This is a genomic window from Curtobacterium sp. MCSS17_007 (assembly GCF_003234175.2).
In the GTDB taxonomy this organism is placed as follows: Bacteria; Actinomycetota; Actinomycetes; order Actinomycetales; family Microbacteriaceae; genus Curtobacterium.
Genome location: NZ_CP126257.1, coordinates 2103083 through 2160753, shown reverse-complemented (window position 1 = coordinate 2160753; position 57671 = coordinate 2103083). Strand labels below are relative to the sequence as shown.

The 57671-nt window shown below is 72.8% G+C and carries 46 protein-coding genes (1 of these 46 cut by a window edge); 22 read left to right on the top strand and 24 right to left on the bottom strand.

Annotation, left to right across the window (positions count from 1 at the left end; translation table 11 throughout):
* Positions 1-31 precede the first annotated feature (31 nt).
* Together DEJ22_RS10195 and purE are read left to right on the top strand one after the other, a co-directional pair.
* Positions 32-1168 carry a 5-(carboxyamino)imidazole ribonucleotide synthase gene (locus DEJ22_RS10195; protein WP_111227041.1) on the top strand — a complete coding sequence of 379 codons (1137 nt, stop codon included), beginning with the start codon at positions 32-34 and terminating at the stop codon, positions 1166-1168.
* Between the two features lie 276 nt (positions 1169-1444).
* Positions 1445-1954: a 5-(carboxyamino)imidazole ribonucleotide mutase gene (gene purE, locus DEJ22_RS10190; protein WP_258379610.1), complete on the top strand. Its 510-nt coding sequence runs from the start codon at positions 1445-1447 to the stop codon at positions 1952-1954.
* A gap of 93 nt (positions 1955-2047) precedes the next feature.
* On the opposite strand, the gene DEJ22_RS10185 is transcribed toward purE, so the two are convergent.
* The 5 genes from DEJ22_RS10185 to DEJ22_RS10165 all read right to left on the bottom strand — a co-directional run bounded on the left by DEJ22_RS10185 (position 2048) and on the right by DEJ22_RS10165 (position 7087).
* Entirely contained in the window at positions 2048-3190 is a 1143-nt protein-coding gene (locus DEJ22_RS10185) for a glycosyltransferase family 4 protein (RefSeq protein ID WP_111227236.1), read from the bottom strand.
* A gap of 76 nt (positions 3191-3266) precedes the next feature.
* Positions 3267-4163, bottom strand: a complete 897-nt coding sequence (locus DEJ22_RS10180) for a lysylphosphatidylglycerol synthase domain-containing protein (RefSeq protein ID WP_181430771.1) — start codon at positions 4161-4163, stop codon at positions 3267-3269.
* A gap of 49 nt (positions 4164-4212) precedes the next feature.
* Positions 4213-5064, bottom strand: a complete 852-nt coding sequence (rfbD, locus tag DEJ22_RS10175; RefSeq protein WP_111227039.1) for a dTDP-4-dehydrorhamnose reductase — start codon at positions 5062-5064, stop codon at positions 4213-4215.
* Between the two features lie 14 nt (positions 5065-5078).
* Positions 5079-6065 (bottom strand): dTDP-glucose 4,6-dehydratase, encoded by a 987-nt coding sequence (gene rfbB, locus DEJ22_RS10170; RefSeq protein WP_111227038.1) that lies wholly within the window; start codon positions 6063-6065, stop codon positions 5079-5081.
* Positions 6066-6145: 80 nt separating this feature from the next.
* Entirely contained in the window at positions 6146-7087 is a 942-nt protein-coding gene (locus tag DEJ22_RS10165) for a glycosyltransferase family 2 protein (RefSeq protein WP_111227037.1), read from the bottom strand.
* 82 nt (positions 7088-7169) lie between these two features.
* On the opposite strand from DEJ22_RS10165, the gene DEJ22_RS10160 reads away from it, so the two are divergent.
* On the top strand, positions 7170-8297 hold the full coding sequence (locus DEJ22_RS10160; protein ID WP_111227036.1) for a glycosyltransferase family protein: 1128 nt from the start codon (positions 7170-7172) through the stop codon (positions 8295-8297).
* 59 nt (positions 8298-8356) lie between these two features.
* Here the strand turns inward: DEJ22_RS10160 and DEJ22_RS10155 are convergent, their stop codons facing one another.
* Entirely contained in the window at positions 8357-9799 is a 1443-nt protein-coding gene (locus tag DEJ22_RS10155) for a DUF2142 domain-containing protein (RefSeq protein WP_258379620.1), read from the bottom strand.
* A gap of 75 nt (positions 9800-9874) precedes the next feature.
* On the opposite strand from DEJ22_RS10155, the gene DEJ22_RS10150 reads away from it, so the two are divergent.
* From DEJ22_RS10150 to DEJ22_RS10140, 3 genes are all read left to right on the top strand, one after another.
* On the top strand, positions 9875-10483 hold the full coding sequence (locus tag DEJ22_RS10150; protein WP_111227235.1) for a dTDP-4-dehydrorhamnose 3,5-epimerase family protein: 609 nt from the start codon (positions 9875-9877) through the stop codon (positions 10481-10483).
* Between the two features lie 12 nt (positions 10484-10495).
* On the top strand, positions 10496-11359 hold the full coding sequence (gene rfbA, locus DEJ22_RS10145; protein ID WP_111227034.1) for a glucose-1-phosphate thymidylyltransferase RfbA: 864 nt from the start codon (positions 10496-10498) through the stop codon (positions 11357-11359).
* A 77-nt stretch (positions 11360-11436) separates the two neighbouring features.
* Positions 11437-13185, top strand: coding sequence for a glycosyltransferase (locus tag DEJ22_RS10140; RefSeq protein WP_146241745.1), 1749 nt, complete (start codon positions 11437-11439; stop codon positions 13183-13185).
* A gap of 73 nt (positions 13186-13258) precedes the next feature.
* Here DEJ22_RS10140 and DEJ22_RS10135 read toward each other — a convergent pair whose 3' ends face one another.
* From DEJ22_RS10135 to DEJ22_RS10115, 5 genes are read right to left on the bottom strand one after another with little or no spacing between them, the layout of a single operon-like run.
* Positions 13259-14119 (bottom strand): glycosyltransferase family 2 protein, encoded by an 861-nt coding sequence (locus tag DEJ22_RS10135; RefSeq protein ID WP_111227032.1) that lies wholly within the window; start codon positions 14117-14119, stop codon positions 13259-13261.
* Positions 14116-15267: a glycosyltransferase family 4 protein gene (locus DEJ22_RS10130; RefSeq protein ID WP_258379609.1), complete on the bottom strand. Its 1152-nt coding sequence runs from the start codon at positions 15265-15267 to the stop codon at positions 14116-14118. The genes DEJ22_RS10135 and DEJ22_RS10130 overlap by 4 nt, the downstream gene beginning before the upstream one ends.
* A 59-nt stretch (positions 15268-15326) precedes the next feature.
* Positions 15327-16424 carry a glycosyltransferase family 2 protein gene (locus DEJ22_RS10125; RefSeq protein WP_220033767.1) on the bottom strand — a complete coding sequence of 366 codons (1098 nt, stop codon included), beginning with the start codon at positions 16422-16424 and terminating at the stop codon, positions 15327-15329.
* Entirely contained in the window at positions 16343-17569 is a 1227-nt protein-coding gene (locus tag DEJ22_RS10120) for an ABC transporter ATP-binding protein (RefSeq protein WP_111227030.1), read from the bottom strand. The genes DEJ22_RS10125 and DEJ22_RS10120 overlap by 82 nt, the downstream gene beginning before the upstream one ends.
* 5 nt (positions 17570-17574) lie before the next feature.
* Positions 17575-18477 (bottom strand): ABC transporter permease, encoded by a 903-nt coding sequence (locus DEJ22_RS10115; protein WP_111227029.1) that lies wholly within the window; start codon positions 18475-18477, stop codon positions 17575-17577.
* 196 nt (positions 18478-18673) lie between these two features.
* On the opposite strand from DEJ22_RS10115, the gene DEJ22_RS10110 reads away from it, so the two are divergent.
* Positions 18674-19228 carry a hypothetical protein gene (locus DEJ22_RS10110; protein ID WP_111227028.1) on the top strand — a complete coding sequence of 185 codons (555 nt, stop codon included), beginning with the start codon at positions 18674-18676 and terminating at the stop codon, positions 19226-19228.
* The gene (locus tag DEJ22_RS10105; RefSeq protein WP_111227027.1) at positions 19225-21666 is read left to right on the top strand and encodes a hypothetical protein; all 2442 of its coding nucleotides are present in this window, start codon (positions 19225-19227) and stop codon (positions 21664-21666) included. The genes DEJ22_RS10110 and DEJ22_RS10105 overlap by 4 nt, the downstream gene beginning before the upstream one ends.
* An 86-nt stretch (positions 21667-21752) precedes the next feature.
* Here the strand turns inward: DEJ22_RS10105 and DEJ22_RS10100 are convergent, their stop codons facing one another.
* On the bottom strand, positions 21753-23039 hold the full coding sequence (locus DEJ22_RS10100; RefSeq protein WP_111227026.1) for a glycosyltransferase family protein: 1287 nt from the start codon (positions 23037-23039) through the stop codon (positions 21753-21755).
* A 135-nt stretch (positions 23040-23174) separates the two neighbouring features.
* On the opposite strand from DEJ22_RS10100, the gene DEJ22_RS10095 reads away from it, so the two are divergent.
* Both DEJ22_RS10095 and DEJ22_RS10090 read left to right on the top strand, forming a co-directional pair.
* The gene (locus DEJ22_RS10095) at positions 23175-25664 is read left to right on the top strand and encodes a glycosyltransferase (protein WP_111227025.1); all 2490 of its coding nucleotides are present in this window, start codon (positions 23175-23177) and stop codon (positions 25662-25664) included.
* Positions 25661-27814 carry a DUF7657 domain-containing protein gene (locus DEJ22_RS10090; protein ID WP_146241744.1) on the top strand — a complete coding sequence of 718 codons (2154 nt, stop codon included), beginning with the start codon at positions 25661-25663 and terminating at the stop codon, positions 27812-27814. The genes DEJ22_RS10095 and DEJ22_RS10090 overlap by 4 nt, the downstream gene beginning before the upstream one ends.
* Before the next feature lie 61 nt (positions 27815-27875).
* Here the strand turns inward: DEJ22_RS10090 and DEJ22_RS10085 are convergent, their stop codons facing one another.
* The gene (locus DEJ22_RS10085) at positions 27876-28352 is read right to left on the bottom strand and encodes a GtrA family protein (RefSeq protein ID WP_111227022.1); all 477 of its coding nucleotides are present in this window, start codon (positions 28350-28352) and stop codon (positions 27876-27878) included.
* 124 nt (positions 28353-28476) lie between these two features.
* Between DEJ22_RS10085 and DEJ22_RS10080 the strand changes: the two genes are divergently transcribed.
* The gene (locus DEJ22_RS10080; RefSeq protein ID WP_111227021.1) at positions 28477-29517 is read left to right on the top strand and encodes a glycosyltransferase family 2 protein; all 1041 of its coding nucleotides are present in this window, start codon (positions 28477-28479) and stop codon (positions 29515-29517) included.
* 244 nt (positions 29518-29761) lie between these two features.
* On the opposite strand, the gene DEJ22_RS10075 is transcribed toward DEJ22_RS10080, so the two are convergent.
* On the bottom strand, positions 29762-31612 hold the full coding sequence (locus DEJ22_RS10075; protein WP_181430768.1) for a glycoside hydrolase family 25 domain-containing protein: 1851 nt from the start codon (positions 31610-31612) through the stop codon (positions 29762-29764).
* A 115-nt stretch (positions 31613-31727) separates the two neighbouring features.
* Entirely contained in the window at positions 31728-33035 is a 1308-nt protein-coding gene (locus DEJ22_RS10070) for an exopolysaccharide production protein (protein WP_111227020.1), read from the bottom strand.
* 207 nt (positions 33036-33242) lie between these two features.
* Here DEJ22_RS10070 and DEJ22_RS10065 point away from each other — a divergent pair, with 207 nt between their 5' ends.
* Positions 33243-34586: a hypothetical protein gene (locus tag DEJ22_RS10065; protein WP_111227019.1), complete on the top strand. Its 1344-nt coding sequence runs from the start codon at positions 33243-33245 to the stop codon at positions 34584-34586.
* Between the two features lie 60 nt (positions 34587-34646).
* Here the strand turns inward: DEJ22_RS10065 and DEJ22_RS10060 are convergent, their stop codons facing one another.
* Together DEJ22_RS10060 and DEJ22_RS10055 are read right to left on the bottom strand one after the other, a co-directional pair.
* A complete protein-coding gene (locus DEJ22_RS10060; protein ID WP_111227018.1) occupies positions 34647-36026 on the bottom strand; it encodes an O-antigen ligase family protein in 1380 nt (459 codons plus the stop codon).
* A gap of 20 nt (positions 36027-36046) precedes the next feature.
* Positions 36047-38140: an acyltransferase family protein gene (locus DEJ22_RS10055; RefSeq protein WP_111227017.1), complete on the bottom strand. Its 2094-nt coding sequence runs from the start codon at positions 38138-38140 to the stop codon at positions 36047-36049.
* 96 nt (positions 38141-38236) lie between these two features.
* Between DEJ22_RS10055 and manA the strand changes: the two genes are divergently transcribed.
* The 5 genes from manA to DEJ22_RS10030 all read left to right on the top strand — a co-directional run bounded on the left by manA (position 38237) and on the right by DEJ22_RS10030 (position 45391).
* Complete coding sequence (manA, locus tag DEJ22_RS10050; RefSeq protein ID WP_111227016.1) at positions 38237-39445, top strand: mannose-6-phosphate isomerase, class I; 1209 nt, start codon at positions 38237-38239, stop codon at positions 39443-39445.
* A gap of 54 nt (positions 39446-39499) precedes the next feature.
* On the top strand, positions 39500-40462 hold the full coding sequence (gene galE, locus DEJ22_RS10045; RefSeq protein WP_111227015.1) for a UDP-glucose 4-epimerase GalE: 963 nt from the start codon (positions 39500-39502) through the stop codon (positions 40460-40462).
* A 170-nt stretch (positions 40463-40632) separates the two neighbouring features.
* Positions 40633-40971, top strand: coding sequence for a WhiB family transcriptional regulator (locus DEJ22_RS10040; RefSeq protein ID WP_502861845.1), 339 nt, complete (start codon positions 40633-40635; stop codon positions 40969-40971).
* Between the two features lie 152 nt (positions 40972-41123).
* Entirely contained in the window at positions 41124-43991 is a 2868-nt protein-coding gene (locus DEJ22_RS10035) for a glycosyltransferase family 2 protein (RefSeq protein ID WP_146241743.1), read from the top strand.
* Complete coding sequence (locus DEJ22_RS10030) at positions 43988-45391, top strand: DUF5719 family protein (RefSeq protein ID WP_111227012.1); 1404 nt, start codon at positions 43988-43990, stop codon at positions 45389-45391. The genes DEJ22_RS10035 and DEJ22_RS10030 overlap by 4 nt, the downstream gene beginning before the upstream one ends.
* Positions 45392-45449: 58 nt before the next feature.
* On the opposite strand, the gene DEJ22_RS10025 is transcribed toward DEJ22_RS10030, so the two are convergent.
* Positions 45450-45890, bottom strand: coding sequence for a metallopeptidase family protein (locus DEJ22_RS10025; protein WP_111227011.1), 441 nt, complete (start codon positions 45888-45890; stop codon positions 45450-45452).
* Positions 45891-45969: 79 nt separating this feature from the next.
* Between DEJ22_RS10025 and DEJ22_RS10020 the strand changes: the two genes are divergently transcribed.
* Positions 45970-46221 carry a DUF3499 family protein gene (locus tag DEJ22_RS10020; protein WP_111227010.1) on the top strand — a complete coding sequence of 84 codons (252 nt, stop codon included), beginning with the start codon at positions 45970-45972 and terminating at the stop codon, positions 46219-46221.
* Between the two features lie 58 nt (positions 46222-46279).
* The gene (gene ahcY / locus DEJ22_RS10015; RefSeq protein WP_111227009.1) at positions 46280-47758 is read left to right on the top strand and encodes an adenosylhomocysteinase; all 1479 of its coding nucleotides are present in this window, start codon (positions 46280-46282) and stop codon (positions 47756-47758) included.
* A gap of 40 nt (positions 47759-47798) precedes the next feature.
* On the opposite strand, the gene DEJ22_RS10010 is transcribed toward ahcY, so the two are convergent.
* The gene (locus DEJ22_RS10010) at positions 47799-48668 is read right to left on the bottom strand and encodes an RDD family protein (RefSeq protein ID WP_111227008.1); all 870 of its coding nucleotides are present in this window, start codon (positions 48666-48668) and stop codon (positions 47799-47801) included.
* A gap of 62 nt (positions 48669-48730) precedes the next feature.
* Here DEJ22_RS10010 and DEJ22_RS10005 point away from each other — a divergent pair, with 62 nt between their 5' ends.
* Positions 48731-49726 carry a stage II sporulation protein M gene (locus DEJ22_RS10005; protein WP_111227007.1) on the top strand — a complete coding sequence of 332 codons (996 nt, stop codon included), beginning with the start codon at positions 48731-48733 and terminating at the stop codon, positions 49724-49726.
* A 21-nt stretch (positions 49727-49747) separates the two neighbouring features.
* On the opposite strand, the gene DEJ22_RS10000 is transcribed toward DEJ22_RS10005, so the two are convergent.
* Genes DEJ22_RS10000 through DEJ22_RS09980 form a run of 5 tightly spaced genes read right to left on the bottom strand, consistent with a single transcriptional unit; the run spans position 49748 to position 55461 of the window.
* On the bottom strand, positions 49748-51106 hold the full coding sequence (locus tag DEJ22_RS10000) for a DUF58 domain-containing protein (protein ID WP_111227006.1): 1359 nt from the start codon (positions 51104-51106) through the stop codon (positions 49748-49750).
* Entirely contained in the window at positions 51106-52143 is a 1038-nt protein-coding gene (locus DEJ22_RS09995; protein WP_502861844.1) for an AAA family ATPase, read from the bottom strand. The genes DEJ22_RS10000 and DEJ22_RS09995 overlap by 1 nt, the downstream gene beginning before the upstream one ends.
* A complete protein-coding gene (locus DEJ22_RS09990; protein ID WP_146241742.1) occupies positions 52140-53369 on the bottom strand; it encodes a DUF4350 domain-containing protein in 1230 nt (409 codons plus the stop codon). Before DEJ22_RS09990 ends, DEJ22_RS09995 begins: the two co-directional genes overlap by 4 nt.
* Positions 53370-53392: 23 nt before the next feature.
* On the bottom strand, positions 53393-54037 hold the full coding sequence (locus DEJ22_RS09985) for a DUF4129 domain-containing protein (protein ID WP_111227004.1): 645 nt from the start codon (positions 54035-54037) through the stop codon (positions 53393-53395).
* On the bottom strand, positions 54019-55461 hold the full coding sequence (locus tag DEJ22_RS09980; protein ID WP_181430766.1) for a glycerophosphoryl diester phosphodiesterase membrane domain-containing protein: 1443 nt from the start codon (positions 55459-55461) through the stop codon (positions 54019-54021). Before DEJ22_RS09980 ends, DEJ22_RS09985 begins: the two co-directional genes overlap by 19 nt.
* Positions 55462-55607: 146 nt before the next feature.
* Between DEJ22_RS09980 and mtrA the strand changes: the two genes are divergently transcribed.
* The gene (gene mtrA, locus DEJ22_RS09975; protein WP_111227002.1) at positions 55608-56285 is read left to right on the top strand and encodes an MtrAB system response regulator MtrA; all 678 of its coding nucleotides are present in this window, start codon (positions 55608-55610) and stop codon (positions 56283-56285) included.
* A gap of 140 nt (positions 56286-56425) precedes the next feature.
* Positions 56426-57671, top strand: the 5' portion of a protein-coding gene (mtrB, locus tag DEJ22_RS09970; RefSeq protein WP_502862541.1) for an MtrAB system histidine kinase MtrB. The gene runs 329 nt beyond the window's last position; the window shows 1246 of its 1575 coding nt (coding positions 1-1246); its start codon is at positions 56426-56428; the stop codon falls past the right edge of the window.

Here is a 57671-nt window from a genome sequence, read left to right as displayed (position 1 = left end):
CCCGGTGAGAACGGCGGAAGGAACACACAGCATGGCCTTGCGTGTCGGAGTCGTCGGCGGCGGACAGCTCGCCCGGATGATGGTCCCCGCTGCGATCGAGCTCGGTCTCGACGTCCGGGTCCTGGCCGAGGGCCCGGGCATGTCCGCGGCGATCGCGGCGACGGCCGAGGGCGACTACCACGACCTCGACACGGTCCTCGCCTTCGCCCGCGAGGTCGACGCGGTCACGTTCGACCACGAGCACGTGCCACAGGACGTCCTCCGGGGCCTCGTCGACGCCGGGATCGCCGTGCACCCGGGCCCGGAGGCGCTCGCCGTCGCGCAGGACAAGATCGTCATGCGGCGGCGACTCGGCGAGCTCGGGTTCCCCGTCCCGGACTGGGCGGCCGTGCACGACGCCGACGAGCTCCGCGCGTTCCTCGACGAGCACGGGGGCCGTGCGGTCGTGAAGACCGCTCGCGGGGGCTACGACGGCAAGGGGGTGCGCGTGGTGTCGGATGCCGCCGAGGTCGAGGACTGGTTCACCGCGGTCGCCGAGTCCGGCTCCGACCAGGCGCTGCTCGTCGAGGAGCTCGTGCCCTTCACCCGCGAGCTCGCACAGTCCGTCGCGCGCCGTCCCTCCGGCGAGGTCGTCGCGTGGCCCCTCGTCGAGACGGTGCAGCGCGACGGCGTGTGCGCCGAGGTCATCGCCCCGGCGCCCGCCAGCGCCGGACGCCTCGCCGACGCCGCCGAGTCGCTCGCGGTCGGGATCGCCGAGGCGCTCGGGGTGACCGGGGTGCTCGCCGTCGAGCTCTTCCAGACCGCCGACGAGCGCATCCTGGTGAACGAGCTCGCCATGCGGCCGCACAACACCGGCCACTGGACGATCGACGGCGCCACGACGAGCCAGTTCGAGCAGCACCTGCGTGCGGTGCTCGACCTGCCGCTCGGCGCGACCGGCACACACGACCCGGTCGCCGTCATGGTGAACGTGCTCGGCGGCCCGTCGGACGGCGACCTCGCCGCGCGGTACCCGGCGGCGCTCGCCGCCTTCCCCGAGGCCAAGCTGCACTTCTACGGGAAGGCGCCGCGGCCGGGCCGCAAGGTCGGACACGTCACGGTCACCGGGGACGACGTGGACGACGTGGTGTACCGGGCGCGTGCCGCGGCGGCGCACTTCGACGACTGACGTCGGTGCCGTGCACCCGACGCGGACGGGAGGCACGGTGCGCCTGACGGACGCCCGGCGTCGCGCAGGTGGCCGGGTCGGGGAGCGTGGCGAGGCGTGACGACGCCACCGTGCGCGACGGACGTGGTCCTGCGGTGGACCGGACCGGTCCGTCGGGGCGCCCGGCGTGGTCGGCGCGGGTCGTGCCTCCCGTCCGGGTCTGCGTCCCGCGTGGCGCATGTGCCCTGCGCGCCCCACGCATCGCGCGGGTGCTGCGCGCTCGGCTAGCCTCGTGACGTGACCGACACCATCGCGCCCACCCCGCTCGTCTCGATCATCATGGGATCGGACTCCGACTGGCCCACCATGCGGGCGGCGACGGAGATCCTGACGGAACTCGACATCCCGTTCGAGGCCGACGTGGTCTCGGCCCACCGCACCCCGGACAAGATGGTGCGCTACGCGCGTGCTGCCGCGGACCGCGGCGTCCGGGTCGTCGTCGCCGGTGCCGGGGGAGCGGCGCACCTGCCCGGCATGGTCGCCTCGCTGACGACGTTGCCCGTGATCGGCGTACCCGTGCAGCTCGCGCGGCTCGACGGTCTCGACTCGCTGCTGTCGATCGTGCAGATGCCCGCCGGCATCCCGGTCGCGACGATGGCGATCAACGGTGCCGCGAACGCCGGGCTCCTCGCAGCGCGCATCATCGGATCGGCCGAGCCCGCGGTCGCGGCGCGGCTCGCTGCGTACGCCGCCGGGCTCGAGCAGGTCGTCGAACGGAAGGCCGCGGCGCTGCGCGAGCAGCTCTGACGGCGTCGACGGCGCTGCCTCCCGTCGGATCAGCCGACTGCCCGGGACGGCGTCCGTCTGCTCGGGCCGTCGTCGGGGGTGTCTCGGCGTGTCTCAGAGGTCCGCGTGCAGCTGCCACGTCTCGAGTGCGGAGTCCCGCCAGTCGAACATGCGCGCCCGGTCCGGGCCGGCGATCGCGAGCTGACCTGCGAGCAGCGGGTCCGCGACCACCTGGTAGACGGCCTGCGCGAGCCGCTCGGAGTAGGACTCGCGCGGGTCGCGGGCGACGGTGACGCCCGCGTCCGAGGCGACCTCGCTGACGGCCGGGTCGTCGGAGTGCACGACGGGCGTGCCGAAGCTCATGGCCTCGATCACGGGCAAGCCGAAGCCCTCGGCGAGGCTCGGGAACACGAACACTGCGGCGCGGTCGTACGCGACCGCCAGGTCGGCGTCGTCCACCCGGCCGAGCACCTTGACCCGGTCGGCGGCGAGACCGGCGCGCTCGGCGGTGCCGAGGACGTCGACGTCGCCCCAGCCGTCCGGACCGGCGACGACCAGCGGGACGTCCTGCGGCGCGTCGGGGTGCGCCATCGCCTCGATGAGGTGACGGAGCCCCTTGCGCGGCTCGAGGGTGCCCACCGCGAGGACGTACCGGTCGGGGAGGCCGAGTCGTTCCGCGCGCAGGTCGGCGTCCACGGGCACGCGGAGTCGGCTGGTCGGAGCGCCGCCGATCACCCGCAGGCGGTCGCCGAAGCGGTGGATCTCGTCGAGCTGGGCAGCGACTGCGTGCGTGGGCACGACGACGGCGTCGGCGTGCTTCCACGCCCGCTTCACCATCGCCTTGTGGAAGTGCACGCCACGGGGTGTGAGGGTCTCGGGGTGGGTCCACGGCACGGTGTCGTGCACGGTCACCACGGTCTGGCGACCGGGCTCCTGGAAGCGGTCGTGCTTCACGAGGGGAGCGAGCACACTGGGTGCGTGGACCATGCCGTGCGAGGCACCGTGCGCGAGCCCACCCTGCCAGGCGAACGAGAGCTCGCGGCGGGGCAGCGCGAGTCGCTCGACGCCGGTCAGGCCGGGCAACAGCGTCCGCAGACGCTCGACGTCGGCGCGCGGCGCAGCGGAGACGATGCCCTCGACGTCGCACCCGGCCGGAGCGGTCTCGACGAGCTGCCGGGTGAGTTCCTCCGCGTAGCGACCGATCCCGCCCGGGACCGGCGCGATCACCTGGTCGACGACGACGCGGAGAGTGGTCATGCGGTACGGCTCCTCGGGTCGGTCGGGCGGCACTGCGCACAGTACCGGCGAGACACTACCAGGGGCGCCGTGGAGATCACGCCGCGTCGACGCGACGGCGGTGGCGGACCGCGAGTGCGGCGCCGACCGCGGCGAGCACGACGTCGCCGAGGGTCATCAGCGCACGGCTGACGACGGCGAGGGCCAACGCGCCGGACACCCCCGCGACGGGACCGAGGAGCAGCACGAGGACGCCCTCGCGGGCCCCGAGACCGGCGGGGGCGACGACGACGAGGAACCCGACCAGCCATGCCACGGCGTAGGCGCCCGTCGCGAGCGGGGGCACGGCGGTCCCGTCGGCGCCGAAGGCCCGCAGCACCGTCGAGGCCTGCACGCCGTAGGCGAGCCACATCGCGGCCGACCACGCGATCGACGCGAGCGTCGCGCCCCAGGAGAGCGACACGACCTGCGGCGGACGGCGCAGGAGCCGCATCGCGAGGGCGATGAGCCGTGCGAGCACCGGCGGCATCAGGGTGACGAGGCCGAGCGCCGCGACGACCGCGAGCCACCAGAACGTCGTGAGCCCGTCCGGTGCGCCGACGAGCAGGCCGACGATGCCGACGAGGGCCGCGGTGACCATGCTGACGAGCATCGAGGCGAGCGATGCGGCAGCGCTGGTCGTCCGGGCGAGGCCGTGGGCGCGGCCGAGCTCGGCCTGCGCCGCGATCGACCACACGCCGCCGGGCACGTACTTGCCGAGCTGTCCGACGAAGAACACCGAGGAGGCGGCGGACACGGGCAGACGCGTCCCGGTCGCGGCGGTCATGGCGCGCCACGACGCCATGTTCGCGACGAGGGCGACGAGGGTCGCCAGGACACCGACCACCACCGTGCCGACGGAGAGACGGGCGAAGTCACGGACGATCGCGTCCCACTGCTGCACGACCCCCACGACGAGGAGCGCGACCGCCAGTGCGGCCGCGCTCCACTTCACCGCGGTGACGATCCGGGCACGGCGCCCGGGGGACCGACCGGTGGCCGGCTCAGGCGTCGAGGACACCGGCCTCCACCGCCGCGTGGAGCGCCTCGCGCCAGTCACGCATCGGTGCGAGCCCGGCCCGGCCCCACGCGTCGTGCCCGAGCACGCTGTACGCGGGACGCGGGGCAGGGCGAACGAACGCGGTGCTGTCGGTGGGCAGCACCCGCTCCGGGTCGAGGCCGACCTCGGCGAAGATCGCCTTCGTGAAGTCGAACCACGAACCCTGCCCGCCGTTCGTGCCGTGGTAGGTCCCCGCCGGCGCGTCGGCGTCGAGCATCGCGACGATCTGCCGGGCGAGGTCGCCGGTCCACGTCGGCTGGCCCACCTGGTCGGTGACGACGCTGACGGTGTCGTGCGACCCGGCGAGCCGGACCATCGTCTTCGCGAAGTTCGGCCCGTGTGCGCCGTAGAGCCACGCCGCCCGCACGATCCAGGACGAGTCCGGGGCGGTGGCGCGGATCGCCTCCTCGCCGGCTGCCTTGGTGCGCCCGTACGCCCCGAGCGGTGCGAGCGGAGCGTCCTCGGGGTACGGCGAGGTGCCGGTGCCGTCGAACACGTAGTCCGTGGAGACGTGCACGAGCTTCGCGCCGGCCGCGGACGCCGCGGTCGCGAGGACCGCGGGCCCGCGCGCGTTCACGGCGTACGCGTCGTCCTCGTGGGACTCGGCGTCGTCGACCTTCGTGTAGGCGGCGCTGTTGATCACGACGTCGTGGCCGGCGACCGCGGCGGCGACCGCGGCGGCGTCGGTCACGTCGAGGTCGGCCCGACCGAGGGCCGTGACGTCCCGCCCGGCGAGGGCGTCCTGCAGGTCACGGCCGAGCATGCCGGCCGCACCGGTGATGAGGTAGCGGGTCATGGTCGTCGACGGGCTCAGCTGAGCGCCGCGCGCTCCTTGAGCGGCTCCCACCACGAGCGGTTGTCGCGGTACCACTGCACGACGTCGGCGAGGCCCTGCTCGAACGGGACCTGCGGCTCGTAGCCGAGCTCGGCCTGGATCTTCGAGATGTCGACCGAGTAGCGCAGGTCGTGGCCCAGGCGGTCCTGGACCCGGTCGACGTAGGACCAGTCCTTGCCCGTGGCGTCGAGGAGCAGCTGCGTGAGCTCCTTGTTGGTCAGCTCGGTGCCACCGCCGATGTTGTAGATCTCGCCGGCGCGGCCCTTGACGAGCACCATCGCGATGCCGCGGGTGTGGTCGTCGACGTGCAGCCAGTCGCGGACGTTGTTCCCCTCACCGTAGAGCGGCACGTGCCGGTCGTCGATGAGGTTCGTGACGAAGAGCGGGATGACCTTCTCGGGGAAGTGGTACGGCCCGTAGTTGTTCGAGCAGCGCGTGATCGAGAGGTTCAGCCCGTGGGTGCGGTGGTAGCTGCGAGCCAGGAGGTCGCTGCCGGCCTTCGACGCCGAGTACGGCGAGTTCGGCTCGAGCGGGCGCTCCTCGTCCCACGAACCCTCGCTGATCGAGCCGTAGACCTCGTCCGTGGACACGTGCACGAAGCGCTCGGTGCCGTGGCGGAGCGCGGCGTCGAGGAGCCGCTGGGTGCCGACGACGTTCGTCTCGACGAAGATGCCGGAGTCGCGCACCGACCGGTCGACGTGCGACTCGGCCGCGAAGTGCACGATCGCGTCGATGCCCGGGATGACCTCGTCCAGCTTGGCGGCGTCGCGGATGTCGCCCTGCACGAAGGAGTAGCGCGGCGAGTCCGCCACCGGTGCGAGGTTCTCGAGGTTGCCCGAGTAGGTCAGGGCGTCGTAGACGACGACCTCGGCCCCTTCGAGGCCGGGGTAGGCGTCCTCGAGGGTTCTGCGGACGAAGTTCGAGCCGATGAAGCCGGCCCCTCCGGTGACGAGGATCTTCACGCTGGTTTCCTTTTCGTGGCCGATGGACGTCGGCCCGGGCCGACGACGGTCGGCAGGCAGTCTAGCGGCGTCCCGTGCCGTCAGTCCCCGTACCGCGCCAGCTTCTGGAGGTCGAGCTGTTCCTCCGCCAGCGTCCGGTTCAGCCGGGTCAGGTCGGCGACCACTCCGATCGTGATCGACAGCAGGGCGCTGATGACGAGGACCACGCCGAGGATGAGGGACTGCAGGTGGTTGCCGCCCGAGTCCGTCAGCATCAGCACCAGGTACCGCACGAAGGGCACGAGCCCGGCGACGCCGAACACCGCGCTGACCCAGGCGAACAGCGCCATCGGACGGTACATCAGGTAGACGCGGGCGATCGCGGAGCCCGACTGGAACATGTGCTGCCAGATGTTGTCGAACAGCCGGGACTCGCGCGTCTTCGGGTTCGTCGTGATCGGGATGCTCTCGATCGCGAGCCGCTTGTAGCCGGCCTGCACGATGGTCTCCATGCAGTAGCTGAAGCGCGTGACGATGTTGAGCCGGATCAGCGAGTACTTCGAGTAGGCGCGGAACCCGCTCGCGGCGTCCGGCAGATCGAGCCCGGCCGCGCGGCTCGCGACGAACGACCCGAACCGCTGCATGAGCTTCTTGAACCCGGAGAAGTGCTCGATGGTGCGGGTCTGTCGGTCGCCGATGACGATGTCCGCCTGCCCGTTGACGATCGGCTGCACGAGCTCGGTGATCTGGACCTGGGGGTACTGGTTGTCGCCGTCGGTGTTCACGACGATGTCCGCACCGTGCAGGAGCGCGTAGTCGACGCCGTCACGGAAGGACCGGGCGAGCCCCATGTTCCTGGTGTGTCGGACGACGTGCCGGACGCCGTGCGCCCGGGCGACCTCCACCGTGCGGTCGGTCGAGCCGTCGTCGATCACCAGGAGTTCGATCTCGTCGATGCCCGGGATCGACTCCGGGATGGTCTCGAGGACGGCGGGGAGGGTCTGCTCCTCGTTGAGGCAGGGGATCTGCACGAACAACTTCACGGCGCGGCGGGACCTCGGGGGATTCGGGGGCGAGCGGGATCCCGATCATCGTAATCTCCTCAGCCTTCTGGGAAGATGCGGTGTGCCCGCTGCCGACCGTCGCCCGTTCCTGCGTCGACTCGCCGACCGCCTCCACGCTGCGCGGGCGGAGGGACCGCCGTCACCGACCCCCCTGGTCGGGTACGTGGTGCACGGACGGGACGGCCTGCACGCGCCGTCGGCCCACGTCCGTGTGGTCCAGCGGATCGAGCTGCTCGCGCGCTGCGGGCGCGCCGACGTGGCTCAGGTGGACCCGCACGCGTACGGCGCCGGCGAGGATCCCGCGCGGTACGACGTCGTCCTCGTACAGCGCGACGCGGTGCCGGCCGCCGACCTCGAGCCGTTCCTCGCGCGCATCCGTGCGAGCGGGACACGCCTGGTCGCCGAGGTCGACGACGACTTCTTCACCGAGGAGGCCCGTGCCCGGCTCGGTCGCGCCGAGTACGACCCTGATCGGCTCGCATCCGTGCATGCGGTCGTCCGCGCGGCGTCGAGCACGATCGTCAGCACGCCGCCCCTCGCCGACGCGGTGCGGGCGGTCGGCGGTCGACCGGTCGTCGTCGAGAACCAGGTCGACCCCCGGCTGTGGACCGGCCCGGTGGAGGCCGACCCCCTGCCCGACGACACGACGACGGACGCCGGAGGCCCGCATCGGGTCCTGTACGCCGGGTCCCGCACCCACGGGGCCGACCTCGCTCTCCTCCGCCCGGTGTTCGACGACCTCGTCGCGCGGGACGGTCGCCCGGTCCGGCTCGAGGTCGTCGGGATCACCGAGGACGCCGAGGACTGGTACGACACCCTCCCGGTCCCGGAGACGGCCGGGCACTACCCGTCGTTCGTCCGGTGGCTCCGTGCACACGCCGGTCGGTGGGACGCAGCCGTCGCTCCGCTCGTCGACGAGCCGTTCAACCACGCCAAGAGCGACCTGAAGTTCGTCGAGTACACGCTGCTGGGGCTGCCTGTCGTCCTCTCCGCTGTCGGCCCCTACCACCGGCACCTCGAGCGGGCGGCCGTCGTCCCGAACGACGACCTGGCCGGGTGGCGCCGAGCTGTGCTGGCGGCCGTCCAGGAGGCGCGACCCGCTCCCGCCGCGGCTCGGTACGTCCGTGACACACGCTTGATCGGGTCCGACACGACCTGGGAGCGGGCGCTCGGACTCCAGACCGACTGACGCGGCGTCCGGGGTCGGACGCCGCGCACCGCCTGCATGTCGGGTCCGGCTCGCGCGCGTCAGTACAGGAACGAGAGCCAGAGCACGCCGCTCGCGAGCAGCGCGACCGTCGACAGGGCCGGGAAGACGATCGCCGCGTGCCGCTCGCGCAACGCCAGCCGGATCGGCAGGAGCGCCGCCAGACCGAGGACGAAGGGTGCGAGCAGCGGGATGAAGTAGCGCCCCTGCACGCCGACCGCCATCGGGTCGCCCGGTGCGTTGAAGGTGAGGTAGAGCGCGCCGATCACGGCGAAACCCGCGACGAGGCTCCCGAGCAGGAACGTCAGGCCGACGACCCGGCGGAGCCGCTCGGCGTGGAACGCGGCGAGGACGACCGTCACGATGCACATCGTGACGAACGGCTCGACCTGGTGCACCGTGTTGTAGCCGAAGTTGCCGGTCAGGCTCTCCGTCCAGGACAGCCCGAAGACCTCGATGGTCCGCCACAGCACGACGGGGACGTGCAGCGGATGGTGCAGGAGGTACTCGACCTGTGCGCCGCTGTCCGCGCCGCGGTCGTAGGTCGCGGCGATCGCGACGGTCGAGTTGCCCACCAACTTGAGCACGACGAGCGCGACGGCCCCGACGACGACGATCATGCCGGCCGCCACCGCCTTGCCCACCAGGGCAGGACGCGCCACCCGCTCGGCGAGTCGGGCCGGGAGCAGCCGGGCCCCCGGGATCGCGAGCAGCGCCAGCACCAGCACCACGTACGTCGGCTTCGCGGCTGCTATGCCGAGTGCTGCGGCGACCGTCCCGACGAGCAGCGTGATGGTCGCCGGTCGCCGGTCGAGTGCGAGCCGGGTGACCGCGGCCGCGAACAGCAGGGCGATGCCGTCGGTGTACGAGTCCGCGGTGACGTACGCGGACTGGAAGACGGTTTCCGGTAGCAGTCCGATCGCGAAGAACAGCCAGCGAGCACGGAAGGGTGCGAGGACGGCGACCGCGGCGGTCCCGAGCATGACGAAGACGAGTCCGTTGATGAGCTTGGCGAGCAGCATCGTCGCACCGACGTTCGCGCCGAGGACCGACCCGATCCGCATGCCGACGGCGGCGGGCAGGTAGGGCACGAAGCTCGACGCCGAGGCGTTCGACACGTCGTAGTCGACGGTCGGATCGCCCGGCTCGACGACGGCTGCGTTCAGCTCGTGCACCTGGGCGCGGTTCGAGAAGTCCGCCCGCTGCCAGGACGGCGCACTCCGGTCGACGCCGTTCGATGCCGAGAACCCGGCTGCCTCGACCGCCATGATCTTCTCCGGGACCGAGGCCCCGAGGGTCTTCCCGTCCTCCCGTACGTAGGGCAGCGGGATCGCCCGGCTGACCTGGTAGGCCCGGGCCACGTGGGACTGCTCGTCGAGCCCCCAGCCGGCGGGCACCACGGTGCAGAAGAGCGAGACCGCAGCACCGGCGACGGCCGCGAAGACCCACGCTGCTGCGTGACGTCGGATGTGTGCGAGCAGCACGGTCAAGATCGACCCCCTGGTCCGTCGGCAAACTCCTCGATCGTAGCGGTGCGACCGCGTTGCTAGGATCGCCTGGTGCAGATCCGCGAACTGAAGATCCCCGGCGCGTGGGAGTTCACGCCCGTCCAGCACGGCGACGCACGAGGAGCGTTCCTCGAGGCGTACCGCGCAGACGTCCTCGAGGAGACCGTCGGTCACCCGCTGGACCTCCGGCAGGTCAACATGTCGATCTCGTCGGCCGGTGTGGCCCGGGGCATCCACTACGCCCTCGTCGCGCCCAGCCAGGCGAAGTACGTGACCGCCGTCCGCGGCGCCTTCATCGACTACATCGTCGACATCCGGGTGGGGTCCCCGACGTTCGGCCAGTGGGACTCGGTCCGGATCGACGACGTCGACCGCAAGGCCGTGTACCTGTCCGAGGGCCTCGGGCACGCCATCGTCGCGCTCGAGGACCGCTCGACCGTGAACTACCTCGTCAGCGCGCACTACGACCCCGAGCGGGAGAAGGGGATCACCATCCTCGACCCGACCGTCGGGCTCGAGCTGCCGGACGGGATCGGCGATCCCGTGCTGTCCGACAAGGACACGAAGGCGCCGACGCTCGAACAGGCAGCCGAGCAGGGCCTGCTGCCGACCTACGAGGAAGCGGTGGCGTACACCGAGTCCCTCCGGACGAAGAAGTAAGGGGGCCCGGACGTGAAGGGCATCATCCTGGCCGGCGGTTCCGGCACCCGCCTGTGGCCGATCACCAAGGGCATCAGCAAGCAGCTCATGCCGATCTACGACAAGCCGATGGTCTACTACCCGCTGTCGACGCTCATGATGGCCGGGATCCGCGAGGTCCTCGTCATCACGACGCCGGAGTACAACGACCAGTTCAGGGCGTTGCTCGGCGACGGCTCCGCGCTGGGCATGGACATCCAGTACGCGGTCCAGCCGAGCCCGGACGGTCTCGCGCAGGCCTTCGTCATCGGCGAGGACTTCATCGGCGACGACAGCGTCGCACTCGTCCTCGGTGACAACATCTTCCACGGCACGGGCCTCGGCACGAACCTGCGGAAGAACACCGAGGTCGACGGCGCGACGATCTTCGCGTACCACGTCGCCGACCCGACGGCGTACGGCGTCGTCGAGTTCGACGACTCGTTCACGGCGGTCTCCATCGAGGAGAAGCCCGCGCAGCCGAAGTCGAACTACGCGGTCCCCGGCCTGTACTTCTACGACAACTCGGTGATCGAGATCGCGAAGACCATCGAGCCGAGCGCCCGCGGGGAGCTCGAGATCTCGACGGTCAACGAGCGCTACCTCGACTCCGGCAAGCTCGGCGTGCAGGTCCTCGACCGCGGCACGGCCTGGCTGGACACCGGCACCTTCGAGTCCATGATGCAGGCGTCCGAGTACGTCAAGGTCATCGAGGACCGTCAGGGCTTCAAGATCGGGTGCATCGAGGAGATCGCCTGGCGCAACGGCTGGATCGACGACGCGCAGCTCGCCGAGCTCGCCGCACCCCTCGTCAAGGGTGGGTACGGCGTGTACCTGCAGCGACTGCTCGACGCCTGACCCGCGTGTTCGGCCGACGCCGCCGTCGCGACGCGGTGCACTCCGGTCCGGGCCTGGAGTCGCCCCCGTCGTCCGCGATGACGGCGTCACCCGTCCGGGTGGCCGGCTGGGACGGAGCGCTCCCGCACCTGGACACGCCGGTCACCGTGGTCGTCACGACCCGATCGGACCGGCACGGCGAGGTGCCGCGGCTGATCGCGGTCGCGCGAGCGGCCCTCGGCGACGGAGCCGACGTCCGCGCCGTGTCCTACGTGGCCGACGCCTCGCCCCGTGACGGCTTCGACCCGGCCGTGCCCTGGGTCCGCACCGACCCGGTCGACGGCATCGGGTCGGCGGTGAACGCGGGGATCGCCGCCGGCGTCGGGCAGACCCTGGTCCTGGTCGACACGTCGGTCGTGCTCGACGCCGCAGCGCTCCGGGTGCTCGCACACGACGTCCGTCGCCCGACACAGGCGCGCGTGGTGACGGCAGACGGTTCCCTCCGGAACGGCGCGCTGCTCGTCCGCCCCGGTGCCCTGCCGTGGGCCGACGACCGCCCGGTCTCGCAGGACGGGCCGGTGTTCGGGGCCGACCAGCCGGTCGTCTCGATGCCGCAGCGTGCCGTGGTCGCGGCGCCGTGCCTCCCGGACGAGCGCACCGTCCTGACGGCGTGGACCGTCGCGGTAGCCGACGCCGTCTCGACGACGGTGACGACCCGCGACGTCGGGCCGGTCCGCCGGACGGTGGAACCGGGACGAACGGTCGACGCCGCCGTGGTGGACGTCGTCGCGTCGTGGCGCGGACGGGCCCGGACGCCGACGGAGTACCCGGGCTCGGGCGTGGTCGCGGGACCGCCGTTGCCGCCGTGGGGTGCTCGACCGGTGACACCCACGACCCGGACCGAGGACGACGACGGACGGTTGTCCTGGTCGGTCAAGATCGCTGCGCCCGCCGGTGCGGACGGCGACGGCTGGGGCGACGTGCACTTCGCCGACGAACTCGCCGCGGCCCTCCGGCGACTCGGGCAGCGTGTGCGGGTCGACCGCCGCGACGCCCATGTCCGTCCCGACGACGCGGGCGACGATGTGACGCTCGTCGTCCGCGGGCTCGACCGGGTGCCGCCGAACCCCGCGTCCGTGAACCTGCTCTGGGTGATCAGCCACCCGGACGACGTGTCCGACACCGAGCTCAGGTCATTCGACGCGGTCTTCGCCGCCGGAGCGGTGTGGGCAGCCACCGCTGCGGATCGCGCCGGCGTGCCCGTCCGGACGCTGCTGCAGGCCACCGACCCGGCGGTGTTCCACCCGGTCTCCGGCGCCGTTCCGACGGGCGACGACCCGGACGCCGGCCGCGTGGTGTTCGTCGGGTCGACGCGCGGAGTGGAGCGTGCCGTCGTCCAGGACGCGGTCGCGCTCGGAGCGGACCTGCGCGTGCACGGCCCGGGGTGGGCAGGCCTGGTGCCGCCCGCCGCGCTCGGCGCCCCGTCGCTCGAGCGACGGGCGGTGGCGCGCGCCTACGCGTCCGCACGCGTGGTCCTCAACGACCACTGGCCGGACATGGCGGCCGGCGGCTTCGTGTCGAACCGGGTGTTCGACGTGCTCGCCGCAGGCGGGGTCGTCGTCACCGACCCGGTGGCCGGGCTGGGGGACCTGCTCGACCTGCCGACGCTGGCGGTCGCGCACGACCGCGACGAGCTCGCAGGTCTGCTCGATCCCGCGCGTCCCTGGCCGGACGTGGCGGAGCGGTCGGCGGTGGCCACCAGGATCGCCGCGGAGCACTCCTTCGATGCACGGGCGCAGGTGCTGCTCGACGTCGCGCGCAGGGAGCGTGCGCGGCTGCGCGTCTGAGTCCCACCGCGCGTCCGTGTGGCGGGCACCGTCCGGCGACGGCTCCGTGCACCGCTGTCGCGAGCGGACCGGACTACTTGCGGGTGACCCAGCGCGCGCGGGTCGCCAGCCCCACCCGGAGCACGAGCCGGAGCGGCCACAGCCACCACGCGCGGTACTTCCGGGACAGGAAGCGGTACGCGCTCCGGTGGTGCTCGATCTCCATGCGCTTCCGGTTCGACGAGGTCGAGTGCGCGCCCGTGTGGACGACGCGGGCGCTCGGCACGTACACGTTCTCCGCGCCCGCCTCGCCGACGCGCTGCCCGAGGTCCACGTCCTCGAAGTACATGAAGTACGTCTCGTCGAACCCGCCGAGCTGCCGGAACAGCGACGTCCGGATCAGGAAGCAGGCGCCCGAGAGCCACCCCGCAGACCGCTCCTCGACGCGGGTGGTCGACCAGTAGCGCTGGCTCCACGGATTGCCCGGCCAGAGCCGCGAGAAGGCCGCGTGCCCGAGCCCCGTGCGCAGGGACGGCAGCTGTCGGGCCGACGGGTACGTCTCGCCGTGTTCGTCGAGCACCTGCGGGCCGAACGCGCCGCCGGTCGGCAGCCGGTCAGCCGCTGCGACCAGTTCGTCGACCGCGCCGTCGCCGAGGACCACGTCGGGGTTCGTGACGAGGAGGAACTCCGGGTCCTCGTCCGGGAGCTCGTCGTCGAGGGCGTCGAGCGCCGCGTCGATGCCGCCGCCGTAGCCGCGGTTGCCCCCGGAGGAGACCACGGTGGCGCCGTACCCCTCGGCGATCGCCCGGAGGCCCTGCAGGTCGGCCGAGCCGTTGTCCGCGATGACCACCGGCAGCTCGGTGGACGATGCACGCCGAACGCTCTCGAGGAACGGCCGGATGGTCTCGCCCGTGTTGTACGTCACGGTGAGGACCGCGACCCGCGCGCGGCTCACCGGGCGACCTCGCGGTACGCCTCGACGTGCACGCGGGCGGTGGCATCCCACGTGAACCGGGCGGCGCGGTCGCGGGCGGCACGTCGGTGGGCGGTCCGGGTCGCCTCGTCCGCCAGCAACGCACCGATCGCGTCGGCGATCGACGCGGCGTCCGGTTCGGTGTACACCGCGGCGTCGCCGCCGACCTCCGGCAGGGACAACCGTCGGGTCGTCACGACGCACGCACCGGTCGCCATGGCTTCGACCACCGGGAGGCCGAAGCCCTCGCCGAGACTCGGGTAGACGACGAGTTCGGCGCCGCCGAGGAAGCCCGAGAGGTCCTCGAGCGGCAGGTACCCGGCTTCGACGACGTGGTCCTCCGGCTGCAGCGCGTCGAGCGCGGCGAGCGCCTCGGTGTCCCAGCCCCGGGCGCCGGACAGCACGAGCCACGGCGTCTCACTGCCCTCGGCAGCACGGGTACGGCGGACGGTTCGGTAGGCCGACAGGAGCGCACCGACGTTCTTGCGCGGCTCGATCGTGCCGAGGAAGGCGATCCAGTCCGCGCCCTCGGGGATCCCGGCAGCGATGCGGGCGTCGGCGATCGCGTCGCCGTCCGGCTCGTGGAAGACGGCGTGGTCGACCCCGAGGGGGGCCACCAGCACGCGGGCGCGGATGCCGGAGACCACCCGCGCCGCCTCTGTTCCGGTCGCGGCGCTCGGCACGAGGACCGCCGGACGGGTCCGGAGCGAGCGCCGGCTCCACCAGGTGAAGAACGTGCGCTTCAGGCGCGAGTGCCACTGCGGGTGGGAGAAGAACGTCGCGTCGTGCAGCGTGACGACCGATCCGCCGCGCCAGACGAGCGGGAAGGTGTAGTGCGGGGAGTGCAGGACGCCGGCGCGGAGGCGACGGGCGAGTCGCACGAGCCCGACCTGCTCCCAGAGGAGCCGGAGCGGGACGGACGACGTCCACCCCGGGGCACGGTGCACATGGACACCGGAGGCGACCGCGCGGAAGTGGTCGGCGTGCTCCGGTCGCACGACCAGGTGGACGTCGAGCTCCGGACCAGCGGCGGCTGCCAGGTGCGACGCGATCCCCTCGAGGTACCGGCCCACGCCGCCGAGGGCCGTCGGTACCGCGGTTCCGTCGATCAGGACGGTGGTCTGCGGCACGCGAGGTTCCTTCCGACCGGGGCCGACGATGGGGGAGCGACCAGGATAGCCCGCCGCCCTCATGCCGACGTCCGCACGCGCCGCCGCGGAACGGACGCCCGTCGCGACTCACGGGTCCGGCGTGCGAGGTGGCCGGGGAGGTGCCGCAGGACGTCGGCCAGCGCTGCCAGGACCAGCCGTGCCTCCCGGTTGCCGACACCACCGCGCACCCCTCGGACGGTCGTCCGCACGAGCGCCCGCAGCACGGTCGTCCACGGCGCGTGCCAGAAGGCGACGACCAGCCGGTTGCGGGCGTTGCGGTAGACGAAGAGGTCGCTCCGCACCCCCGAGGAGGCCGAGTGCTCGTGCTCCACGACGGCCCGCGGCTCGTACTCGACCCGCCACGCGCGCCGCGCGAGGCGCCAGGCGAGCTCGGTGTCCTCGTAGTACATGAAGAGCGACTCGTCGAAGAGCCCCACGTCGTCGAGTGCGGCGCGTCGCAGGGCGGCGGCGCCACCGGAGAAGCCGAACACCGCGGTCGGCGCGGCGCGGTCGTCCGGGGCGAACCAGTCGCGGTCGGCGCCGTTCCCGTCCCGGTCGACCTGCACGCCGGTCGAGTTGAGTCGGACCTCGCCGTCGTCGGACGGGGCCCAGGCCGTCCCGTCGTGGTCGCGCAGCATCCGGTCCCCGGCTGCGGCGTCCGGACGAGACCGGTCGGACGGGAGGCGTGACCAGCGCCCGGCGAGCACGATGCGTGCCGTCACCGCGGCGACCTCCGGTGCAGCGGCGAGCAGGTGGTCGCGCAGTGCCGCGACGAAGCCGGGGGCGGGTACCGCGTCGTTGTTGAGGAGCACGACGACGTCGGCGTCGGCCGCGGCGATGCCCGCGTTCGCACCGGCCGCGAAGCCGCCGTTCGTCGCGCGGGCGACCACGGTCGCCTCGGGCAGGGCGTCGCGGAGCACGGCCACGGAGTCGTCGGAGGAGCCGTTGTCGACGACCACGACCTCGTCTGCGGCGCCGTCCTCGAGCACGGCACGCGCAGCACGGGTGGTCAGGTCGGCGCGGTTCCAGTTGACGACGACGACCGCCGTCCGGGTCAGTCGGCGTCCTCGATCGAGGGAGCGGCGTACACCGTGCCGACGGCGTTGCCGAAGGACGGGACCTCGAAGGAGTCGCACTCGGGCAGGTCGTGCAGGTGCCGTCCGGCGGAGTCCATCATCGAGACGTTGATGAAGTACTTCCCGGTGCCGAACGCGGTGTCGGCGATCCGCAGCCGGAGCTTCCGTCGACCGTGCAACGGCTCGAGCGAGACGCCCATGATCCCCGTCGTGGTGCCGTAGACGACCTGACCGGCGGTGTTGTTGATCTGGACCGCGGCCTCCCAGTCGGAGACGCCGTCCAGGTGCTCGAACTCCATGTCGACGATCAGGTCGTCGCCGGGACGGACGCCGTCGCGGGGACCGCGGCCGTCGGCGTGGACGGAGGCGCCGAGCACGGTCCCGCGCCCGACGGCGACGTCCTGGCTCAGCTCGCCCTGTCGGCGCTCCTCGAGCACGTCGCGGAACATGCTCACCGCGGCGATCGGGTCGCCGTCGTGCAGGACCTTGCCCTTGTTGAGCAGCACGACGCGGTCGCACATCTCCTGCACCTGGCTCAGCGAGTGCGTGACGATGATGATCGTCTTGCCTTGTTCCTGGAACGTGCGGATGCGGTCGAGGCACTTGCGTTGGAACGCCTCGTCGCCGACGGCGAGCACCTCGTCGACGAGCAGGACGTCCGGGTCGGTGTGCACGGCCACGGCGAAGGCGAGGCGCACGTACATGCCGGACGAGTAGAACTTCACCTGCGTGTCGATGAAGTCGCCGATGCCCGAGAACGCGTGGATGTCCTCGAATCGCTCCTCGGTCTCCTTGCGGCTCAGCCCGAGCAGTGCAGCGTTGAGGTAGACGTTCTCACGGCCGGACAGGTCCGGGTGGAAGCCCGCGCCGAGCTCGAGGAGCGCGGCGAGGCGACCGCGGCGCGACACGGTGCCGGACGTCGGTTGGATGATGCCGCCGATCGCCTTGAGCAGGGTCGACTTGCCAGAGCCGTTCTGGCCGATCAGGCCGACGGTGGACCCGGCCTTGATGGACACCGTCACGTCGTCGAGCGCCCAGAAGTCCTGGCGGTGTGCGCGACCGGCACGACCGAGCGTCACGATGCGCTCCCGGATCGTGTTGTCCTTGCGGACCGTGAACCGCTTGCGGACGTGGTCGACGACGATGACCTCGGGGAACGCCTCGTCGGAGGTCGTCGTGGGGGCGATGGGGGTGCTGATGGCCATGGTTCCTAGAGCTCCTGCGCGAAGTTGCCCTGCAGGCGGGAGAAGATGCGCTGTGCGCCGAGCAGCAGCACGAGTCCGATGACGAACGCGATGACCAGGCGGAGCATCAGGTGGTCCGGGTAGACGACCGTCGTCGGGTCGTGCAGCCAGATGGCGTTCTGCATGCCGAGCACCGACAGGGTCAGGGGGTTGTTCGTGTAGACCGCGAGGAGCCAGTCGACCTTGAGCCGGTCGAGGACCATCGAGTACGAGTACACGATCGGCGATCCCCAGAGGAGCACCATCAAGCCGACGTCGATGACGAACTGGACGTCGCGGAGGTACACGTTCAGGGCCGCGAGCACGAGGCCGATCGCGGCACCGTAGACGAGGATGACGAGCACCGACGGGATCAGGTAGACGATGCCCGCGTGCAGCGGGAACACCCCGAGGGCGATCGTGGCCGCCAGCAGGATCCCGAACTGGATCGCGTAGTTGACGAGGGCCGCCCCGACGCTCGCGAGGGGGAAGACCTCTCGTGGGACGTAGACCTTCTTGATCAGGCCCGAGTTGCCCACGATCGACCCGGTGGAGCCGGCGACGATCTCACTGAAGAGCGTGTAGGCGCTCAGGCCGGTGAAGACGTAGATCGCGAAGTTGTCGATGCCCTTCGCGGCGCCGAGGATCTGACCCATCACGAAGAAGTAGATGAGGAGCTGGGTCAGGGGTCGGACGAGCGTCCAGACGAACCCGAGCGCCGAGTCCTTGTACCGCGCCTTGAGGTCACGGCGGATGAGCATCCCGAGCATCTCGCGCTGGCGGAACACGTCGCGGAGTTCGCGCCACGTGCCGCGGACCGCGCTCGTCGGCGCGCCCACCACGACGAGGGGCTCCTGCGCGAGGGCGTCCATGCGGTTGTAGTCGACCATCACACTCTTCGTTCGGGGACCGGGGGAACCTCGACAGTGTAGCCGTGCCCGTCGGACGGGCCGCCGTACCGTCGCGGTGACCCCGGTCCGGGGGTGATGCGCGGCGGGCCCGCCCAGAACTTCAACCCCTGGTTTACAGTTGTCCCAACCCGAGCCCTTCACCCTCTTGTCCGCCCCCAGCACAACGGACGGTCCCGTGCACCGCGCTCACCCCCTCATCCCTGCGCTCGCCCTCGCGGCACTCGCGGCGATCACGCTCACCGCGTGCTCGTCCGGTGACGACGACGGCGGACGACCCACGAAGTCCGCATCCGCATCTGCGTCCGCCTCCGCGGGGCCGACCACGACGCCACCCACGTCGTCGTCGCCCTCGCCGACGGACGAGTCGTCGACGATCCCCATCCCGAGCCAGACACCTGCGACACGGACGACCGACGCGCCCCCGTCGGACTTCCCGGCGACGGCACTGGTCACCTACGCAGGGTGGGACGCCTCGTCCTCCTCGCTGCAGGCGGTCGGCATCGTCAGCGGCACCACGGACGCGTCCGGCACGTGCCGCTTCACGGTGCGGTCCGGCGGCACCGAGCGTTCGGTGACCAGCGAGGCCGTCGACGCCGCCTCGAGCGTCAACTGCGCACAGGTCTCCTTCCCCCGTTCGCAGGTCGCGTCCGGGAGCTGGACGGTGACCCTCTCCTACACGCTCGACGGCAAGACCGTCGCTTCGGAAGCCACGACCGTGGAGGTCCCGTGAACCCCGTCACCGTTCCCACCAGTCGACCGTCCGGTCGACTCCGGTCCTGGGTCGCACGACTCACGGCCGTCGTCGTCCTCGCCGCCGGGCTGAGCGGGATCGCCACGACCGCGGGTCCCGAAGCCGCCGACGCGGCGACCGCGAGCGCCTTCGATCCCGGCTACATCATCAGCGACGCGAACTTCTACAACGCGAACGCCCTCAACGGCGCGCAGGTGCAGTACTTCCTGGACCAGCAGGTCCCGACGTGCCGAGCGAGCTCCGGTCCGGCGTGCCTCCGCAACTACCAGCAGGACACCCGCACGGTCGCCGCGGTGGCCGGGCGGTGCGCCCAGGTCGGTGGCGGGCGCATGACGGCCGCACAGATCATCGACGGCGTGGCGCGTGCCTGCGGCATCAGCCAGAAGGTGCTGCTCGTGCTCCTGCAGAAGGAGCAGGCGATCGTCACGTCGTCGGCACCGACGAACTACATGTACGCGCACGCGACCGGGTTCGCGTGCCCGGACACCGCTCCCTGCGACCCGGCCTACAACGGGTTCTTCGCCCAGGTGTACGCGGCGGGTCTGCAGTTCCAGCGGTACAAGGCGAGCCAGACCTCGTGGGCCTACCAGGCGGGCCGGACGAACACGATCCTGTACAACCCGAACGCGTCCTGCGGCACGAAGCAGGTGTACATCCAGAACCAGGCGACGGCGGCGCTGTACATCTACACGCCGTACACGCCGAACCAGGCGGCGATGAACAACCTGTACGGGACGGGCGACTCCTGCTCTGCGTACGGCAACCGCAACTTCTGGCGCATGTACACCGACTGGTTCGGCTCGACGACCGGTGGCAACGCGCCGACCGGGGCGATCACCGGCATCGCGACCGGTCTGCGACAGGCCGTCGTCACCGGCTGGGCGGTCGACCCGGACACGACCGGCCCGATCCGGACCGACTTCTACGTCGACGGCAAGGGCGCGGCGAGCGTCCAGGCCGACGTGGACACCCCGTCGCTCGCCGGGCAGCTGGGCGCGACGAACACGCGGCACGGCTTCAAGGTGACGCTCGCCGGGTTGCAACCGGGCAGCCACGAGGTCTGTGCGTGGGGCATCAACGCCGGAGCCGGGTCCAACGCCCAGTTCCAGTGCGCCACCTTCTCGATCGAGGGCGGGTCGCCGACCGGGGTCATCGACGCGACGAGCGCCGCAGCCGACACGATCAGCATCCGTGGGTGGGCGGTCGACCCCGACACCGCCGACTCGATCGCGGTGCGCGTGACGGTGGACGGGACCACCAGGGCCACCTGGACCGCGAACCAGGCGAAGCCCGGACTCGGTACCGCGAAGCCCGGGTTCGGGGACGCACACATGTTCTCCGGGACCATCTCGGGAGTCTCGCCCGGTACGCACTCGGTCTGCGTGATCGGGGTCGAGCGCGCCGGGTCCGGATCGGACCGTTCGATCGGCTGCGCATCCGTCACCCGGCCGAGCGGGTCGCCGCAGGTGAACATCGACCAGGCGGACTCGAGGGCACCCGGGGCCATGACGGTCCGTGGGTGGGCGATCGACCCCGACACCACCGGTCCGGTTCGTGTGGACGTGTACATCGACGGTGCGGGTCGGGCGAGCACCACCGCGAACCTGTCGAAGCCCGGAATCGCGACTGCCTTCCCCGGGTACGGCGCGAACCACCAGTTCACCGTGAACCTGACCGGACTCACGCCGTCGGTGCCGCACGAGATGTGCCTGGCCGCGATCGACGCGGCCGGAGGGAACGGGGCGACCTGGGTCTGCCGCACCGTGCAGCAGCCCACCGGGTCGCCGATGCTCAACCTGGACCAGAGGAGCGCGACCGCGATCGGGACCGTGACCGTGCGGGGTTGGGCGATCGACCCCGACGTCGTGTCGCCCCTCGCCGTGTCGTTCACGCTCGACGGGCAGCCCGCCGGCACCACGACCGCGAACATCGACAAGCCCTCGCTCGCCGGCGCGTTCCCCGGGTACGGCTCGAAGCACCAGTTCGCCGCGACGCTCACCGACGTCGGGCCCGGCAGCCACCAGGTCTGCACGACCGCGAGGAACGTCGGCGGCGGCGCGGACACCACGCAGTGCGCCACGGTCCCGATGCTGACCGGGTCGCCGTCGCTGTACATCGACGAGGTGGCGTCTCGCGCGGCCGGCTCGATCACGACCCGCGGATGGGCCGTCGACCCGGACACCGCCGGTCCGGTCCGGATCGACACCTACGTCGACGGGGTCGGCGCCTCGAGCATCCAGGCGGATGCCGCGAAGCCGAGTCTCGCGGACGCGTTCGGGAAGGCGTACGGCGCGAACCACCAGTTCGGCCAGACGCTGACGGGCTTCACGGCGGGGCAGCACCAGGTCTGCACCTTCGCGATCAACACCGGTGCCGGGTCGAACGTCGCGGACTGCCGCACGGTCACGGTGCGGTAGCGAGACCGCAGACGAGAGCGGGCCCGACGCCACGGCGTCGGGCCCGCTCTCGTGCGTCCGGCGCGGAGCGCGCCGAGCCGTCGCGGTCAGACGTGCCTGCGGAGCTCCCCGACACGGTGGGCGAGCCGGTAGGCGCGGCTCCGGGTGACCTCGTCGAGCCGCGTCGCGAGCAGGTCCCGTTCCGCGATCGCGGCGTCACGTTCGGCGGTCCGTGCGGCGATCGTCCGACCGCCGTCCTCGACGGCGGCGAGGGCGGAGAGGAGCCGTTCGTTGATGTCGTGGACCCCGGCCATGTGCACGTCACGGTCGCGCTCCGCGTTCCGGAGCCGCTCCTGCAGGTGGGTCGCCCAGACGAGCAGCGGGCCGCGGTCGGGTCGCGGCTGGGCGCGGTGCTCGTCGAGGACCACCTGCAGGTCGGCGTCCACCGTGGCCGCGCGGCTCGCGTACGAGTGCCGCTCGACCACGACGGTCCGCAGCCGGTCGGCGAGCGCGCGGTCGACGTCCGTGACCGCTGCGACCAGCGACGGACCGTCGGTGTAGGTCGGGACGTCGCGCAGACCGAGTTCCTCGAGTCCCTCGGCGCAGTTCGTGACGACGAGCGCCCCGGAGGCCAGTCCTTCGTAGAGTCGCGAGTTGTGCGTGGCGTAGGCACGGGCCGGAGGGATGACGTCGTCGACGACCACGGAGGCCGCCCCGTACACGGCGGGGAGGTCGAAGAACGACGCGCGTCCGCGGTGGTCGATCCGAGCCGACCGGGGGAGGTGCTCCCGGTTCGCGCCGTACCAGACGACCGCGCGGGACTCCGCGAGGACGTCGATGGCCGCGGTCCCGGCGCGCTCGGCGCCCCAGAAGTTCACCGTGGTCAACACGTCGATCGGTCCGACGTCCGCGTCGGGGCGCGGACCGGAGAAGAGCTCCAGGTCGACGCCGATGGGGAGGACCCGGGTCGGTCCCGTGTAGGACTCGGCGACGCGGTCCCGAGCAGCGGACGAGGACGCCCAGACCGCGTCGAACTGGTCCAGGTACGGCAGCGCCGCCCAGACCTCGGTCCAGTTGCGCACCCACGCCACGACGGGGGTCTGCGCGGGCACGAGGCCGGGCACGAACGACTCGATCATCGACACCACGACGGTGACGTCCTCGGGCACGGCGGTGTCCCACCGGCTCGTCGGCCATGTGCAGACACCCCACCCGAGCCGTTGCAGGTACTTGGCGAGGCCGAGGGCGACGTAGAGGTCACCGGCGCCGGCGTCGACGTCGTCGGTGGAGACGGCGAAGGCGATCGTGCCACGTGGTCCGGAACGGTGTTCCCCGTTCGCGAGCGCACGGTAGAGCGCTGCCTGATCGTCGGCCGTCGTGTGCTGTTCGGGCATCGCTCCATCATGCCGCAGAGACGATCGCACGGCGGGTGGCGGGCCGTGCTCCGGCACGCCTTGTAGGGTGTTCCCCGCACGACAGACCGTCGTGGCGGTCCTGCACGGGCCGGACAGCCTGACGAAAGGGTTCGAGTGAGCGAGCGCAAGGCGGGGGTCGTCTCCGTCGTCCTGGTGAACTACAAGGGCACGGACGACACCCTCACGAGCATCGCCGGACTGGTGGACCAGGACTGGCCGGCGGACAAGCTCGAGATCGTCGTCGTCGACAACGAGTCCGGGCCGGAGCACGTCGGCCGACTCAAGGCGTCTGACCTGCCGTTCACCCTCGTGGAGGCCGGTGGGAACCTGGGCTTCACCGGCGGCTGCAACCTCGGCGTCGCGCACACCTCGGGCGAGTACGTCGCGTTCCTCAACAACGACGCGCGCCCGGACCGCAGCTGGATCCGAGAGGCGGTCGCGACCTTCGCCTCCGGTCGTGACATCGGCGCCGTGGCGAGCAAGGTGCTCGACTGGGAGGGCGTCGACATCGACTTCACCGAGGCTGCGATGACCTGGTACGGCATGGGCTACAAGCCGCACGCCGGGTCCCCGGACACCGGCCGGTGGGAGAACGAGACCGACGTGCTGTTCGGCACGGGCGCGGCGATGTTCATCCGTGCCGACCTGTTCGAGCAGCTCGGCGGCTTCGACGACCGCTACTTCATGTTCTACGAGGACGTCGACCTGGGGTGGCGCCTCAACCTGCTCGGCTGGCGCTTCCGCTACCAGCCGCGCTCGGTCGCCTACCACAAGCACCACGCGTCCATGAACAAGCTCGGGTCGTTCCGCGAGACCTACCTGCTCGAGCGGAACGCCCTGTTCACCCTCTACAAGAACCTCGGCGACGAGCAGCTCCGGGCCGCGCTGCCCGGTGCCCTCGCGCTCGCCGTCCGACGAGCGATCGGACGCGGCGAGCTCGACTCCTCCTCGCTCGACATCCGACGCCCCGGCAACGACGCCGAGCCGGACCTGCCGGTCTCGAAGACCACGATGGCCGGGATCTTCGGCATCGACCGCTTCGTCGAGGAACTGCCGTCGATGACGGAGTCCCGTCGCGAGGTGCAGGCGACGCGCGTCAAGAGCGACCGCGAGCTCCTCCGGCTCTTCGGCAACCGCGACGAGCCCGCCTACCCGATCGAGTCCTACCTCGCCGGGTACGACAAGATCGTGCACTCGCTCGGCGTGCTCGAGGTGGGGCAGCGCCGGCGCGTGCTCATCGTCACCGGTGACGCCATCGGCGAGAAGATGGCCGGGCCGGCGATCCGGGCCACGAACATGGCGAAGCAGCTGTCCGGGGAGCACGACGTCCGCGTGATCAGCCTGACGCGATCGTCGCAGATCGACCCCGCCTACGAGGTCGTCACCGTCCCGCACCGCCACCCGCGGCAGATGGTCGAGCACGAGGCCTGGGCGGACGTGATCATCGTGCAGGGCCACGCGCTCCGGCTCTTCCCCGTGCTCGAGTCGACGGCGAAGATCCTCGTGGTCGACGTCTACGACCCGCTCCACCTCGAGCAGCTCGAACAGGGTCGCAGCGAGGACGTCGACGCCTGGGACCGCCAGATCCTCGACGCCTCCGACACGCTCAACCACCAGCTGGAGCTGGGGGACTACTTCATCTGCGCCTCCGAGCGGCAGCGCCTGTTCTGGCTCGGTCAGCTCGCCGGTTCGGGCCGCGTGAACGCGCGCACCTACTCGCGTGACCCGGAGCTGCGGAGCCTGATCGGCGTCGTGCCGTTCGGGCTCTCCTCGACGCCGCCCGTGCACACGGACAACGTCGTGAAGGGCGTCGTCCCCGGGATCGGACCCGACGACAAGCTCGTGGTCTGGGGCGGTGGGATCTACGACTGGTTCGACCCGATCACGCTGGTCCGTTCGATGGGTGAACTCGCCGCGCGCCGCCCGGAGGTCCGCCTCTTCTTCATGGGCGTGCAGCACCCGAACCCCGACGTGCCCGAGATGGACATCGTGGCCAAGGTCCGCGCGGAGTCCGACGCGCTCGGGCTGACCGGGAAGAACGTGTTCTTCAACGAGTCCTGGATCCCCTACGAGGAGCGCGGCGCGTACCTCGCGGAGGCGGACGCGGGGGTCTCCACGCACTACGAGCACCTCGAGACCACGTTCTCGTTCCGGACGCGCATCCTCGACTACCTCTGGGCGACCCTGCCGATCGTCACGACCGGCGGTGACTCCTTCGCGGAGCTCGTCGACGCCGAGGGGCTCGGCGTGGTCGTCCCCGAGCAGGACGTCACCGCTCTGGCCGACGCGCTGGAGACGGTGCTGTTCGACGCTCCCGCGCGTGGCCGGTTCGTGCAGAACGTCGCACGCGTGCGCGAGCAGTTCACGTGGGAGAACGTCCTCGAGCCGCTCGTCGAGTTCTGCCGGAACCCGATCCGGGCCGCGGACAAGACCGTCCGCGCGTCGAGCGGGCTGCCCGAGCCGCACGAGATGCGCGTGCGCGTCCCGGAGCGTCGGAAGCTGCACGGGATCCGCTACGACCTGGGTCGTGCGGTGCACTACCTCCGGACGGAGGGGCCGCGCAGCGTCGCGGCCAAGGTCAAGCACCGCATCACGACCCGATGAGCACCAGTACGACCGACCGGGCCCGGGCGACGGTCCCGGCAGCCGTCTCGTCGTTCGCCGCCTGGGTGGCTCGGTGGGTGGAGCCGCGGGTGTCGGGGTTGCCGCGGGTGTGGGTCGTGGTGTGGTTCCCGGTGTTGGTGGTCCTGGTGTTGGGGGTGCTGACGGCGTTGGGGATCTCGGGGTCGTCGACGGGCAACTACTGGGGGTTCTTCGGCCAGGGTGCTGATCCGGGGTTGATGGCGGGTGAGCCGCGGCCGATCCGGACGGACGAGTGGTTGGTGCAGTCGTCGTGGATCGTGTCGCAGGTGCAGCAGGGGTTCCCGGTGGTGAACCAGACGTTGCCGGGCGGGATGGACGCGACGATCCAGAACGATCTGCCGTCGTGGGACTGGTCGACGTTGTTCCGGCCGCACGTGTGGGGTTTCCTGGTGATGCCGCTGGCGCAGGGGATGGCGGTGCGGTGGTGGTTGCCGTTCGCTGGGTTGCTGGTCGGGGCGTACGTGTTCCTTGTGACGGTGATGCCGCGTCGGCCGGTGACGGCTGCGTTGTTGGCGGTGGCGTTGGGGTTCAGCCCGTTGGTGGGGTGGTGGTTCCTGCCGACGACGATCTTCCCGTACGCGTGGGCGTTCGCGGTGTTGGTCGCGGTGCTGTGGGGTGTGCGGTCGTCGTCGCGGTGGGCTCGGTGGGTGTCAGCTGGGGTGGCGGGCTACCTGACGGTGACGTTGGCGATGTCGATCTACGTGCCGTACGCGGTCCCCGCGGTGGTGGTCGTCGCGTTCGTCACCATCGGACTCGTGCTCGGCATGCGATGGCCGGCGCTCCGTGTGCGTCGTGCGACGGGCGCAACGGGCAGCCCTGACAGTGCTGACCGTTCGGTCGGAGCGGGCGGTGTCCTCGCGTCCGCTGCGCAGCCCGCGGTGTCGTGGCGACGCATCTTCGTCGGGTTGGCCCCGCTCGTCGGTGCGGTGGTCGCCGCCGCCGTGGTCCTCGTGGTGTGGGTCGCGACGCGGCTCGACACGGTCCGTGCGGTCCTCGGCACGGTCTACCCGGGGCACCGCACCGAGTTCGCGGGCTCGCTCGACCGGGAGGGGATCGTCTCCGTCTTCGGCGCGCCCTTCGGCGGTGCGCTGCAGAACGGTGTGGCGCAGGGGCTCGGTCCGAACCAGTCCGAGGCCGCGGCGCCGCTCATGACGATCGTCTTCCTGGTGCCGGTGCTCGTCTGGCTGCTCGTCCGCTCCGTCGTGGCGGCGCGTGCCGCCGGGTCCACCCGTCGGCTCGACTGGCCGGTGCTCTCGGTCCTGGTCGTGCTCACCGTCCTGTGGCTGTTCCTGCTGGTCCCCGGGTGGACGCCGATCGCGAACCTGCTCGGTCTGACACGCTCGACCGACGGACGACTCCGGCTCGCGTTCGACCTGCTCGCCGTCATCGGCATCGGGCTCGCGGTCGCGCGGCTCGACCGCGACCACGTCCGCACACGGTGGTGGGTCGCCCTGTCCGGCGGTGTCGTCGCGGCCGCGTCGGTCGCGTGCGTCTGGTACGAGCTCCGCCGCGGGCAGGAGCCCGCACTCGCAGCCGCCGCGCACTGGAAGGTCGTCGCGGTGCTGCTCGTCGTCGCCGTCGTCCTGATCGGCTTCCGTCTGGTCCTGCCCGGCGTCGCAGCGCTCACGGTGGCGACGTTGCTGGTGGGGTTGGGGGTCAACCCGTTGTACCGAGGGGTGTTCGAGTTGCCGGTGGACACGAAGGCGGGTCGTGCGATCGAGGCGATCGAGGCGAAGGAACCTGGTGCTCGGTGGGTGGGGATCGGGTCGACGGTGCAGACGGCGATGCTGGTGGAGTCCGGGGTGCCCGCGTACAACGGCGTGCAGACGTACCCGCCGCGTGAGATGTGGCACCAGATCGATCCGTCGGGCAGGTACGAGAACGCGTGGAACCGGTTGGCGAACGTGAACTGGACGGTGGGTGCGGGGGAGCCGGTGGTGACGAATCCGGTGCGCGACCAGGTGTTGGTGACGTTCGATGCGTGTAGTTCGTTCGCGCAGAAGAACGTGCAGTACGTGTTGTCGGACGTGCCGGTGTCGTCGGCGTGCCTGCGTGAGGTGCGGGACCTGCGGCAGGGCGGTCTGGACATGCACATCTACCGGGTCGACTGACCCCACCCGACGACGGGAGGCGCGGTACCAGCTGGTACCGCGCCTCCCGTCGTCCCGGTGGTCAGCTGATCTCGGCGATCGCCTCTGCACCGCCCTCGCGGTCGTCCTTGAACACGAACTTCCCGTAGGCGAAGTAGCGGAACACCGTCGCCACGGCCTGACCGACCAGCGTGCCGGCGACGTTGTCGGCCACCGGGGAGTCGAGGTGCAGGACGTACCGCGAGAAGGCCAGGCAGCCGAGCTGCAGCAGGATCGCGACGACGTTGATGGCGGCGAACACCAGGAAGCTCCGCAGCGTCTGGGAGCCGGCGCGGTCGCGGAACGTCCACAGCCTGCTGCCGAAGTAGGTGACGACGCTCGCCACCGCGATCGCGATGACCTTGCCGAGCAGGGGGACCGCGAAGAGCGGGCCCGACCCGCCCCAGAACACCAGCGCGTTGTACACGGCGGCGTCGACGAGGAACCCGACGCCGCCGACGACGAGGAACGACCCCCCGCGTCGGAGGTGTCCCAGGAACCAGCCGGTGGCGTTCGTCACGTGTCCTCTTCCCGGCCCGTGGTCGGCGTCAGCCGAGCCCGCGCACCTGTTAGCCTCTCGCAGGGGATTCGTGCTCACGTCCCCGCCGTTCGACGGATCCAAGACCACTGAAGGACCCTACCCCGTGACTCACGACGACCTCGTCATCGCTGCCATCGTGCCCTGCCACAACGAGGCACCGGCCATCCACAAGGTGGTCACCGACCTCAAGGCAGCCGTGCCCGGCATCCACGTGTACGTCTACGACAACAACAGCACGGACGGCACCGACGAGGTCGCGCGCCGGGCGGGGGCCGAGGTCCGGTACGAGCACACGAAGGGCAAGGGCAACGTCATCCGCCGGGCGTTCGGCGACATCGACGCGGACGTCTACCTGATGATCGACGGCGACGACACGTACGACGCCGCGGCGGCGCCCGAGATGATCCGCACCCTGCTCGAGGGGCCCTACGACCACATCCTCGGCGTCCGGCAGGACGACCCGGAGGCGACCGCGTACCGACCGGGCCACGAGGCCGGCAACCGGATGTTCAACCGGGTCGTCGGCAAGCTCTTCGGGACGCCCGTGTCCGACATGCTCAGCGGCTACCGGGTCATGTCCCGTCGCTTCGTGAAGTCCTTCCCCGCGCTGTCGCGGGAGTTCGAGACCGAGACCGAGCTCACGGTGCACGTGATGAACCTGCGCGTACCGCACACCGAGGTCCCGGTCGGGTTCAAGGACCGTGCCGAGGGCACCGAGTCGAAGCTGAACACCTACAGCGACGGCTTCAAGATCCTGTCGCTCATCGCGCACCTCATCCGCTTCGAGCGACCCGTGCTGTTCCACGGGATCATGGGCGCGATCTTCGCCGTGGTCGCGATCGTCCTCGCGATCCCGCTGTTCATCGAGTACGGGCGCACCGGACTGGTCCCGCGCTTCCCGACCGCGTTCCTCGCCGCGTCGCTCATGGTGATCGCGTTCCTGACGTGGATCCTCGGCTTCATCCTCGAGGGCGTCACGCGGCTGCGTCGCGAGACGAGCCGGTTGAACTACCTGACCTACTCGGCACCCGGGACCTCGACGCGGCGGCTCCCGGTCGACCACCCGAGCCAGGCGTCGGACCGTGCGACGGAGGCGCCGCGGGCGCTCCGCACCGAGCAGGGCGGCGACGCCGCGGGGCGCTGACCGCTCGGCGACGGACGACGCGACACGTCCGACGCACCGACGACGCGGGACCCGTGGGGTCCCGCGTCGTCGTCGTGGTGGACGTCGTCGCCGCGGGTCGGTGTCCCGGGCCGTCGTGCCGGGGCCGGTGTCCCCGATCGGCGTCGTCCCGAGCGTCGTCGCAGAGGTCGCAGAGGTCGCCACGGTCGCCGGGGTCGCCGGGGTCGCGTGACCCTCGACGTGCCGACCGGAGCCTCCGGCGCGGTCAGACGCAGGACGCGTTGCGGTCGAAGCCGCCGGCCACGTACTGCGTCATCTCGATCCGGCTCCCGCCGGTGAGGGGGGTGCCGGAGCACGCCTGCTGCGCGGCGGCGAGGGTCGGCGCCCCGGTCGCGATCCAACTCGGCAGCCGGTACAGCGGGCTCGAGGCAGGGACGGACCCGACGATGGCGGTCCACTGGAACGAGGTGGAGTACAGACCGACCTGCGCACCGCGCGAGGTCAGGTACGCGGCCATGCCCTCGAGGTCTGCGCGGTTCTGGGAGCGGTCCGCCTGCCAAGTCCCCTCGGTCTCGACGTCGAGCCACCAACGGTACGCGGTCGGGTCGGAGATCCCACGGACGGTGGCGTCCTCGACCGCCCGCGTCCAGCCGTACACGTACGAGCAGGCGGCGTCGTACCCGCCCGTGCAGGTCCCGTAGGGGTTCGGCACGGTCCCGCCGCCGTTCGGCAGCGTGTTGCTCGTCGGCCAGACCGACGCCTGGCGACCCGGGTTCGCGGTGTTCACGTACAGCTGGACGCGCGCCTGGGACGTCCCACCGGACGACCGGTCGGCCCATGCCAGCTGGGACGACAGGCAGGGGTTCGTGTTGTTGGCCAGCCCGCCGTTGACGCCGACGACGGCGAAGGCGGCGTCGGTCGGGAGCGGGGACCCGCACTGCGGCCAGGACACGTCGACGCCGGTGCCGGAGGCCGAGGTGCCGTCGAGGAAGTACCCGGAGACGTCGACGTGGTCGACGGCGGTCCCACGCGAGACCTTGGCCTGGAACGCGCGCGCTGCGGTCGACCCGGTCACCTTCGTGATGACCGCCGCGGAGACCTCCTCGCCGGCCCGGAACACCTGGGCGGCGACGGACGCGTCCTGTCCCGCCGGTGTGACCCGGAGGTAGCCGTCGGAGGACGTGCCCTGCACCTCGACGTTCGCGACGACCGCGGTGGCCGTCCCCGGGACGCCGCCGAGGCCCGTCGCACGCACCGTGCGCGGAGTGTTGCCCAGGGTGCCCGTCTCGATGCGGGTCGTGTCGACGGGGGCGAAGACGGAGCCGGTCGACGACGCGGAGTAGTACCCGGCGACGTCCATGTACACGGTGGCCGTCCCGCGGGACAGGCGGACCTGCGCGGAACCGTCGACGAGGCGCACGATCGCGAGGTTCGACACCGTGCGGCCGGCGGTGAACTCCTGGGTCGCCACCGACGCGTCCCGGCCGAGCGGGGTGAGGCGGGTGTACCCGTCTGCCGTCGGCGCGTTGGTCTCGACGTTCACCACCACGGCGGTCGCGTCGGCCGGCACGCCGCCCCTGCCGGCGAACTGCACGGGCACCGGCGTCGTGCCGACCGTCGGCGACGCGACGCGGACGGTCGGCAGCGGTGTGAAGGTCGATCCGCTGCCGGCGGCGTAGTAGCCGGAGACGTCGAGCATGAGCCGCGCCGAGCCCGCCGACACCTTCACCTGCACGGCGCCGGACGTGAGCTTCACGGTCGCGAGGTTCGAGATCGTCCGGCCCGCGGGGAACTCCTGCAGCGCGACGCGGGCGTCGTTCCCGGCGGGAGTGATGCGCACGTAGCCGGCCGCGGTCGGCGCCTCCGTCTCGACGTTGACCACGACCGCGGTGGCGTTCGCCGGCACCCCCGCCCGGCCGGCGATCGGGACGACGACCGGGGTCGTGCCCACGGAACCGTCGAACACCCGCGCGGTGTCGAGCGGTGTGTACCGGGACCCGGTGGCGGTCGCGGTCGGCACCGCGGCGTGCGCGTCGGCGGTCGGCACACCGACGGCGGCGGTGGTGAGGGCCGAGACCGCCAGCAGCGCGGTCACGACACGGGAGACGAAGGGCATGCCAGCTCCTGTCGGTGACGGGCCGCCCCCTGCGGCCCGAGGTGATGCTAGTGGCCGGGGCACGGTCACCGCGAGCCCCGCCCGGACGGGGTCGCTCGTCAGCCCTGGTCGCCCGTCACGCCTGGTCGCGCGGCAGGTGCCGCCGCCACGAGCGCCGTCGGGCTGCCACGACGATCACGGTCGCGAACAGCATCAGGCCCGCGCCGTGCAGCAGGTAGCTCTCAGCGGTGCTCGTGACCGCGAGGAGCACGAGCACAGCGGCCGGCCACACGTAGGCGACACCGGGGAAGGTCGTCGCGGTGACCCAGGCGCGGGCGAACGCCAGCCCGCCCGCGACCGCGAGCAGGAGCGCGCCCGCGAGTCCGACCTGGAGGTACGCGTCCACGAAGGCGTCGAGCCCGGAGGTGAACCGCACGCCCGACGGGTCGATGAGGGTGGTGAAGGGGAAGACGTCCTCGGTCGGCCAGGTGCCGACCCAGCCGCGACCCTGCATCGGATCCTGTTCGCCGAGCAGCCGGATCTGCGCCCAGAGGCCGAGCCGCGTCGCCGTCCCGCCGGCGGCACCGATCTCGGCGAGCACCCGGTGCCGGAACAGGACCGTCAGCACGAGCATGCCCAGGACGGCGCCGCCGAGCACGGTGTTCACGATCGGTCGCGTCGTCGGCGCTGCGTGCCGGAGCGCCCAGATCGCCAGGGCCGTCACGGCCAGCGCGATCATGGCGATCCCGGTGATGGGGGACTGCACGAGCATGAGCGCGATCACGGCCAGCGCGGTGGAGGCGACCGCGCGCCAGGTGGTGACCGACCGGGTGAGGAACTCGACCACGAAGGTGACCAGGGCGGTCGCGGCCACGAAGCCCATGAAGTTGCGGTTGCCCCCGATCCCCTGGATCGGACCACCGTACGCGATGTCGCCCTGGATGCCGAAGGCGGGGATCGGGACGTCGAGCACGAGCCCGGAGAGCACCTCGAGACCGAGCGCCACGACGAGCAGGATGCGGAAGGCGTCGCCGGCCGCGCGGATGACCTGCACGAGGTCGCGACCGAGCGCCAGGTAGAGCCCGAGCCCGACGAAGCAGACCGTCTCGACCACCCCGCGCAGGGCGTACCAGGAGTACTCGCTCCAGAGCACGCTGAGCCCGCAGAAGCCGACGAAGGCGAGCAGCGAGAGGGGCAGGACGCCGTGCCACTCGATGCGGTAGCGCTGGCCGAGCAGGCTCAACCCGGCGAGCACGACGAGGGTGACGAGCGCGGCCCACGCGCCGGCGGTGCCGACCATGGCGTGGACGGCGGGTTCGCCGAACGCGAAGAGCAGGATCGCCGTCGCGAGCGCCTGGCTGAAGCGCCCGCCCGCCGAGAAGCCGATCCAGGCGGACAGGTAGCGCCGAGCGAGCGCTCGTCTGCTCAGCCCGTGGTCCGTCACGCCTCCATCCTCTCGCACCGGACCGGGAGTCACCGTCGCATCGCGGAGCGTCGATATCGCGGAACGCGATGACTCGGCTAGGTTCAGCCGTCGATGGAGCACCGAGCCGACCCGCCACCGCTGTCCACGTCAGAGCGTCGGGCCGCAGGACGATCCTCCCGTCGAACGCCCGGACCCCCCTGGATCGAGGCTGCTCTCGCCGTCGTCGTGCTCGTCGGCGCCGCCGGAACGGCCTGGTGGCGGCTCGGTCCGGTGGCGCGGGGGACCGCCTGGGCCGAGGACGGTGGGCTGTTCCTCCGCGAGCGCCTCGCGCACGGTGTCGACGGGACGCTCCTGCGCGCCTACGCCGGCTACCTGCACCTCGTCCCACGTCTGGTCGTCGACGTGGCCGTGCACCGCCCCGTCGAGCAGTACGCGCTGACGGTGTCCGCGGCTTCCTGCGTGGTGGTGGGCGTCGTCGCCGCGACCGTGTTCCTGCTGTCCCGCGACGTCCTCCCCGGTCGGCCGCTGCGGTTGCTGCTCGCCGCGGTGCCGGTCCTGCTCCCGCTGGCCCCGGTCGAGATCTCGGGCAACGCGGCGAACCTGCACTGGTACGCGCTCGTCCTCGTCCCCTGGCTGTTCGCGCACCGTGCGCGGTCCTGGTGGGGCGCGACGGTCATCGCGGCGTTCGCCCTGGCGGCGACGCTCACCGAGCTCCAGACCGTCGTCTTCCTGCCGCTCCTCGTGCTGGCCTGGTGGCCGACGGCCCCGGCCGCACCGGCCCGTCCCACCGGTCCCGCCCGTCGAGTGCGGCGTCCGGCGCGGCTCCGCGCCCTCCCGGTCACGGTCGCGGCCCTCGCCGGCGGGACGGCGCAGGTGGCGACGGCCCTGACCACCGAGCGGGCCTCGGAGCGCGGGCACCCGGCCGTCGCCGACGTCGTCGTCGGGTACCTGTTCCAGCCGGTGGCCGGCCTCTGGGACCGGCGGGTGGCGCCGGTGGGTGCAGCGGTGGCCGCGCACGGCGGCTGGGTGCTGGTCGTGCCGGCGCTCGCGGTCCTCGCGGTGCTCGTGGTCGCCTTCCTCGTCGCGCCGTGGCGTGCCCGGTCCCTGCTCGTCGCGCTCGCCGGTGGGTCCGTCTCGGTGTGGACGGGCGCGCTGCTCGCCAACGTCTCGGCGGACGGTCGGTGGAGCACGCTCGACGCCACCGGGCTCGCCGCGGTGGGCCCGAGCCGGTACGCGGCGGCCGCCGGCATGCTCCTGCTGTCCGCGTTGGTCCTGGCTGCGGCGCTGCTGGTCGACCGCGGGGCGGCTCGGGTGCCCGGGGCCCGGCCGGGAGGCGTGGTGCACGTCCTCCGGTCGGCCGTCGGTTGGTGCGTGGTCGCGCTGGTCGTCGCGACGAACGTCGCGAACGCCGCGCCGGGTGCGTCGACGCGGAGCGACGGCCCGGTGTGGGCGCCGCAGGTCCGGGACGCGGTGCCGGAGTGCCGGGCCGACCCGACGCGGGTGCTCGAGGTGCGGACGGCGCCGTGGTCGGCGCAGGTGCCCTGCGCCCTCGTGCTGCGGGACCGCTGACAAGTGACCGCTGACCCGGGACCGCTGACCCGGATCGCCGATCCGGTGCTGCGTTGGCGGTCAGTCCGCGGTCGCGCCCCGGAACGCGCGCGCGGCGACGGGGATCCGCGGTCCGTCACCCGTCGAGGCGGGCTCCTCACCGACGAGCACCGTCCGCGTCTTGATCGCGACCACCGCGAGGAGGACCCAGTTGCCCTGGTAGAGCAGGCGGGACTCGGCGACCGCCTGCACGAGGAGCGCAACGACGACCAGGAGCGGGAAGAGCGACACCGGGTCGAAGCCGCGGGGCCGCAGGTCCGGTCCGTACGGGGTCCGGGTCGCACACCACCAGGAGCGCACGAGCGTCGACACGACGTACAGGGCGAAGAGGACCAGCCCGACGACGCCGGTCTGCATGAGGACGTCGAGGGCGGCGTCGTGCGCCTGCAGGTACGTCACACCGTTCCGGTGCGCGATGTCGGCGAGCGCCGGGATGTTCGGCCACCAGTAGCCGATCCAGCCCCACCCGAGGACGGGGTGCTGGTCGACGAGCCCGAGCACCGCCGACCAGATCTCGCCGCGGCCGGTGAGGTCGGACGACTTGCCGAGGAGCCCCGTGAGCGTCCCGCGGGCCGCGACGCCGACGACGGCCAGGACGACGGCGGCGACCGCGACGGCCAGGTAGCGGGGAGCTCGCCTCCCGCTCGGCGCCCGGCGGACGAGGAGCGCGACCACGGCCGCGAGGACGACCACGACGGCGGCGACGAGGACGGTCGAGGACCGGGTGAGCGCGAGCACGAGGACGCCGACCGCGAGCCAGGCGGCGGCGCGGCCGCGGTGCAGCCGCCCCTCGGCGAGCTGGACGGCGACCGCGACGAGTGCGAGCAGGGCCACCATGGCCAGCAGGTTCGCGTTCCCCGGCAGCCCCTGGATCCGACCGCCGGTGAACAGCTCGGCGCGCGAGAAGTAGAAGGCGTCCGGGATGTCCCGGTCGCCGTAGTGCGTCCAGATCGGCGCGATCGGGTGGCGGACCACGACGGCCACGACGGCCTCGAACAGCAGCGAGAGCCCGAGCACCCAGCGCAGTGCGGCGGACACCGCGTCGAGCAGGCGCCGCCAGCTGAGCGTCGAAGCGATCGCGAACGCGACGAGCACGCAGAGCAGCTGGGCGACCATGCTCGCCAGGGTGGCCGCACGCCAGTGCGACCACGCGACGCTGAGCAGGCACCAGCCCAGGAACAGCCAGAGGGAGCGCGGCGTACGGCTGAGCGGCGGACGGGCGCGCACGACGACCGCGATGCCCCAGCCGGCCAGGGCGGCCCACACCGCGGCGGCGGCGTACCAGGTGATCGTGTTCGGCACGGCGTCGCCGGCGAACAGCACGCCGATGACCGCGGTGGCGAAGGCGAAGGCCTCGCGCTCGGGCACGGTCCCGCGGGCCAGCGGCCAGGTGTTCGTCACGGCGACCAGGCTACCGCCGGTCAGCGTCCGAGCGAGTCGAGCGCGCGCGCGATGTCCGCGCCGAGGTAGGGCGCGAGCGTGGTCGCGAAGGTCGCGGTCAGGTGGGTCGGATCGCGGTGGACGAGCACGCCGCCGACCACGGCCGGGCAGCTCGTCGTGGTGCAGTACCAGTCGGTCAGGTCGACGAAGCGTGCGCGGTCGCCGATCTCCCGGACCGCCTGCTCGGAACCGTCGAAGGAGGCCAGGGCCTCGCTGCGCGGGAGGTCGCACTCCGTCGTCGTCGGGCCCGACATCCGACCGAGGCAGGTCATCACGTCGTCGCGGGCGACCGGGTTGTCCCGGATCGCGATCACCGGCACCCCTGCGTCGACGGCCGACCGCCAGGCGCCGACGAGCCCGTCGACGGTGGCCTGCTCGGTGGTGGTCCCCGCCGGAGCCACGACCGGGGACTTCGTCGTCGCGTGGGTGACGACGACGGCGTCGAGTCCCGGGTGCGCCGAGATCCACGTCGTCGCGGACCGTTTCCACTCGTCGCACGAGTCGGTGTACGCCTGCGACGGGGCCTGTTGCACGGCGGTCGTCAGGTAGCAGCCGATGTGCCCCGCGACGTCGATGCGCCAGTTCCGCTGCTCCGCGATCGCCGCGTACGCACTCAGCAGCGCGTTGTTGTGCGAGTCGCCGATCGCCGCGAGGTGCTTCGTGTACCCGGTCCGGGGACCGACCGTGCAGACGTTGAAGTCGGCGGTCGTGTTCGACCAGCACGCGTCCCGGTTCACGTCGTCCTCAGCGGCCGCGGCCGGCGTCGGGACGCGGACGTCGGCGAGCCGCGGGTCGGTGCAGGGGTCCGCGGACCCGATCCGGGCGGCCGCGCCGAAGCAGGCGACGTCACCCGTCTCGAGTGAGCGCTGGAACGCCGCCGCCTGCGCCTGCTGCACCTGCAGCGCCCCGAGCGTCGACCCGCCGAGCGCGACGACCAGGAGGGTGCTCACGGCACCCCACAGCGCGACCCTGCGGGGACGGAGGGAACGGAACCGGTCGGAGAACCGGAGCGGTTCCTCGACCAGCAGCGTGGTGACGGTCGCGAGGACGGCCGTGCCGAGCAGGACGAGCAGCTTGTCGCGCGTACCGAGGGCGTGCCCGGTCGCGATCGGCAGCAGGACGACTGCCGGCCAGTGCCAGAGGTACACGGCGTAGGAGGTCCGCCCGACGAAGGCGACCGGGGCGAGCCGACCGACGGCCTGCAGTCCGCTCCGGGCGCCGAACAGGACGACGAGGGTCGCTCCCGCGACCGGCAGCAGCGCCGCGGAGCCCGGGAACGGGGTCGACGGGGTGATGACGACGAGCGACGCCACCAGCAGGGCGGTGCCCAGCCACGCGCCTCCCGTCCGGACCCACGCGACCGCCGGTCGGACGGCAGACGAGAGGACGACCGTCGACGCGAGCCCGCCCAGGGCGAACTCCCATGCACGCGTGGCGGTGGAGAAGTAGGCGATGCCCGGGGCGGAGCGGGTCTCGACCAGGCTCCAGGCGAGCGAGGCGAGCACCACCACGCCGAGCAGGACCCGAGCGGTCCGCACCGGCGACCACCACGGTGCGCGCCGGAGCAGGGCCGCCAGGACGACGAGCAGCACGGGGAGGACGATGTAGAACTGCTCCTCGACCGACAGCGACCAGAAGTGCTGGAACGGCGACGGCTGGTTGTCCGACGCCAGGTAGTCGACCGAATCGGACGCCAGCTGCCAGTTCTGCACGTAGAGCGTCGAGGCGATGAGCTCGCGGCCGTACTGCCCCCAGAGGGTGCTCGGGACGAGCACGAGGACCGCGGCGCCGGTGCCGAGCAGCGTGAGCGATGCGCCGGGCAGGAGCCGCTTCGCGCGTCGGGCCCAGAACCGCCCGAGGGCGATCCGTCCGCTCGCCGCCTGCTCACGCAGCAGGTGCCCCGTGATGAGGAAGCCGGAGATGACGAAGAACACGTCCACGCCGACGAACCCGCCGGGCAGGCGGTTCGGCCACAGGTGGTAGGCCACGACCGACAGGACGGCGAAGGCGCGCAGGCCCTGCACGTCCCACCGGGTGCTGCCGGACCGGCGCGGGCGCTCGGACTGCTCAGACATCGCGAAGAGTCTACGTATCGCGGATCGTCCATCCCGGTCGGGTGCGCGTGGTCGCCGCCGAGCCGTCCGGTCGGCCCGGGCCGGTACGCTCGCCCCATGTTCCTCGGCATCACCAACACGCCACGCGACTACGCCTGGGGCTCGGCCACCGCCATCCCCGAACTCCTCGGCCGGACCGTCACGGGTGCGCCGCAGGCGGAGCTCTGGCTCGGCGCGCACGCCGGCAGTCCGAGCGTGGTCGTCAACCCGGCCATGGTCGGCGGTGCGGACACCCTGCGCGACTGGATCGAGGCCGAGCCGCAGGAAGCCCTCGGCGCGGACCGCAGCGGTCTGCCGTTCCTGCTGAAGCTCCTCGCGGCAGCTGCGCCGCTGTCCCTGCAGGCGCACCCCACCCCCGAGCAGGCGGAGGAGGGCTTCGCACGTGAGGAAGCGGCGGGCATCCCGCTCGACGACCCGGCGCGGAACTACAAGGACCCGTTCCCGAAGCCCGAACTCGTCGTCGCGCTCAGCGACCGCTTCGAGGCGCTCAGCGGCTTCCGCCCGGTCGCCGACACCGTGGCCGAGGTCGAGGCGCTCGACGCCGGGAGCGGCCGGCTCGGTCCGCTCCTGGCACACCTGTCCCAGGGGCTCGAGGACACCGTCCGCTGGCTCGAGACCGCCGACTCCTCGGCGCTCGCCGTGGTGCAGGCCGCGTCCGACCTCGCCGCCGCGGTCGCCGAGGGTGACCGCACCCCGAACGTGCAGACCGTCGTCGACCTGGCGGACGCGTACCCGGGTGACCCGGGCGTCGTCGTGTCGCTCCTCATGCACCGGGTCACCCTGACCACCGGCGAGGCCATGTACCTGCCCGCGGGCAACGTGCACGCGTACCTCGACGGCCTCGGCATCGAGCTCATGGCGCCCTCGGACAACGTGCTGCGCGGCGGCCTGACGTCGAAGCACGTCGACGTCCCGGAGCTCCTGCGCGTGCTGGACTTCACCGCGTACCCGGCTCCCGTCCTGACGCCGCAGCACCTCGACCAGGGGGTCGACCGGTTCGCACCGGAGGGCGTCGGGTTCGCCCTCGTCCGCGTCACCGGCGACGGCCGGCCCGTCGGCCTCGGCACGGGCGGTGTCGCGCCGCTCTGCGGACCGAGCATCGCGGTCTGCACCGCCGGCGCCGTGACGCTCGTCGGAGCCACGTCGGCGACCCTGCTGCGCCAGGGGGAGTCGTGCTACATCACGCCCGACGAGGGCGACGTCACCGTCGAGGCCGACGCCGGGACCGGGCTCACCTCGACGGTCTTCATCGCGACCGGTGCGTGAACACGCAGCCACCTGCGGCCCGTCCGGGCGGTGCCGTCCGCTAGCGTGACGAGCATGAGTTGGCTGGTCACCGGCGGTGCCGGGTACATCGGGTCCCACGTCGTCCGCGCGCTGCGGGCTGCCGGCATCGACACGGTCGCGTTCGACGACCTGTCGAGCGGGTTCCGCGGGTTCGTGCCGGAGGACGTGCCGTTCGTGGAGGGCACGATCCTCGACGGTGACCTGCTGGCCCGCACCCTGCGCGAGCACGCGGTGACCGGTGTGGTGCACGTGGCCGGCTTCAAGTACGCCGGGGTCTCGGTCGAGCGGCCGCTGCACACGTACGAGCAGAACGTCACCGGCACCGCGACGCTGCTGCGGGCGATGGCGGAGAACGGTGTGACGAAGGCGGTGTTCTCGTCGAGCGCCGCGGTCTACGGCACGCCGGACGTCGACGTCGTGGTCGAGGACACCCCGAAGGCGCCGGAGTCGCCGTACGGGGAGTCGAAGCTGATCGGGGAGTGGCTGCTGCGGGACATGGAGGTCGCTGCCGGCTTCGCGACGACGTCGCTCCGCTACTTCAACGTCGTCGGGTCTGGGGAGCCGGACCTGTACGACGCGAGCCCGCACAACCTGTTCCCGCTCGTCTTCGACGCCCTGCTCGCCGGTCGCACACCGCGGATCAACGGTGACGACTACGACACCCCGGACGGCACCTGCGTCCGCGACTACATCCACGTCGCCGACCTCGCGCACTCGCACGCGGTCGCGGCGCGGAAGCTCGAGGCGGGGGAGCAGCTCGAGCGTGCCTACAACCTCGGCAGCGGCGACGGTGTCAGCGTGCGGCAGATCATGGACGCGATGGCGGCCGGGACCGGGATCGCGTTCGAGCCCGAGGTCGCCCCGCGCCGTCCGGGGGACCCGGCCCGGATCGTCGCGACGGGCGAGGCCGCTGCCCGTGACCTCGAGTGGGCGATGCGCCACACGCTCGACGAGATGGTCTCCAGTGCGTGGGAAGCCCGCCGCCGCGTCGGTTAGGCCCCGGATCTGTCCCCCGTGAGCCGGACAGAACCGGTGCGACACGCCCGTACGGGGGACATGACACGCCGCGACGGTCAGCGCCTCCTATGATCCGCGACTTGACTTCCGACGAATGACACCGCTGTAATTACAGGCAACGGCTTCGGTCGTTGCAGGCCGTCGTCGACATGTCAGGGGTGATCAGGGTGAACGGTTCCGACTTCCATGCCGGCGTGCCGGAGGACTGGCACGTCGACCCGGTGTCGCTCGGCGTCCCCGGTGTCCGCCGGCCCGAAGCGGACGACGAGAACCCGCTCGCCTGGCAGGTCGACTCGCTGTGCGCGCAGACCGACCCCGAGGCGTTCTTCCCCGAGAAGGGCGGCTCGACGCGCGAGGCGAAGAAGATCTGCGGTTCGTGCGAGGTCCGGTCGCAGTGCCTGGAGTACGCGCTCGAGAACGACGAGCGGTTCGGCATCTGGGGCGGGCTCTCCGAGCGCGAGCGCCGGAAGCTCCGCCGCCGCGCCTGACGTCGCGCCCGCGCCCGTCAGCCTGCCGTCGACCGGCCAGGAGGCGCGGCTCGTCCCCGCCGGCCACCGCGCGTTGATGGTGTCCACAGGTTGACGGCACGCCGCCGTCGCGGACGGGCGCCACGCCTCCAGACCGTAGAGTGACGCGCGTCATGCAGCCCAGTCCCGCGCAGTCCCGGTCCGCCCAGCCCCGCGTCACCGCGGTCCTCGTGACCGCGAACGGCGGCGAGCACCTCGACCGGACCCTGGACGCCCTCGTCGCCCAGACCCGGCACCCCGACAACCTCGTCGTCGTCGACGTCGGGTCCACCGACGGATCGACGGCGGACATCCCGCTCGGCGGGTCCGCCGGACTCGTCCGCCTGCCCGCGGGCCGTCCCTTCGGCGAGGCCGCCGCGGTGGGGGAGCGCGAGGCGCCGACCACCGACCCGGACGACCCGGCCGACGAGTGGCTCTGGCTGCTGGGCCACGACAACGCGCCGGCCCCGACCGCCCTGGCCGAGATGCTCTCGGCCGTCGAGATCGCCCCGTCGGTCGCGGTCGCCGGACCCAAGCTGGTCTCGACCGAGGACTCGTCGGTCATCCGCGCCATGGGCGAGAGCACGACGCGCTTCGGCCGCTCGATCACCCTCGTGCAGGACGAACTCGACCAGGGCCAGCACGACCGGCACACCGACGTCATGGGCGTCGCCGCCGGCGGCATGCTCGTCCGGCGCTCCGTCTGGCGCGAGCTGAGCGGCTTCGATCCGGCGCTCCCGGACGTCGACGCCGCCCTCGACCTGTGCATCCGTGCGCGACTCGCCGGTCACCGCGTCGCCGTGGTGCCCGAAGCCCGCGTGACGAGTGCCGGACCGATCGAGGAGTTCGGACGCAAGCGCGTCAGCGAGGCGCGGCGCGTGCGCCTGCACCGCCAGGCGGAGCTGCACCGGCGCCTGACGTACGCACCGGCCGGGCTGCTGTGGCTCCACTGGCTGCTGCTCGTGCCGTCCGCGGTGGTCCGTGCCGTCGGGCACCTCGTCGCGAAGCACCCCGCCGCCGTGACGGGTGAGCTCGCGGCCGCCTTCGCGGTGGCCTTCGGCGGGGGCGTCCGACGTGCTCGGGCGAACGCCGCGCGGACACGGCGGGTCGGCTGGGCAGCGATCGAGCCCCTGCGGGTGAGCTGGCGTCGGGTGCACGAGCGCCGGACGACGTCGCGGGACGTCGAGCTCGCCCGGGTCGAGGACGCCCCGATCGCGCGCGCGTCGTTCCTCGGGGACGGCGGCGTCTGGGTGGTCCTGGCTGCCGCGGTCCTCAGCGTCGTGACGCTCGCGCCGCTCCTCGGCAGCCCGGCGGTCACGGGCGGCGGTCTCCTGCCCCTCAGCACCTCGGTCGGCCGGCTCTGGCAGAACGTCGGGTACGGCTGGCACTCGATCGGGACCGGGTCCACCGGGCCGAGCGACCCGTTCGCCGCGGTGCTCGCGGTGCTGGGCTCGATCACGTTCTGGTCGCCGTCGACCTCGGTGGTCGTCGTGCTCCTGCTCGCGTTCCCGTTGGCCGCCCTCGGTGCGTGGTTCGCGGTCCGCAAGGTGACGACCCGCACGTGGGTGCCCGTCGTCGGCGCCGCGCTCTGGACGATCGCCCCCGCGCTCGTCGGCGCCGTCACGACCGGGCACCTCGGCGCGGTCATCGCACACGTGCTCCTGCCCTGGCTGCTGCTCGCCGTGCTCGAGGCACACCGCTCGTGGGCCTGGGCGTCCGGGGCGTCGCTGCTCTTCGCCGTCGTGGCGGCGTCGGCACCGTCACTGCTGCCCGTGCTGCTGGTCGGCTGGCTCGTCGCGCTCGTCGTCGGGTGGCGTCGGGCGCACCGGCGCGTGTTCATCCCGGTGCCGGCCGCCGTGCTCTTCCTGCCGCTCGTGCTCGCCCAGGTCGCCCGCGGCAACCCGCTCGCGGTGTTCGCCGACCCCGGCGTCCCGTCCGCGACCCGTGCCCCCTCGGCGCTGCAGCTCGCGATCGGACAGCCCCTGCCGGACTGGAACGGGTGGCTGCCTGCGACGTCGCCGCTCGGCCTGGCCGCGACCGTGCTCCCCGTCGCGATGGCGGTCCTCGCGGTCCCGGTCGCGCTGCTCGCGATCGGCGCGCTGCTCGGGCACCGGTGGGCGGTCGCCGGTGCCGCGCTCCTGCTGGCACTGCTCGGCTACGCCACCGCCTTCGCGGCGACGCACGTCGCCGTGACGGGTGTCGGCTCGACGACCACCATCGTCTGGCCCGGGAGCGCGCTGTCGGTGATGTGGCTCGGGATCGTGCTGGCCGCGTGCATCGGCACGGACGTGCTACCGCGACTCGCACCGGTCGCCGGGCTCGTCGCGGCGGTGTTCGCCGGCGTCGCGGTCGCGCCCGCCTTCGCCGCCTCGACCCTCGGTGACACGGACCTCCAGCCGACCAGTGGGCGGGTCCTCAGTGCGTACGTGAACGCCGAGGCGCAGGCGAACCCGGACGTCGGCACGCTCGTCGTCGATCCGCAGACCGACGGCTCGCTGGCGGTCTCGCTCGAGCGTGGGCAGGGCTCGACGCTCGACGACCAGACGACGCTCGACGCCACGGCGCTGCGACTCGACCGCGCGGGCACGCAGCTCGCGACGCTCGCCGGCAACCTCGCGAGCCGCAGCGGCTACGACCCGGAACCGGCGCTGCGCGAGCTCGGCATCTCGTTCGTCCTGCTCGACGACGCCCCGGACGATGCCGAGGCACGGGCCGTGCACGACCGGGCCTCGGGCGCGATCGGTCAGGACGCCCGCTTCACGAGCATCGGTGAGACCCCCTCCGGCCGCTTGTTCCACTACGAGGGCGACGTCGACCGGATCGCGAGCGGGTCCGCGGCGACGCAGGCCACGCACGTGCTGTACCTCGTCGTGCTGGGCGTCGTGTTCGGCGCCGCCGCGCTGCTCGCCGTGCCCACCGCGCCGCGGCGGCGCCGTGCCACCTCGAACGTGATCGAGGCCGAGGAACCCGCCACCACCTTCGACGAGGAGCGCGACGAATGAGCACCACCACCGGCTCAGTCCGACGCTGGGTCGTCCGCGGCACCGCGACAGCGGTCGCCGTGGTCGTCGCCGCCGGCGCCGTCACCGCGGCGCACGCGATCGGCACCGAGGGCACCGCGGCCCGTCCTGCCGGTCGGACCGTCACCCCCGTGCCGGCCGATGCCGAGCGCGTGTGCGCCGGGAGCGCGCTGCGCCTGTCCGACGAGTCGGGCAACGACGCCACGACGGCGAGCACCGTCGGGTCGTCCGTGGTGGCGACGGCCACGACCGGCTCCCGGGTCGACCGGTCGACGCTGCGGCCGTCGTCGACCGGCGGCAGCGACCCGCAGCTCCTCACCGCGCCGGCGGGCGACACGACCCCGCAGGTCGCCGGCAGCAGCTCGCAGAGCGTGTCCTCGGGCGACCTGGTCGGCTTCGCCGCCGCGTCCTGCGACGACCCGGGGCAGTCGACGTGGCTCGTCGGCGGGTCCACGGAGACCGGCCGGACGAGCCTGGTGACCCTGTCGAACCCGACGGACGTCAACGCGACGGTCGACCTCGACGTCTACGACGCGTCCGGCACCGTCACGGCGCCGGGCACCACCGGCATCGTCGTCGCACCGAACACGCAGAAGGTCGTCCCGCTGTCGGGGTTCGTCTCCGACCAGGGGTCGACCGTCGTGCACGTGACGTCGTCCGGCGGGCAGATCGTCGCCCACATGCAGGAGAGCATCGTCCGGACGCTGACCCCGGGTGGCTACGACATCGTCTCCGGCGGGGCGGCTCCCGCCCGCACGCAGGTCATCCCCGCGGTCGTCCTCCGCGACGCCCAGGCGGCGCAGCGCGGTGACGACGCGGCCGACGCGGCCCCCGTGCTCCGCCTGTTCGTGCCCGGTGACCGTGCGGCGCGCGTCACCGTCGGGATCACCACCGCGGACGGCGGCGGGACCACCGTGAACGCCACGGCCGAGCCGGGCGTCGTCACGGACGTCGCGCTCGACGACTTCCCCGACGGTCGGTACTCGTTCACGGTGACGTCGACCGAGCCGGTGGTCGCCGGCGCGCGGACCACGGTGCCGACGGACGACGGCCGCACCGACCTCGGCTGGTTCGCGTCGGCCGAGGCGCTCGGGGACGAGGTCGTCACCGCGGTCGCGCCGGGCGGCGGTGCGCAGCTCACCCTGGTGAACCCGACGCGGTCGGACGCGACGGTGACCGTCCGCTCGGGGGACCGGACCCGGGACGTGGACGTGGCGTCGGGCGCGACGGCGACCGTGGGCGTGCCGGTCTCGAGCCAGCTGGTCCTCACGGGTGCCGAGGGGATCGTGGCCGGGGTCAGCTACGACGCGGACGACGGCGTCGCCGGGTTCCCGGTCCGGCCGGCGACGGATGTCTCGACCCCGCTGCGGGTCTACCCCTGATCGCGGCCCCGGATCCGGCGCCACGTCGGGGCCGGCGCTTCGCCCCGGCCGCCCGGGTTCACCAGTGCCGGTAGCGGTCGGGAGCCAGGTCCCACGGGTCCTTGTCGAGCAACTCGCCGACCGCGCGGAAGACGGCCGTCTCGACGATGACCCGGCGGTCGGTGTCGTCCTTCTCGGGGCTCCGCGTCACCCGCTCCACGGGGATCCGGAAGAGCGTCACCCGGCGCTCGTCCCGGTCCACGCGCCAGCGCGGCAGCCGGTCGGGGAGCGTCTGGTCCGTCGGCATGTCCGCGACCTGGAACACGACGCCCGCGAGCTCGTCCGGCCAGAGGCCGACCAGGTAGTGGGCGGTGTCCCCGACGATCCGGTCGAAGGTCTCGGCACGGGTGATCACAGGCGCGAGGTCCGGTCCGGTCACGCTCGACCGGCCGCCGCGGCCGTGCCGGGAACGGCCCCTGGCGCGGTCGACGGGGGTGACGAGACGAGGCTTCCGGCGCATCCCGCCATGGTACGCGGCGGGGGTGCGTCCCCTCGCGGCGCACGACCCCTGCGGGGCGACCGGTAGGGTCGGTGCCGGTATGGACGTACGGATCTGCAGCAAGGTCGCCTGTGGCGCGAGCGCGTCGGCGACCCTGACGTACGACTACGCCGACTCCATGGTCGTCGTCGGTCCGTTGTCGACACGGGTCGAACCGCACGGGTACGACCTGTGCGCGCGGCACGCGGCCCGCCTGCGGGTCCCTCGTGGCTGGGACGTCGTGCGTCGCGAGCCGCTCCGGCGCGACGCCGACCGACCCGCAGCCGCACCGGAGGGCACGGGCGCGTCCTGATCGGTCGTGCGCCGTCGTCTCCCGGTGCCCGCGGGTCCCGCCGTGCCAGACTGACGACATGTCGACCGAGACCAGCACCGCCGCACCGTTCCGCGTCGCCGACCTCGCCCTCGCCGAGGCGGGCCGACACCAGGTCCGACTCGCCGAGAACGAGATGCCGGGCCTGATGTCCCTGCGCGAGGAGTTCGGCGCCGCACAGCCGCTCGCCGGTGCGCGCATCGCTGGTTCGCTGCACATGACGGTCCAGACCGCCGTGCTCATCGAGACCCTGGTCGCCCTCGGCGCGCGGGTCCGCTGGGCGAGCTGCAACATCTTCTCGACGCAGGACGAAGCGGCGGCCGCCGTCGTGGTCGGGCCGACGGGGACGCCGGACGCACCTGCCGGCGTGCCCGTCTTCGCGTGGAAGGGCGAGACACTCGACGAGTACTGGTGGTGCACCGACCGGATCTTCGACTGGTCGTCCGAGGCGGCGGAGGCGGGCGCGGACTGGGCAGGTCCGAACCTGATCCTCGACGACGGCGGGGACGCCACCATGCTGCTGCACACCGGGGCGGACGCCGAGGCCGCGGGCAGTGTCCCGGAGGCCGGGGCGGACGCGAGCGCGGAGTGGCGGATCGTGCTGTCGACGGTCGCCGCGTCCCTCGAGCGGTCGAGCGACCGGTGGACCCGGATCGCCGCCGAGGTCGAGGGGGTCACGGAGGAGACCACCACGGGGGTGCACCGCCTGTACGAGCTGGCGCGGAAGGGGGAGCTGCGGTTCCCGGCGATCAACGTGAACGACTCGGTCACGAAGTCGAAGTTCGACAACAAGTACGGCATCCGTCACTCGCTGCCCGACGGGCTGAACCGGGCGACGGACGTGCTCATCGGCGGCAAGGTCGCGTTCGTGGTCGGGTACGGCGACGTCGGCAAGGGCGCCGCCGAGGCGCTCCGCGGCCAGGGCGCCCGGGTGGTCGTGTCCGAGGTGGACCCGATCTGCGCGCTGCAGGCCGCGATGGACGGCTACCAGGTCGCCCGGCTCGCGGACGTCGCGGACCAGGTCGACATCGTGGTCACCTGCACGGGCAACGTGGGGGTCGTGGGGGTCGACGAGATGCTCGCGCTGCAGCACCTGGCGGTCGTCGCGAACGTCGGACACTTCGACAACGAGATCGACATGGCGGGGCTCGAGGCGTTGCCCGGTGTCGAGAAGATCGAGATCAAGCCGCAGGTGCACGAGTGGCGTCTGCCGAACGGGCGCTCGATCCTCGTGCTCAGCGAGGGACGCCTGATGAACCTCGGCAACGCGACTGGGCACCCCTCGTTCGTGATGAGCAACTCGTTCACCAACCAGGTGCTGGCCCAGATCGAGCTGCACACCCGCCGTTCGGAGTACCCGACGGGCGTGTACGTGCTCCCGAAGCACCTCGACGAGAAGGTCGCGCGCCTGCACCTCGGTGCGCTCGGCGTGCAGCTGACCGAGCTCCGACCGGAGCAGGCGGCGTACATCGGCGTCCCCGTCGAGGGTCCCTACAAGCCCGACCACTACCGCTACTGACGACGCACGGCGACCGCCGCGCGGTGCGCCGCTCGTCGTGTCAGCGCGGGAAGCCCGGCGGTCGCGCCCCGGCGACCGCGGCGGCACCGTCGAGCAGCGCCGCCCTCGCGCGCAGCGCCCGCACGTCGCGCTCCCGCCGCACGGCGACCACCCCGGCCAGGAACACCTCGGGGTGGACGTCGGGCACCGGGTGGGCGTACTCGGCGACGGCCGCCGCGAGCGTCCGTGCCGTGGCCTCCCGCGCCTCCGGTCGCAGGTCGGCGACGGACCGGAAGAACGCGCCGAGACGGTCCTCGAGCCGCTGGGGCAGGGCCGACACGTCCGCCACGGCCGCCCACGGCACGAGCTCGACCGGCAGGAGCACCTGCACGTCCCGCCGGCGGGCACCGCGCTCGTGCTGCACGAAGGTCCCGGCGAGCAGGTCGCCGAGCCGCCGCGGCCGCGAGCCGAACAACGCGACGACGAAGGCCACGGAGCCCAGGGTGGACCAGAGCTCGAGCAGCCCGACGAGCGCGCGGGTGAACGCGTGTCGGAAGCCGATCGCTCCACCGTCCAGTCGCACGACGCGGGTCCCGGCGGCGTACCGTCCGACGCTCTTGCCCCGCGTGACGGTCTCGACACCGGCGGGGACGAGCACGAGCACCGTGACCCCGGCCCCGATGCCCAGGGGCAGGAGCCACACGGGGTCAGCGCCGGTCGGCCACACCCGCGAGACCCCGAACAGCAGCATGACGAGCAGCGTCACGAGGCACGCACCGTCGAGCAGCGCCGCCGCGAGCCGCAGCGCGATGCCCGCCGGCTGCACGTCGAGTGCGACGGCCTCACCGACGACGAGCTCGTCGGCGCTCTCGTCGAGCGCACCGCCGAAACGGGCGTCGGACAGGTCCCGTGGCACGCGCGTCTTCCCCATGGGATCATTCTGTCGTGAGCGGGTCCCCGTGGGGACCCGGAGCGCACGATCGGGGGAGTCACGTGGACCTTGAGGCCTACAGCGCGGTGCACGGCGGTCGCTGGGACGAGGTCGACCGGCTCGCCCGCGCGCGGCACGTGTCCGGTGCCGACGCGGACCGGCTGGTCAGCGGCTACCAGGAGGTCGCGACCGACCTCGCCCGTGTCCGCGGCGTCGCACCGGCCTCGACGGTGGGCGACCGCCTCTCCCGCACGGTCTTCCGCGCCCGGCTCCGGTTCACGGGCACCCCGGTGGACCCGCTGGCCGCCGTGGCGACGTTCTCCACCCGGCAGCTCCCGGCGGCGCTGTACCGGATCCGCTGGGCGACGCTGTGGGTGGCGGCGGCGACGGTCGCGATCGCGGCGATCGTCGCGGTCTGGATCGCCGCGACCCCCGGTGCGGTGGCCACCTTCGGGACGCCCGAGGCCCTGCGGCAGTACGCGACGGAGGACTTCCAGGCGTACTACTCCGACCACGGTCTGGGGGCCTTCACCGCCCAGGTGTGGTCGAACAACGCGTTCATCGCCGCGCGCATGGTGGCGTTCGGCATCACGGGCCTCTACGTCCCGCTGTCGATCGTGCAGAACGCGGTGAGCCTCGGCGTCTCCGCCGCGATCATGCACTCGCAGGGCCGCCTCGGCGACTTCTTCCTCTGGATCGCCCCGCACGGCCAGCTCGAGCTGTACTCGGTGTTCCTCGCCGGCGCGGCGGGCCTGATGATCTTCTGGTCCTGGATCGCCCCCGGCGCGCGCACGCGATCGCAGGCGCTGGCCGAGGACGGCCGCGCGCTCCTCACGGTCGCGGTCGGTCTCGTGCTCACGCTGCTGCTGTCCGGCCTGGTCGAGGGCGTCGTGACCCGCCAGGACTGGCCGTGGCCGGTCAAGATCGGCATCGGGACCGTCGCGCTCGCCGCGGTGCTCTGGTACCAGTGGGTGCTCGGCGGTCGCGCGTACCGCGCGGGTGAGCGCGGTGACGTCGAGGAGTTCGAGCGCGGCGCGACCGCGCTCACCGCCGGCTGACGCCGCCCGTCGACCGTCCGGTCAGAGCCGCCCCGCGGCCTTGGCTCGGATGTACGCGTCGGCGACGGCTGGTGGCACGGCCGCCGGACCGCCCCGGACGACCTCGGCGCCGGCGCGGCGGGCCACGTCCCCGACGCCCTCGGCGTCGAGCAGGGTCCGTTCCGCCGCCGCCCGCCGGTAGACGTCGCCCCCGGCACCCGATCCGGACAGGAGGCGCGACACCGGCCCGTCCCGCCGCTCCGGTGCGTCGCCGGCCGGGTCCAGGGCGCCGCTCGCCATCCGCGCGACGGCCGGGTCCGCGATGCTCGTGACGACGACCGAGTGCCGCCGGGTGAGCCGGGGGAGGACCGCGAGCAGGTCGGCCGAGGCGCCGACCGAGTCGAGACTCGACAGGAGCACGACGAACGCGCGCGACGTCGTCACGGAGTCGACGACGGCCGGGACCGCCGACCAGTCCGTCGCCGCGAGCCCGGGCTCCGTGAGTGCGAGCCGTTCGCCGAAGCGCCGGACGACGTCGTTCCGCGTGGCGCCGTGCACACGGTCCCGCACGGTGTCGTCGAGCACGACCAGGTCGACCCGGTCGCCGGCAGCGGCGGCGAGGGCGCCGAGCAGCAGCGCGGACTCGATGAACGTGTCGAGACGGGGTTCGTCGTCGACCCGACCGGCGCCGGCACGTCCGGCGTCGACGACGACGACCACCCGGCGGTCGCGCTCCGGGCGCCAGGTCCGCACGACCAGGTCCTGCCGGCGGGCGGTGGCGCGCCAGTCGATCGACCGGACGTCGTCACCGCGCACGTAGTCGCGGAGGGAGTCGAACTCCGTGCCGTGCCCACGCAGCTGCAGCGTGGTCTCGCCGTCCAGCTCGCGGAGCCGGGCGAGCCGCGAGGGCAGGTGCCGACGCGACCGGAACGGCGGTGTGACGACCAGTTCGCCGGGTGCGGGGAGGACACGCTGCCGTGCGGCGAGGCCGAGCGGCCCGAAGGCGCGGACGGCCACTCCCGCGGTGGCCCGTCGACCGCGGCGGAACGGCGCGAACCGCATTCGGGCGGTCCGGCGCTCGCCGGCGGGCACGGTCGCCCGGATCCGGCGCGGCGCGTGACCGGCCGACGGCTCCCACATGTCCCGCACCACGGCGCGCAGGGCCCGGCGTCCGTCGTTGACGAGGACGAGCGTGCCCTCGGTGGTGCTCCCGCGGCGTGCGAGCCGCGGCATGCGCCGTTCGACCCGGACACCGCGCGGGTCGGCAGCGAGCAGGACGTCGAGCCCGGCGGCGAGCACCACGACGGCGTCCCATGCCACGCCGGCCCAGGCGCTGCCCAGCAGCACGGTGGGGACGATCGCGACAGCCAGGAGTGCGACGAACCGGCCGGAGACCGCCACTAGAAGGGCACCCGGACCTGCTCGACGACCTGCTGCAGCACCCCGTCGGCGCCGACGCCCTCGAGCTCGGCGTCCGCGGCGACCCGGAGCCGGTGCCGCCAGACCGGCAGCAGCATCGCCTGCACGTGATCCGGCGTGATCGCGTCGTACCCGGTGAGCCACGCCCAGGCCTTCGCGGCGGCGAGGAGCGCCGTGGCACCGCGCGGGCTCACCCCGACGCGGACCGACGGTGCCTGCCGGGTGGCGCGGGCGAGGTCGACCACGTACGCCAGGACGTCGTCGCGCGCGCCGACGGCCCGGACGGCTCGCTGGGCGGCGAGGACCTCGTCCACGCCGAGCACCGGCTGCACCCCGGCGGACCGGACGTCCCGGGGGACGAACCCGTCCGCGTGTCGGCGGAGCACCTGCCACTCGACGTCCCGCGGCGGCACGTCGAGCGTGAGCTTCATGAGGAAGCGGTCGAGCTGGGCCTCCGGCAGCGTGTAGGTGCCCTCGAACTCGATCGGGTTCATCGTCGCCGCGACGAAGAACGGATCGGGCAGCGCACGGGCCTGGCCGTCGACGCTCACCTGGCGCTCCTCCATGGCCTCGAGCAGGGCGGACTGCGTCTTCGGCGGCGTCCGGTTGACCTCGTCGGCGAGCAGCACGTTCGTGAACACCGGGCCCTCACGGAACGGGAAGGTGCCGGTGGAGGCGTCGAACACGAGCGAGCCGGTCACGTCGCCGGGCATCAGGTCGGGGGTGAACTGGATGCGCTTCGTGTCGAGCGACATCGCTGCGGCGACGCTCCGGACGAGCAGCGTCTTCGCGACACCGGGGACGCCCTCGAGCAGGACGTGGCCCTGGGCGAGGATGCCGACGATCATGCCCGACACCGCGCCCTCCTGTCCGACGACGGCCTTGCCGACCTCGGCGCGGAGCCGTCCGAACGCGGCCCGCAGCGGGTCGGGGGCGACGGCCGCCGGTGTCGTGGCCGCGCGGGTGGTGTCCGTCGGGGTCGTCTCCGTCGGGGTGTGGGCGGGTGACGGATCGGTCACGGTCGTGCTCCTCGTCGGTTGCGGTGGGACGTGCGGGTGTCGGTGGTGCGCGGGACCGGCTCGCCGGTCGCCGTGCGGACGGCGCGCTCGAGTCCGTCGACCGCAGCGGCGCCGTCGACGAGCGCGCGGTCGTCGGTGGTCGGGCCGCCCACGAGGACGGCGCCGACCGCGGCGTCGGAGCGACCGGTGGCGCGGGCCGCTGCGCGGACGACCTCGTCGACGTGGGCACCGCGGGGGAGCCCGAGGCGTCGTCCGATCCGGCGGAGCGCTGCGAGCCGCAGGGTGTCCAACGCGTGCGTGCGGTCACGGGTCCTGGCGTAGAGCCGTGCGCGGCCCTCGGTGGTCTCCGAGGCACGGACGACGACGGGCATCCGCTCGACGACGAGGGGCCCGAGGCGGCGGCCGCGCCAGACACCTGCGGCGACCGCGACGAGCGCGAGCAGCAGCAGCGCGCCGGGCACCCACGGCGGGGCGAGTGACCCGATCGTGGGAGCAGCGTCCGGCGAGGACGGCTCCGGGGTGTACCAGACGAGCCGGTCGCCGGACCCGAGCAGGTCGAGTGCGAAGGCGGCGTTCCCCGCGGTCGTGATCGTGTCGTTGCGGAACGCGGCGATCGTGCCCACGAGGGTGACGTCCCCACCCGGGGTGGCGGTGCGCACGATCCCGGCGACGCGGTCGTCACCGCTGCCGGTCTGCGCGCAGAGGTCGGTGTCCGGCGGGACCGTTCCGCGCTCCGGCGGACCGTAGCCCTGTCCGGTCACGGTGACGCGTTCCGCGGCGGCCGCTGCCGGCACGGCGCAACCCGTGGTGGACACGGTGTCGTCGCCGAGGACCGGGCCGGTGGCGACGACGTCGAGACCGAGCGCGTCGAGCGCAGCGGCGTCCGTCGACAGCAGGACGACGTGCGCGGCGGACCGGCCGAGGCGCCGGGCGACCGCGGCGTCGAGCGCACCGGCCGAGTCGTCGACGAGCACGGTGGCGTCGCGGAGGCCGTCGGCGTCGAGCTCGTCCACGCGGTCGACCACCTCGACCCGCGTGCCCTGCTCCGTGAGCACCCGCACGAGCGCCTGCGCACCGCTCGCCGTCGCCGATCGCGGGTCGAGCGGTTCGCTCGTGGGCCCGGAGGACGACTGCACCGCCGCCGTGAGCCCGGCGAGCAGCAGCCCGACGAGGACGATGACGACCCAGAAGGCCACCCGGCCCGTGCGCCCGGTGCCGCGGTCCACGGGCGCGGGGACCGTCGTGACGGTCACCTCGGCACCGCCGGCGCCGCGGGGCGCGCGGTGCGCACGGCGGCCTCGGTGTCGAGGACCGCGCGCGCGGTGGGCTCGTCGGCGTCGACGCCGAGGTACCGCACGTCGTCGAACGACCGCGCCGCCTGCTCGATCCGCTCCGCCCGGTCCGGGAACCACGGCGCCGCGCGGCCCGCGACGGACCGCGCTGTCGCCCCCGGCACCTCGCGCACGAGGTCGCGTTCGCCGAGCCCGCGCGCGAGGGCCCGGTAGCCGTCGAGCACCGCCGCGGACCAGTCGCCCGCGCGCAGGGCGGCCCGGGCGGCGTCGCCGAGCTCGCGTGCGGAGCGCAGGTCGTCGTCGTCGAACACGCTCCCGTCGTCCGATCGCGCGGTGCGGGACCGCCGACGGGGCAGCCCTCGGGCGACGACCACCAGCACCACGACGGCCAGGAGCACGACGACGGCGATCCAGAGCACGGACTGCCCGAGCGCGGGGGAGTCGAGACCGCCCGGCCGGAAGGACCCGAGCCACTCGAGCAGGTGCCGCGAGGCCCGGTCCCACCAGGTCGCACGGGCGCCGTCGTAGTCGGAGCGCTCGAGTTCGCGTTCCAGCAGCCGACGCGCCTCGTCCGGACCGAGCGTCACGAGCCGCCCGGCCACTGCTGGTCCGGTCGCTGCGGCGCATCCGGCCACGGCGCTCCCGGCGCCGGCGGCGACCACTGCTGTGGGGCCCCCTGCTGGCCCGGCCACGGCTGCCCGGGCCACGGCTGCCCGGGCCACTGCTGGCCGGGGCCCTGCTGCCCGGGGCCCTGCTGCCCGGGCCACGGCGCTCGCCCGACGACCGGTGCCGGCGCGAACGGGTCCGCCGGCTGCCCGGTCTCGAGGTGCGCCGCGATCCGCTGGTCGAGCGCCTCGGTGCGGATGCGGCGGTCGATGGCGAGGAACGTCAGCACCGATGCGCTCAGCACGTCGGTGAGGCACTGCACGGCGATCGCCAGGAGCGCCCCGAGGACGATCGCCACGACGGCTCCCACGCCGACGCCGGAGGCGGCACCGGTCTGGCCGAGCGGGTCGAAGGTCCCGACGGCCAGGAGCGTCCCGAAGGTGAGCGGGACCGAGGCGACGGACCCGGCGACGCCGAAGGCGACCGTCACGAGCAGCATGATGCCGAAGGTGCGCCAGAACGCGCCGCGGGTGAGCCGCCACGACTGCGCGGCGGCGGAGAAGACGCCCCGCCCCTCGAGCACGATCGTCGGCACGGTGAACGCGAACTTCGTCACCAACCAGGCGATCACGACCACGGCGCCGAGGGCGAGCAGGAAGAAGGCGCCGACGAACCCGCCGATGCCGGCGCGTCCCGCCGCCAGGCCTCCTGCGATGCCGACGGCGAGCCCGCCGAACACCGCTGCGAGGACGACGCCGGCGACGAGCTGCAGCAGGATCCACGCGACGACCGACCACCGGCGACCGGCGAGGAGCGACCAGAGCCCGCGGAAGCTCGCGCGCCGACCGAGCACGCGCTGCCCGGTGTCCGCCGCGACCGGCGCGACGAGGAACGCCCGGCCCAGGTACGCCAGGAAGGGCAGGCCGGCGGAGAGCACGAGGAAGAGCGTGACGGTGCCGGCGAGGACGTCGTCCGCTCCGCTGCCGCCGGCGTCGACCGCCGAGGTCATCCGCGTCTGCAGGGACTGCTGGCCGAAGGTGCTCGCCAGGGTCGCGAGGAGTCCGAGCACACCGCTCAGCAGCAGGCTCCAGAGCAGCAGGACGCGTGGGTTCCGGCGGAACACGGTGAACGCGCCGGCGAGCACGTCCCCGAAGCCGAGCGGCCGGAGCGGGACGGCCGGTCGCTGCACCGGCGGCCGCTGCTGCCCGTGGCCGGGGCCGCCCGGGCCCTGCCACGGCCGCCCCTGCTCTCCGGACCAGGGCTGCTGTCCGGGCCACGGCTGCTGTCCAGGGTCGGCCTGCCGGCCCGGCCACGCCTGCTGACCCGACCACCCGCCGGGCGCGGGCTGCCCGGCACCGTGGGACGGGCCTCCCGTCCGGTCGTCGCCCCCACCGGAACCCGGAACCTGCCAGTCGGACATCGCCGCCCCCTCGTCGTGCACCCGTCGCGCAGCGGAACGCGCGACCGATCCCATCATGTCGCAAGAACCCCGCTCGACGGGTGCTCGGCTATCGTGACCGTGGGTGCCGGTCCGGCACCACCGCCCGCCACACGGAGCCCACGCACATGACACCGCGCATCCTCGTCGTCGACGACGACCAGGCCCTCGCCGAGATGATCGGCATCGTCCTCCGTTCCGAGGGCTACGAGCCGGAGTTCAGTGCCGACGGCAACGACGCCGTCGAGACGTTCCACGACACGAAGCCCGACCTGGTGCTCCTCGACGTGATGCTGCCCGGCATCGACGGCATCGAGGTCTGCAAGCGCATCCGTGCCGAGAGCGGCACGCCGATCATCATGCTGACGGCGAAGGGCGACACCGCCGACGTCGTCGCCGGTCTCGAGAACGGTGCCGACGACTACGTCGTGAAGCCCTTCAACCCGAAGGAGCTGGTCGCGCGGATCAAGACCCGGCTGCGCCCCACCGCCGGGGGCGACGCCTCGGTGCTCCACGCCGGGGACCTGACCGTCGACGTCGCCGCGCACGAGGTCCGCCGGGGCGACACGGTCATCGCGCTCACCCCGCTCGAGTTCGACCTGCTCCGGGCGCTCGCCGAGAAGCCCAACCAGGTGTTCACGCGCGAGATGCTGCTCGACCAGGTGTGGGGCTACCACTACAAGGCGGACACCCGTCTGGTGAACGTCCACGTGCAGCGGTTGCGCGCGAAGATCGAGCACGACCCGGACAACCCGCGGATCGTGACCACCGTGCGCGGCGTCGGCTACCGGGCCGGAGGAGCCTGAGCACCGTGCCGCCGGGTGGCACGGGCGGCCACCCGGCGCCGCGACCGGCCGGGCGGGACCCCTTCGGACGCGGGCGTGCCGCCCGCCTCCGCCGCCGCCTCCGTCGCTGGGCGCGCCGCGGCTGGTACGCCGTCGCCTGGTTGTGGCGACGGTCCCTCATGGTGCGGTCGGTCGCGATCACGGTGGCGACGAGCGGCCTGGCCGTGGTGATCATCGGCACCGCGGTCATGATCAGCATCTCGAACAACGTCTACGCGCAGCGTCGCGACCAGATCGAGGCGGAGTCCGCGCGGGCGACCGTCGTCGCGCAGGGCATCTTCGACGCCGCGACGGAGGCCGAGGACAACAACCAGACCGAGCTCGAGACACTGCAGAGCGAGGCACAGGAAGCGATCCTGTCGAACACCACCAGCCCCGGCGGGACGAGCATCGCGATCGAACGCACGCCGGGACAGTCGAGTCCGCAGACCCTGCAGAACCTGGCGAGCTCCGGGTTCCCGGACGCGGTCATCACCGACGCGCTCCGACGCGAGGTCGCGAAGGACACCGGGCGGCTCAGCCTGCAGCCGGTCCAGCTCGAGGACGGCGGTCGGCGGGAGCCCGGTCTCGCCGTCGGATCGGTGCTGCACATCCCGAGCGCCGGCCAGTACGAGCTCTACATCGTCTACGACCTGGCGGACTCGCAGCAGACCCTCGACTTCGTGTCGCAGACCCTGTCGATCGGTGGCGTCGCGCTCATCGTGCTCATCGCCCTGGTCACGTCGCTCGTGGTGCGCCTCGTCGTCGTGCCGATCCGCGGTGCCGCCGAGACGAGCCGCAAGATCGCGGCCGGTCGACTCGACGAGCGCATCCCCGTCCGCGGGCACGACGACATCGCGATCCTGGCGCGCAGCTTCAACGACATGGCCGACGCGGTCAGCCGGCAGATCACGCAGCTCGCCGAGCTCTCCCGCGTGCAGCAGCGCTTCGTCTCCGACGTCTCGCACGAGCTGCGCACGCCGCTCACGACGATCCGGCTGGCCGGCGACGTGCTCTACGACGCGCGGCACGCGTTCGAGCCCTCGGTCGGCCGCTCCGCCGAGCTCCTGCACGCGCAGGTCGAACGGTTCGAGCTGCTGCTCGCGGACCTCCTCGAGATCTCCCGCTACGATGCGCAGGCCGTCCAGCTCGACACCGAGCCCGTCGTGCCGGCCTCCCTCGCGGCGGACATCGTCGAGGAGTTCCGACCCCTCGCCGAACGCGCGTCCATCGACCTGCAGCTCGCGACCCCCGGCGGGCACACGACGATGCAGCTCGACGCGAAGCGCATCCGGAGGATCCTCCGGAACCTCGTCGGCAACGCCATCGAGCACGGCGATGCGAAGCCGGTGCAGGTCGTCGTCGACA

Coding starts and splice junctions, on each gene's coding strand:
- DEJ22_RS10195 (WP_111227041.1), top strand. CDS start 32: ATGGCCTTGCGTGTCGGAGTCGTCGGCGGCGGACAGCTCGCCCGGATG.
- DEJ22_RS10185 (WP_111227236.1), bottom strand. CDS start 3,190: ATGACCACTCTCCGCGTCGTCGTCGACCAGGTGATCGCGCCGGTCCCG.
- rfbD (WP_111227039.1), bottom strand. CDS start 5,064: ATGACCCGCTACCTCATCACCGGTGCGGCCGGCATGCTCGGCCGTGAC.
- DEJ22_RS10140 (WP_146241745.1), top strand. CDS start 11,437: ATGACGGCGTCACCCGTCCGGGTGGCCGGCTGGGACGGAGCGCTCCCG.
- DEJ22_RS10120 (WP_111227030.1), bottom strand. CDS start 17,569: ATGGCCATCAGCACCCCCATCGCCCCCACGACGACCTCCGACGAGGCG.
- DEJ22_RS10115 (WP_111227029.1), bottom strand. CDS start 18,477: ATGGTCGACTACAACCGCATGGACGCCCTCGCGCAGGAGCCCCTCGTC.
- DEJ22_RS10100 (WP_111227026.1), bottom strand. CDS start 23,039: ATGCCCGAACAGCACACGACGGCCGACGATCAGGCAGCGCTCTACCGT.
- DEJ22_RS10090 (WP_146241744.1), top strand. CDS start 25,661: ATGAGCACCAGTACGACCGACCGGGCCCGGGCGACGGTCCCGGCAGCC.
- DEJ22_RS10075 (WP_181430768.1), bottom strand. CDS start 31,612: ATGCCCTTCGTCTCCCGTGTCGTGACCGCGCTGCTGGCGGTCTCGGCC.
- DEJ22_RS10055 (WP_111227017.1), bottom strand. CDS start 38,140: ATGTCTGAGCAGTCCGAGCGCCCGCGCCGGTCCGGCAGCACCCGGTGG.
- manA (WP_111227016.1), top strand. CDS start 38,237: ATGTTCCTCGGCATCACCAACACGCCACGCGACTACGCCTGGGGCTCG.
- galE (WP_111227015.1), top strand. CDS start 39,500: ATGAGTTGGCTGGTCACCGGCGGTGCCGGGTACATCGGGTCCCACGTC.
- DEJ22_RS10040 (WP_502861845.1), top strand. CDS start 40,633: ATGTCAGGGGTGATCAGGGTGAACGGTTCCGACTTCCATGCCGGCGTG.
- DEJ22_RS10035 (WP_146241743.1), top strand. CDS start 41,124: ATGCAGCCCAGTCCCGCGCAGTCCCGGTCCGCCCAGCCCCGCGTCACC.
- DEJ22_RS10030 (WP_111227012.1), top strand. CDS start 43,988: ATGAGCACCACCACCGGCTCAGTCCGACGCTGGGTCGTCCGCGGCACC.
- DEJ22_RS10025 (WP_111227011.1), bottom strand. CDS start 45,890: ATGCGCCGGAAGCCTCGTCTCGTCACCCCCGTCGACCGCGCCAGGGGC.
- DEJ22_RS10020 (WP_111227010.1), top strand. CDS start 45,970: ATGGACGTACGGATCTGCAGCAAGGTCGCCTGTGGCGCGAGCGCGTCG.
- ahcY (WP_111227009.1), top strand. CDS start 46,280: ATGTCGACCGAGACCAGCACCGCCGCACCGTTCCGCGTCGCCGACCTC.
- DEJ22_RS10010 (WP_111227008.1), bottom strand. CDS start 48,668: ATGGGGAAGACGCGCGTGCCACGGGACCTGTCCGACGCCCGTTTCGGC.
- DEJ22_RS09980 (WP_181430766.1), bottom strand. CDS start 55,461: ATGTCCGACTGGCAGGTTCCGGGTTCCGGTGGGGGCGACGACCGGACG.
- mtrA (WP_111227002.1), top strand. CDS start 55,608: ATGACACCGCGCATCCTCGTCGTCGACGACGACCAGGCCCTCGCCGAG.